This is a genomic window from Actinomycetospora atypica (assembly GCF_042653685.1).
Lineage (GTDB): Bacteria > Actinomycetota > Actinomycetes > Mycobacteriales > Pseudonocardiaceae > Actinomycetospora > Actinomycetospora atypica.
The window spans coordinates 1-50,245 of the sequence record NZ_JBHSIV010000036.1 but is presented as its reverse complement, the minus strand read 5'-3'; the positions used below and the strand labels follow the sequence as shown (position 1 = coordinate 50,245).

Sequence of the window (50,245 nt, the reverse complement as noted above, 5' to 3'; positions counted from 1 at the left end):
CGACGCCGCCGGCGGGCCGCCGACCGCGGCGTCGCCGGCCGCGCGCCCCGACCCGGCCACCACCCGCGCCGCCGCCCCGGCGGGGCTGGCCCGCGAGGACGACCTCGACGAGGTCGACGACTACGACGACGAGTACGACGACGAGCCCGCCGAGCGGCCCTCCGCGCGGGAGTGGGCCGTGATCGCCGGCCAGCTCGTGGTGGGCGCCGTGCTCGGCGCGCTGCTGTGGATCGGCTTCTCCTACCTGTGGCAGTCGCTGCCGGTGGTCGCGCTGGTGCTGGCCGCCGCCGCGACCGGCGGGCTGGTCTTCGGGGTGCGCGCGATGCGCCGGTCCGACGACCTGCAGACGATGGCGCTGGCGATCGTCGTCGGGCTCGTCGTGACCGTCTCGCCGGCCGCGTTCGTCCTGCTCGCCCGTTGACCGGGACCGGCACGCCCGTCCCGGTCGCGATGTCCACCGCCTCGGTCTATCCCGAGCCGATGGCCGCGGGCTTCTCGATCGCCGCCGAGCTCGGCTACGACGGCGTCGAGCTGATGGTGTGGAACGAGCCCGGGTCGCAGCAGCTGCGCTCGGTGGCGCGGCACTCGGAGCGCACCGGGATGCCGGTCCTCGCCGTCCACGCCCCGTGCCTCGCGATCACCCAGCGGGTGTGGGGCGCCGACCCGGCCGAGCGGCTGCGCCGCAGCGTCGTCCTCGCCGCGGGCCTCGGGGCGCCGACCGTGGTGCTGCACCCGCCGTTCCGCTGGCAGCGGCGCTACGCGGCGGGCCTGGCCCGCCAGGTCGACGAGCTCGAGCGCGCCCACGGCGTGCGGGTCGCGATGGAGAACATGTTCCCGCTGCGCCGCGGGCTGGTCCGGGTGTCGAGCTACACCCCCGGCCACGACCCGACGCTGCCCGGCGCCCGGAACTACACCCTCGACCTCTCCCACACCGCGACCGCGGGGGACGACGCGTTCGAGCTGCTCGAGCGGATGGGCGACCGGCTCGTGCACCTGCACCTCGCCGACGGGCTCGGGTCGGAGCGCGACGAGCACCTCGTGCCGGGCCGCGGCACGCAGCCGTGCGCCGACGTGCTGCGCCGGCTCGCCCTCACCGGGTTCGACGGCACCGTGGTGGTCGAGATCTCCACGCGGCGGGCGCGCAGCCGCAACGAGCGGCTCGACGCGCTGGCCGAGTCCCTGCTGTTCGCCCGCCTGCACCTCGGGAGCCGGGTCCCCCGGTCCCGCACCTAGGGCGGCCCTACGCTCGCCGTCATGACGACGGTCGCGGTGCTCGGAGGCGGACGGATCGGGGAGGCCCTGCTCGGCGGGCTGGTGGCGGCGGGCCACGACCCGGCGACGCTGCTCGTGGTGGAGCGCGACACCGCCCGTGCCGACGACCTCACCGGCCGGCTCGGGCTCACCGCCACCGACGCCGCCGACGCGGCCGGGCGCGCCGACGTCCTCGTCGTCGCCGTGAAGCCCCAGGACGTGCAGGGGGTGCTCGAGGCCGTCCCGTTCGGGCGCGACCGCCTCGTGGTGTCGCTCGCCGCCGGGATCCCGACGAGCGCCCTCGAGGGCTGGCTGCCCGACGCCACCCCGGTGGTGCGGGTCATGCCGAACACGCCGATGCTCGTCGGGCGGGCGATGTGCGTGCTCTCGGCGGGCACGCACGCCGACGAGGCCGCCCTGGCCACCGCGGAGACGCTCCTGGCCGCCGTCGGGCGGACGGTCCGGGTGCCCGAGTCGCAGCAGGACGCCGCGACCGCGCTCTCGGGCTCCGGGCCCGCCTACCTCTTCCTCGTCGCCGAGGCGATGATCGAGGCCGGGGTGGCGCTCGGCCTGCCGCGCCCCACGGCCACGGAGCTCGTGTCGGCGACCGTCGACGGGGCGGGCGGGCTGCTGACGGCCCCGGGCAACCACCCGTCGCTGCTGCGCGAGGCGGTCACCTCCCCGGGCGGGACGACGGCCGCGGCGCTACGGGTGCTGGAGGCGCACGGGCTGCGGGCGGCGCTGGCCGACGCGGTGGAGGCCTGCCGGGACCGGTCGCAGGAGCTGGGCGCGACCTACGGTGCCTGACCGGTCGGCCAGGAGGGTGACCGTTCGTCGCGGCGGGGGACTGCGGCGAGCGTGCGGCGTGTGCGCTTGACGCGCGCACTCGCACGGCCACCGCACCATCACGTCGAGCGATTCACCCGTCACACGCGTCTCGCTACTCTCCGATCAGCACGTGCGTGTCGAACCGCCGGAGGGGAAGACCGGCGGCACGACGGGTGCTCAACGGAAGGCGGTCACTATGCCGCAGAACGCCGCCGCAGGGCGGAGGGACGAGAGCGACCTCTCGCGGGTGCAGTTCCTGACCGTGGCCGAGGTCGCCGCGACCATGCGGGTGTCGAAGATGACGGTCTACCGCCTGGTGCACAACGGAGAGCTGCCGGCGGTCCGCGTCGGCCGCAGCTTCCGGGTGCCCGAGGAGGCCGTGCACGAGTACCTCCGGGGCTCGTACATCGACGCCGGCTGACACCGGACGGTCCGGGCGGTGCACCAGCGCCGTCCGGGCCCCCGGTACGGTGGAGGCTTGTGCTCCGGGCCGGTCGCCCGGACCTCTCCACGTCAGACGTACTGAAAGGGAACCCGTATGGGCTCGGTCATCAAGAAGCGCCGCAAGCGGATGTCGAAGAAGAAGCACCGTAAGCTCCTGCGCAAGACCCGCGTGCAGCGTCGCAAGCTCGGCAAGTGATCGGCCCCGGTCGGGCCTGACGTGAGCCGTGGGTCGTCAGACCCCATCCGCCAGGCCCGCCCGGGAGTGTCATGCCGCCCTCCGTCGTCCTCGTCACCGGCGTCAGCCGCCAGCTCGGCGGCGAGCTCGCGGCCCGGCTCGCGGCGGACCCCTCGATCGACCGGGTCCTCGGCGTCGACACCACGCCTCCCAGTCGCGACATGCGTCGTCGCATGGGCCGCGCGGAGTTCGTGCGTGTCGACATCCGCAACCCGCTGATCGGCAAGGTCATCAGCACCGCGAAGGTCGACACCGTGGTGCACGCCTCGCTCTCGGGCCACCCGGTGGCCTCGGGCGGGCGGTCGATGATGATGGAGATGAACGTCATCGGCACGATGCAGCTCCTCGCCGCGTGCCAGAAGTCGGACACCGTGGGGCGGCTCGTCGTCCGCTCCACCACCAGCGTCTACGGCGCCAGCCCGCGCGACCCGGCCACGTTCACCGAGGCCACGGAGCCGAAGGCGCTGCCGCCGGGCGGCTACTCCAAGGACGCCGTCGAGATCGAGGGCTACGTCCGCAGCTTCTCCCGCCGGCGCCCCGACATCCCGGTGACCACCCTGCGGTTCGTGAACCTCATCGGGCCGCGGACCGACACGGCCTTCGCGCACTACTTCTCGCTGCCCGTCGTGCCGGTGGTGCTCGGGTTCGACGCGCGGATGCAGCTCCTGCACTCCGAGGACGCCGTGGCGGTCCTCGAGCGGGCCACCACCCACGACCTGCCCGGGGTCTACAACGTGGGCGCCGACGGCGTGATGATGCTGTCGCAGGCCGTGCGCCGCGCCGGCCGGATCGCGATGCCGATCCCCGAGCCGCTGGTGCCCTGGGTCGGCCGCGTGACACGCCGCGCCCGGCTCGTCGACTTCTCGCCCGAGCAGATGCGCCTGCTCAACTACGGCCGGGTCGTCGACACCGACAAGCTCAAGACCGTGTTCGGGTTCGAGCCGCGCTGGACCACCGTGCAGGCCTTCGACGACTTCGTCGCGGGCCGCGCGCTGCGTCCGGTGCTCGACACCGACCGCTACATCGGCGTCGCGGAGTCCGTCGCGCGCCGGGCCGCGCACCTGCTGCCCGGCGGCTCGCCCGCGGAGCCGCCGGCGATCGAGGGCGACCGCACGCCCGCCCTCGCGCCGGTGCGATAGGGGGAGAACGAGTGAGCACCAGGAGGACCCAGGGAATGGGCGAGGCCGAGGTCATCCCGCTGCACGGACCGGGCGGACGCCCGCGGCCGCGCCCGACGCCGAGGCGGCGCGGTCTGACGCCCCCCGTGCCGGCCCCGGCGGAGCAGGAGGTGGAGCCCGTGGCGGCGACCACGACGCCCGCGCCCGCGCCGGTCGGGCCGGTGCCGTCCGAGCTCGAGCACGCGGTCGGCGAGATCGCGGCGTTCCTGCGCCGCCGGCTCTCCGGGCGCTACGCGGTCGACCAGTTCGGGTTCGACCCCGACCTCAACGAGAACGTCATCCTCCCCGTGCTGCGCCCGCTCTACGAGCACTGGTTCCGGGTGGAGACGATCGGTGTGGAGAACGTGCCCGCCGAGGGCGGAGCGCTCCTCGTCGCGAACCACTCGGGGACGCTGCCGCTCGACGCCCTCATGACCGTCGTCGCCACGCACGACGACCTGCCCACCCCCCGCAACCTGCGCATGCTCGCCGCCGACCTGGTCTTCGGGATGCCCGGTGCCGGGGCGATGGCCCGCAAGGCCGGCCACACGCTCGCGTGCAACCCCGACGCCGAGGCCCTGCTGGCGGCGGGCGAGCTCGTCGGGGTGTGGCCCGAGGGCTTCAAGGGGATCGGCAAGGCCTACGCCGACCGCTACAAGCTGCAGCGCTTCGGGCGCGGCGGCTTCGTCTCGGCGGCGCTGCGCACCGGCGTGCCGATCATCCCGTGCTCGATCGTGGGCGCCGAGGAGATCTACCCGAAGATCGGCGACCTCGGCCCGCTCGCCCGGCTGCTCGGGGTGCCGTACTTCCCGATCACGCCGACGTGGCCGCTGCTCGGCCCGCTCGGGCTCGTCCCGCTGCCCTCGAAGTGGTACATCGAGTTCGGCGAGCCGATCCGCACCGACGAGTTCGAGCCGGGCTCGGCCGACGACCCGATGCTCGTCTTCAACCTCACCGACCAGGTGCGGGAGAACATCCAGCAGACGCTCTACCGGCTGCTCTCGGGCCGGCGCAACGCCTTCCTGGGGTAGGAGGGCCTACGACCGGCGGCGGTACGCGGCTCCGGCCGCGACCGCGCCGGCGACGGCACCCGCGCCGAGCACGGACGGCACCCCGATCCGGGCCACCTTGCGTCCGGAGCGGAAGTCGCGGATCTCCCAGCCGTTGCGCCGGGCGAGCCCGCGCAGCTCGGCGTCGGGGTTGACCGCCACCGCGGTGCCCGCCACCGACAGCATCGGGGCGTCGTTGATCGAGTCGGAGTAGGCCGAGCAGCGCCGCAGGTCGAGCCCCTCGCGGGCGGCGAGCGCCCGCACCGCGTGGGCCTTCGCGGGCCCGTGCAGGAGCTCCCCGACGAGGCGCCCCGTGTAGACGCCGTCCTCGTGCTCCGCGACGGTCCCGAGGGCCCCCGTGAGGCCCAGACGGCGCGCGATGATGGCGGCGAGCTCCAACGGCGTGGCGGTGACCAGCCAGACCCGCTGGCCCGCGTCGAGGTGCATCTGGGCCAGCGCCCGGGTGCCCTCCCAGATGCGGTCGGCCATCAGCTCGTCGTAGATCTCCTCACCGAGCTCCACGAGCTCGGAGACCTCGCGGCCCGCGACGAACGACAGCACCTCCTCGCGGTGCGCCCGGACGTCCTCGGGAGTGCCCTCGCCGCCGAGGCGGAACTTGAGCTGCTGCCAGACGAAGCCGCGCATGACGGCCCCGGAGAAGAAGTTCCGGGCCGCGAGACCGCGCGCGAAGTGGAAGATCGACGCGCCCATCATCATCGTGTTGTCGACGTCGAAGAAGGCGGCCGCGGTGAGATCGGGCGGCACGCCGACGATCGCCGGCCCCGTGGTCTCGGTCGCGGCGGCCGCGGCGACGCCCGCCTCGCGGGCCCCCGCCCCGTCCTGGATGCCGAGGCCGTCGTCGTGGAAGCTCTCGAGCTCGACGGCGGCCGCGGCGGACGCCTCGCCGGCGCGCCGGGCGGCATCGTTCTCCGCAGCCATCCGGCGATCGCGCCGTCGTCCCACCGGTAGAACCCTCCCTGCCGACGTCGCCGTGCTCCGGTGACCACCCTAGTGGTCCCGGCCGGGCGACTCAGCCCAGCGAGAGACCGGGCAGACCCGGCAGCAGCGGCGGCAGCTCGACCTTCGGCAGACCCGGGACCGGCAGCGGCACCTGGACGGGGGCCGGCGCGCGGTCCTCCGTGGTGGGCGTCGTCGCGTCCGACCCGCCGGACCCACCGGCGGAGGACGTGGTCCCCGGCTCCGTGGTCGTGGTGGTGGGCTCGGTCGACGTGGTGCTCCTCGTGGTGGAGGAGGACGTCGAGGTCGAGGTGGGCGCCGGGGTGGTGACCGGGGCCTGGGCACCGGCGACGCGGCACGCTGCGGAGGGCAGCGGGCCGAGTTCGTCCGAGGGACCGCCGGAGCAGGAGGGGTCGTCGCGGAACGCGGCCGCCCGCTCCTGCAGCTGACCCAGGAGGCGCTGCGAGCTCGCCGCCTGCTCGCGGCCGGCGGCCGGGAGCGAGGGCGAGAAGCCGGTGAGGACGCCCTGCTGGGTGCGGGCCCAGTCGGTCAGCACGCCCGCCGGGGGCGCCGAGGGCTTCCCGACGAGGCCGAGCAGCAGCTTCGAGCCGGTGCGGGCCTGCTCGTCGAAGGCCCGGAGGTTGTCGGTGATCAGCGCGGCGTCGGAGTCGCCGAGCCCGGCGGCGGTCGGCCCGGTGCCGGCGGCCGTCGTCGCGTCGCGCTCGATCAGCCGGCCGATCTCGTCGAGACGCAGCGCCGCGACGTCGAGGTGCTTCTGGGCCTTCGCCTCCTGGCCGGAGGTGAGACCGATCTCGGTGGACTCGGAGGCCCGCTTGAGCCCGTAGAGCATGTCGCCGGGCAGGGCGCCCCGCGAGAGCAGGACGGTGACGGCGCCGAGGGCGAGGATGCAGGCGACGCCCGCGACCGTCGTGCTCAGGAGGCGGCGGACGGTGCTGCGGGGACGCGAGGAGCCGGTCGCGGAGCCGGGACGACCGTCGCCGGGCCGGGTGGCGCCGCGGCGCGAGGCACGGCGCGCGCCGTGGGCCGGGGCGGCGGCGACGCGCGTGGTCTCGACGACCGGCGGGTCCTGCGTGATCGCGGCCATGACGTTCGCCCGCATCCGGGCGGAGGCGTCGCGGTCGGGGCCCGGGGTGGCGGCGCCGACCCGGCGCAGGAGGTCGGCGATCCGGAGGTCGTCGGCGAGGTCGGAATCCACAGCACGGTCTCGTCCGGCCGGGGGTGAATCGTTACCGAAGGCGTGAGGATCGGTGAACGGCGGTGTGTGCTGCGCCGGACGGCCGACAACACGTCCGCGCATCCGCTCGTCCCAGGCAGCGGCGAACCGCTCGTCTGCCTCGTCGCGACCGCTCGACATGTCGTCCGTCCTCATCGTGCACCCGTGCGCTCCGGCACGCGCCGTATCCGTCGTCTAATCGAACGACCGGACGGGCGAGCGGTTACGAGGTCCACGCCGTCGAGTGGAATCACAACGTTGTGACTCACCGCAAACCCTCGGGCAGCAGTTGAGCGAGGCGACGCACCGCCCGGTGCTGCAGGGCCTTCACCGCCCCCTCGTTCCGGCCCATGATGTGCGCGGTCTCGGACACGGAGAGTCCCTGGAGGAACCTCAGGGTGATGCACTCCTGCTGGTCCTCGCCGAGCTTGGCGACGCAGCGCAGCAGCTCCTCGTGGGTGGCGCCCGCGATCACCTCGCTCTCCGGGCCCGGGCTGCCCCGATCGGGGGCCACGTCGGTGATCTCCGGGGTGGCCTGCTCGAGGCGGTAGCGGCTGGACTTCACGTGGTCGAGCACGAGGTTGCGCGCGATCGTCACGAACCACGCGCCGATGTCGCGGCCCTGGTAGCTCACCGACGAGATCCGCCGGAAGGCCCGGACGAACGTCTCCTGCGTCAGGTCCTCGGCCACGCCGCGGTCGCCGAGCCGGTAGAAGACGAAGCGGAACACCACGTCGTGGTAGCGGTCGAACAGCGTGCCGAACGCGTCGACGTCGCCGCCCTGGGTGGCCCGGACCAGCGCCCACCCGTCGGCGACGGACTCGTCGGCCTCCTCGAGGCCGGCGTCGGCCAGGTCGGCCGGGTCCACCTCGACGACGGGCGGGACGTCGACGGCCGCGGGGTCGGGCGCCGGGAGCGGCGTCGTCGCGGGGGCGGCCACCGGCACCGCCGGTACGGGCGCGGTCGGAGCGGCCGCGGGCGCGACGGGCGGCCGGGGAGGCTGCTGTCCGGGCCGGGGCGGACCGAGGGCGCCGGGGCCGGCGGGCGCGACGGGAGGAGGCCCGGAGGGCGGGGCGGGGTGGCCGGTGACCCGCGACAGGCCGGGGTGCGACGGGTGGTCCATCGGGTGGCCGCCGGGGCCGCGCACGGCCTCGCGACCGCGCTGCTCGGGGTAGGCGGTGTAGCCCTGCTCGGGCGGGCGCTGCGGCCAGTCCTGTCCCACCGCGACGGGCTGCTCCGGGGAGCGGCCGTCGAGCGGCTGGGGCGGCGTGTCGGTCACGGAACCGGCGCGGCCGACCCGCAGGCGCCGGCCGGGGCCGCGGTCGGGCGGGGTGCCACCGTCGCGGGCCGTCACCGCACTCCGCCGGGGGACAGCGGTGCTCGACCATCGCTGGCGGAGGGCGCGGCCGGGGCGGACCCGGTCGGCGCGCCGGCGCCGACGACAGCGGACAAGGCGTTCTCCCTCGCTGGACGACCACTCGCTTCCGGCGGTGGTCCGTCCGGCCGAGACCGGGCCGTGACCACGTTGGGAACGGAGCATACGTGCGGCGCCGAGGCCCTCGTCACCGGTTCACCACCCACCGGGCCGGGGCTCGTCGAGGGGCCCGTGACCTGCGGTGAGAGGTCCCGACCACGCCGTCGGCGGTCGTCGGGAGGCTCTGCCAGACTCGCCGTCGTGCAGAACGGGACCGGGGTGGCGGAGGGGACCGGCACGCCGTCCGACCCCGTCCGGGTGACGGTGCTGGTCCGGCCGGACTGCCGGACGTGCGACCGGATGGTGCTCGTGGTCGAGGCGATCTGCGCCGAGGCCGGGGAGGAGTACGCCAGCGTGTCCGTGGACGACGACCCGGAGCTGCGCGGCGAGTACGGCGACCGGGTCCCCGTGCTGCTCGTCGACGGCGAGGAGCTCGCGTCGTGGCGCGTCGAGCCCGACGAGCTGCGCCGGGCGCTCGCGTGAGCCGCACCCAGGCGGTCGGCGGCGACGTCGACGCGCTGCGCACCGCGACCTCGCTGGTGGTGCTCGCGCAGTCGACCTACCGCTCGCTGCAGGCGCTGCCCGCCGGCGGGGGCGCCCTCGCGGTCGGCGTGGTCCGCGACCTCCTCGCGGCGGCGATCACCCAGCTCGGCGACGCGCGCTCGGCCCTCGCGGCCGCCACGACCGGTGCGGGCGGCCGGGCGCAGACCGAGCCCGACCCCGCGTACGCCGGTCTCGTCGACCAGGCCCTGCCCACGGTGCGCACGCCGGCCGACGTGGTGGGGCTCGCGCTCACCCTCGAGGACTCGCTCGCCCAGACCCTCGTGGCCGACGGCGCCGCGCTCTCCACCCCCGCGCTGCGGGCGACCGCGGTGCGCCTCGGTGCGGCCGCCGCGGCCCGCAAGGCGAGCCTGCTGCTGGTCAACACCCTGCTCTCGTCGGGCCGCGCCGACCTGGTGGTCGCGCCGCCCGACCTGGCCTCGCTGCCCGGCGGCGTCGGCACGGTCGGCTTCCCCGACACCCGCTTCCCCACCGCGAAGGCCTCCCCGCCCGAGGAGGGTGCCCGATGACCCCGTCCCGACGACGCGTGCTGCTGGGCTCCGCGGCCGGGCTCCTGGGGCTCGGTGTCCTCGGGGCGTGCTCCGACGCCGCGCCGCCCGCCGCGCCGGCGCCCGGGCCGACCACCACCGCGCCGCCCACCACCACGGGCGCCCGCCCCGTCTACGCGGGGGACCAGCGCGGGGTCGCGCTCTGCGCCGCGGTGTCGGCGCTCGCCGCCAGCCTCTACTCCGGCGCGGTGGTCGCGGCGGGCGAGGGCCGGCTGGGGCAGGTGCCCGGGGTCGTGACCGCGTTCCTCGCCGGGGCGGGCGCCCAGCACACCGAGCACGCCGCCGCGTGGAACACCCTGCTGACCGCGGCGGGCCTCCCGGCCGTCACCGGCTCGCCGCTGGCCGTCGAGACCGACCGGCGCGCGGTCCTCGGCCGCGCGGCCGCCCCCACCGACCTCCTCGCCCTCGCCGTCGACGTGGAGGCCATGACGGGCGGCACCGTCCTCGCCCGCGCGGGGGAGTTCACCGACGCGGGTGCCGCCACCCTGGCCGCCACCCTCGCCCCGGTCGCCGCGATGCACGGCGCCACCGCCGCCTTCCTCCTCGGCCGCCCCACCGGCGCGACGCCGACCGCCGCCGGCGCCCCGCTCGGGCTCGACGCGCTCACCCTCTAGCCGCTGCGCCGCCGCACGGCGGAGGGGTGTGCGCCGTCCGCATGAACCGTTCGGTAGGGGGCAACCGAACCAGGCGCGCAGTCCGTCCGACCGAGGAGCACCCATGGCCACCCCCACCGTGAGCCCGCCGCCGGCGTCGGCGCCGGCCCCGCAGGCTCCCCGCCCCCGGACGGCCCTCGCCGCCGTCCTGGCGGTCGGGTCGGCCCTGGGGATCGGGGAGCTGGTCGCGGCGCTGGTGTCCCCGGCGTCGTCGCCGTTCCTCGCGGTGGGACAGGCCGCCATCCGGCTCACCCCGGAATGGCTCAAGGAGACCGCGATCGCGTGGTTCGGCGTCTACGACAAGGTGGCGCTGCTCGTCGGGATGAGCGTCGTCATCCTGGCGATCACCGTGGTGGCCGGGCTGGCGTCGGGCCGCGACGAGCGTCCCGGGCTCGTCCTCGTCGTCGCGATGGGTCTGCTCGCCCTCGTCGCCACGGTGACGTCGCCGACGTTCGGCCTGCTCGACCTCGCCGCCCCGACGGCCGCGATCCTCGTCGGGATCGGGGTGTGGCCGCTCCTGCACGGGCTCGCCCTCGCGGACGGCCGCGCGGCGGCGCCCGGCGCCCCCTCGCCCACCCATCGCCGGCGGTTCCTCACGGCTGCGGTGCTCACCGCCCTCGGCGCGGTCGCGGCCGGGGTCGCCGGGCGCGCGGTCGCCTCGAGCGGCACCTCGCCGGGCAGCGTGGCCCTGCCGCCGCCCGCGACCCCGCCCGCGCCGCCGCCCGTCGGGGCGGACTTCGTGGCCGACGGCACCCCGACCTGGCTCACCCCGGCGGCCGACTTCTACCGGATCGACACCGCGCTGTCGGTGCCGCGCCTCTCCACGGCGTCGTGGTCGCTGCGGATCCACGGGATGGTCGACCGCGAGGTGACGCTGTCGTTCGACCAGCTGCGGTCGATGCGGCTGATCGAGGCGCCCGTGACGCTGACCTGCGTGTCGAACGAGGTCGGCGGCACGCTGATCTCCAACGGCCAGTGGCTGGGTGTGCCGGTGCGCGACGTGCTGGCGCTGGCCGGGGTGCGCCCGGGCGCGGAGCAGATCGCGAGCACGTCCTCCGACGGGTGGAACTGCAACACCCCGCTCGGCCCGCTCACCGACGGCCGCGACGCGATGCTCGCCATCGGGCTCGACGGGGCGCCGCTGCCGGTGGAGCACGGGTTCCCGGTGCGGATGGTGGTCCCCGGGCTCTACGGCTACGTCTCGGCCTGCAAGTGGATCACCGACATCGAGGTCACCACCTTCGACGGCTTCACCTCCTACTGGGAGCAGCGGGGGTGGGGCAGGTTCGGGCCGGTGAAGACGCAGTCGCGCATCGACGTCCCGCGCGACGCGGCGACCGTGCCGGCCGGGCGGACCGTGGCGGCCGGCGTGGCCTGGGCCCAGCACACCGGCATCGACGCGGTGGAGGTCAGCACCGACGGCGGGCCGTGGCAGCGCGCGGAGCTCGCCGCCGAGCCGACGGTCGACTCGTGGCGCATGTGGCGGCTGCCGCTCACCCTCGCGCCGGGGTCCCACCGGCTGCAGGTGCGAGCGGTCGACCGGTCCGGCTACGTCCAGACCTCGCAGGAGGCCCTGTCCATCCCCGACGGGGCGACCGGCTGGCACACTGTCTTGGTCACGGCCGTGTGACCGTCGCCGCGGCGCGCCCGTGAGCAGCGAATTTGTGCGTGCGTTCACGAGCGGTACGCTCGGGTGAAGCTCGACAACAGTGGTGTTCCGGCAGGGAGGCTCCCGGCGTGACGGTGGACGGGGGCGTGTCGCGCCCTGCCGCGGATCGAGTGCCGCCCGCCACCGTGGCCCGTCTGGCCGTCTACCTCCGGGTCCTCACCGAGATGCTCGCCGAGGGCGTCCGCACGGTCTCGTCCGACGTGCTCGCGGCCGCCGCGGGGGTCAACGCCGCGAAGCTGCGCAAGGACCTCTCCCACATCGGCTCGTCCGGGGTGCGGGGGGTCGGCTACGACGTCCCGCGGCTCACCCAGCAGGTCGAGACCGTGCTGGGGCTCACCCGCTCGCACGCCGTGGCGCTGGTGGGAGTGGGCAACCTGGGACATGCGCTCGCGGGCTACGGCGGCTTCGTCCAGCGCGGGTTCGGGGTCGCGGCGCTCTTCGACGTGGACCCGGACCTCGTCGGGACCACGATCGCCGGGGTGGAGGTGCTCGACGTGGCTCGGATCCCCGAGATCTGTGCCGACCGGGGGGTCACGATCGGTGTGGTCGCGACCCCCGCGGCCGCGGCGCAGCACGTGTGTGACGCGCTGGTCGGTGCGGGGGTGCGGAGCATCCTGAACTTCGCGCCCGCCGTGCTGTCGGTCCCCGCGGGGGTCGAGGTGCGCAAGGTCGACCTGGCGGTGGAGATGCAGATCCTCGCGTTCCACGTCTCCCGCCGGCACGACGGGGTCGCCGCGACGAGCGACGCGACCGGGAAGGTGTTCGGATGAGTCTGCTCCTGGTGGGGGTGTCCCACCGCACGGCGCCGGTGTCGGTGCTGGAGCGCGTCACGATATCGCCGGAGGACACCGCCAAGGTCCTCGACGAGCTGATCAGCGGGGAGCACGTCTCCGAGGCGGTCGTGCTGTCCACGTGCAACCGCATCGAGATCTACGCCGTGGTCGAGACCTTCCACGGGGGCCTCACGGAGGTCTCCCGCGTGATCGCCCGCCACGCGCAGGCCGACGTGTCGGACCTGACCGACCACCTCTACGTGCACTACGCGGGCTCGGCGGTGCAGCACCTGTTCTCGGTGGCCGCGGGGCTCGACTCCATGGTCGTCGGCGAGGCGCAGATCCTCGGCCAGCTCCGCGCGGCCTACTCGACGGCGCGGGAGCTCGGCACCGTCGGCACGGTGCTGCACGAGGTCGCGCAGCACGCGCTGCGGGTCGGCAAGCGCGCCCAGACCGAGACCGGCATCGACGCCGCGGGCGCCTCGGTGGTCACCGAGGCCCTCGGCGACGCGGAGCGCACGCTCGGCGGCCTGTCCGGGCGGCGGGCGCTCGTCGTCGGCACCGGCGCGATGGGCGGGCTCGCCGCCGCCGCGCTGCGCCGCCGCGGGGTCGGCGAGGTCGTCCTCGCGAACCGCACCCCGCAGCGCGCCGAGCGGCTCGCGGAGATCACCGAGGCCGAGGGCACCCCCGCCCGGGCCGTCGGGCTCGACGCCCTCGCCGGGGAGCTGGGCCGCGCCGACGTCGTCGTCGTGTGCACCGGCGCCATCGGCTCCGTCGTCGACCTCGACACCGTGCGCGCCGGCCGGGCCGGCGCCGTCCGGCCGCTGGTGGTCTGCGACCTCGGCCTGCCGCGCGACGTCGACCCCGAGGTCGGACTGCTGCCGGGGGTCACCCTGGTCGACCTGACGACGCTCGGGGCCCGCCTGCGCGACGCCTCGGCCGGCCAGGCCGTCGAGGCCACCCGGGCGCTGGTCACCGAGGAGGTGCGCACCTACCTGGCCGCGCAGCGCTCCGCGGAGGTCACGCCCACCGTCACGGCCCTGCGCCGGCGCGCCGCCGAGGTGGTCGACGCCGAGCTGCTGCGCCTCGACGGGCGCCTTCCCGGCCTCGAGGCCGACGTGCGCGGCGAGGTGGCGAAGACCGTGCGCCGCGTGGTCGACAAGCTCCTGCACACCCCCACCGTCCAGGTGAAGCGGCTCGCGCAGTCGCCCGGCGGCGACACCTACGCCGAGGCCCTGCGCGAGCTGTTCGAGCTCGACCCGCAGGCCCCGGCCGCGGTCGCGAGCGGCCCCGTGGCGGAGCTCGCCGCGGGCTCCGAGTCGGCGCACCTGGAGGCCGACGAGGTCGACCAGGCCCTGGCCGCGCAGTTCGGCAGCGGGGGCGTCCGGTGACGTCCCCCGAGTCCGTGACCACCGAGGTGGGCACCGTCCGCATCGGCACGCGGGCGAGCCTGCTCGCGCGCACGCAGACCCAGCTGGTGGCCGACGCGCTGACCGCGCGCGGGGCCGAGGTGGAGATCGTCCACATCACCACCGACGGCGACCGCACGCAGGCGGCCGGCACCCCGATCCCGGGCACCGGCGTCGGCGTGTTCACCTCCGCGCTGCGCGACGCGCTGCTCGACGGGCGCATCGACGTCGCGGTGCACTCCTACAAGGACCTCCCGACGGCGCCGCTGCCCGGGATCGTGCTCGCCGCGGTCCCGGAGCGGGCCGACCCGCGCGACGTGCTGGTCGCCCGCGACCACATGGTCCTCGGCGAGCTCCCGCCCGGCTCCGTGGTCGGCACCGGGTCGCCGCGGCGGGCGGCGCAGATCGACGCGCTGGGGCTGGGGCTGCAGGTCGTCGGGATCCGCGGCAACGTGGAGACCCGCATCCGCAAGGTCACCGACGGCGAGGTCGACGGCGTCGTCCTGGCGCGCGCGGGACTGCTGCGGATCGGCAGGGCCGGCGAGGCCACCGAGGTGCTCGACCCCGTGCAGATGCTGCCCGCCCCCGCCCAGGGGGCGCTGGCGGTGGAGTGCCGCGTGGCCGACACCGCCCTCGAGACGTTCCTGCGGTCGACCCTGCACGACGAGGCGACCGCCGCGGCCGTGACGGCCGAACGGGCGGTGCTGGCCGAGCTCGGGTCACCGTGCGACGCAGCCATCGGTGCACTCGCCGACGTCGTCGAGGATCTGGACGACGACGGCCGCATCGTGGAGAGGCTGTCCCTGCGGGCGTTCGCCACGACGGCCGAGGGGGCGCTGGTGCGCAACTCGGCCACCGGAGAGACGAAGGATGCCGAGCAGCTCGGGCGGTCGCTGGCCGCCGAACTGCTCGCCGACGGAGCGGAGCCGCGCGGCGCCACCAGCGCCTGAGAAGCGGCTCGAGCTCCGTCGCAGGAAGAGATGACGATGGGACGAGACGAGACATGACCGCACCCCCCTCCACGACCGCCGGCCGGGTCGCCTTCGTCGGCAGCGGACCCGGCGATCCGGGCCTGCTGACCGTGCGGGCCCGCGAGGCGCTGGGCTCCGCGACCTACGTCGTGGCGGATCCGGGCGTGCCGGCCGAGGTCGTGGCGCTGCTCGACCGCGCCACCACCGCCCTGCGCCACGTCGGCGGCGAGGCCGAGGTGTCGCCGCTGGGCGAGGCCGACGAGCCGTCCCTCGCCGACGGCGCCGAGATCTCCGCCCCCCTGCCCGAGGACCCCGCGGCCCTCGCCGGGCACCTGGTCGACCAGGCCCGCGACGGCGAGTCCGTGGTGCGGCTGGTGGTCGGCGACCCGCTGACCCGCGAGTCGGTGATCGTCGAGGTCAAGGGCGTCGCGGCCGCGGCGGTCCCGTTCGACGTCGTCCCCGGCATGCCCGCCAGCACCGCCGTCCCCGCCTACGCGGGCGTCGCGCTGGGCTCGTCGCACACCGCCGTCGACGTCCGCGGCGGGCTCGACTGGACCACGCTCGCCGTGGCCCCCGGCCCGCTCGTGCTCACCGCCTCGGTGACCGACCTCGCGTCGACCTCGGCGTCGCTCGTCGAGAACGGCTGGAAGCCCGGGACGCCCGCCCTGCTCACCTCGCAGGGCACCGAGTCCAAGCAGCGGACCGTCACCTCCACCCTGGAGAAGCTCGCCGTCGACGGCGCCGACCTCGAGGGCCCGCTGACCTGCACCATCGGCGACGCCGCGGGCGACCGCGCCGCGCTGTCCTGGTGGGAGTCGCGCGCGCTCTACGGCTGGCGGGTCCTCGTCCCGCGCACGAAGGACCAGGCGGGCGCCATGAGCGACCGGCTGCGCGTCCACGGCGCGGTGCCCGAGGAGGTCCCGACGATCGCGGTGGAGCCGCCGCGCTCGCCCGCGCAGATGGAGCGCGCGGTCAAGGGCCTCGTCGACGGGCGCTACCAGTGGGTGGTGTTCACCTCGCAGAACGCGGTGCGCGCCGTCTGGGAGAAGTTCCTGGAGTTCGGCCTCGACGCCCGCGCGTTCTCCGGCGTGAAGATCGCCTGCGTCGGTGCGGCCACCGCCGAGACGGTCCGCGCCTTCGGCGTGCACCCCGAGCTGGTGCCGGACGCGCAGACCGAGCAGTCCTCCGAGGGCCTGCTCGACATCTTCCCGCCGCACGACGACATCCTCGACCCGGTCGACCGGGTGCTGCTCCCGCGCGCCGACATCGCGACCGAGACCCTCGCCGAGGGCCTGCAGTCGCGCGGCTGGGAGATCGACGACGTCACGGCCTACCGCACGGTGCGGGCCGCGCCGCCGCCCGCGCCGACCCGCGAGGCGATCAAGACCGGCGGGTTCGACGCGGTGTGCTTCACCTCGTCCTCGACGGTCCGCAACCTCGTCGGGATCGCCGGGAAGCCGCACGCGCGCACCATCGTCGCGTGCATCGGCCCGAAGACGGCCGAGACCGCGGTGGAGTTCGGCCTGCGGGTCGACGTCCGGCCCGAGGTCGCCGAGGTCCCCGCCCTGGTGGAGGCCCTGGCCGCGCACGCGGACAAGCTCCGCGCCGAGGGCGCGCTGCCTCCCCCGCGCAAGACGAAGGCCCGGCGGCGGTGACGATGTTCCCGACTGATCGCCCGCGTCGGCTCCGGACCACGCCGGCCCTGCGCCGGCTGGTGTCCGAGACCGACGTCCTGCCGCGGCACCTCGTCCTGCCGGTCTTCCTCGCCGAGGGTCTCGACTCGCCGCGGCCGATCGGCTCGATGCCGGGCGTCGTCCAGCACACCGTCGAGTCGCTGCGCAAGGCGGCCGCCGAGGCGGCGGCCGCCGGGCTCGGCGGGATCATGCTGTTCGGCGTGCCGGCGCGGCACGACGCGACCGGGTCGGGCGCCGTCGACCCCGACGGCATCCTCAACGTGGGCCTGCGCGAGGTCCGCGCGGAGGTCGGCGACGCGCTGCCGGTCATGGCCGACACGTGCCTCGACGAGTTCACCGACCACGGGCACTGCGGGGTGCTCGGCCCCGACGGCGGCGTCGACAACGACGCGACCCTCGAGGTCTACGCGGAGATGGCCGTCGCCCAGGCCGACGCCGGCGCCCACGTGGTAGCTCCCAGCGGGATGATGGACGGCCAGGTGGGGCGGATCCGGTCCGCGCTCGACGCGGCCGGCCACGTCGACACCGCGATCCTCGCCTACTCCGCGAAGTACGCCAGCGCCTTCTACGGCCCGTTCCGCGAGGCGGTCGACTCCCAGCTGCGCGGCGACCGCCGCACCTACCAGCAGGACCCGGCCAACGCCCGCGAGGCGCTGCGCGAGACGTCGCTCGACCTCGCCGAGGGCGCCGACATGGTGATGGTCAAGCCGGCCATGGCCTACCTCGACGTGCTCCGCTCGGTCGCGGAGCTCTCCGAGGTCCCGGTCGCCGCCTACCAGGTGTCGGGGGAGTACGCGATGATCTCGGCCGCGGCCGAGCGCGGCTGGATCGACCGCGAGCGCACGATCGTCGAGACGGTCACCGGCATCCGCCGCGCCGGCGCCGACATCGTGCTCACCTACTGGGCCACCGAGCTGGCGAGCCAGCTCCTCCGATGAGCGCCGAGTCCGCCGGCGAGGACGTGCGCGCGGTGACCCCGCCGCGCGGAGAGCCCGGTCGCCCCACCGTGGTGACGGTCGCGGTGGTGCTCTGGGCGGTGCTGGGCGTGCTCCTGGTGGGCACGGCCGTGCTCTTCCTGGTCGCCCTCGTCGTCGGGAGCACCGAGGGGACCGGGGGCCTCGTCCTGCTCACGGCGCTGGTCCTCGCCGCCCTCGGGGTGGGCACGCTGTGGGCCACCCGCGGCCTGCGCGCCGGGTCGCGGCCCGCCCGCTCGGCGCTCACCGCGGTGGGGCTCGTCCTGGCCGTCGCCGGCCTCGTGCAGCTCACGTTCCTCGGCGTCGGCGGGGTCTACTTCGTCGCGTTCGCCGTGGGGGCGCTGCTGCTGCACCTGCCGGCCGCCCGCGCGTACTTCGCCCGATGACCTCCCCCGACGAGCCGCTCTTCGCCGAGCCGGGCGCGCCCTGGTGGCCCGTGCTGCTGGGGCCGGCCGTCGCCGTGGGCGGCCTGTTCCTCGACCGGCTCGCCCCCGGCGGGGCGGCGCCGTGGGCGTGGGTGCTCATCGGCGTGGTGCTCCTGCTGCCGATCACGCTGATCGTCGTGGTCCGCCGCCGCCTGCTGCGGGTGCGGCTGAGCGCGACCGAGCTGGTGCAGGGCGACGAGACGGTGCCGGTCGCCCGCCTCGTCGGGGTCCGCCCGCCCGACGGCAGCGGCCGCTTCGGCATGCAGCCCTTCGGCGGCCACCCGGCGGTGCTGCGCCACCTCGGCGTCGTCGTCGTGACCCTCGACGACGGCACCCGGCGCGCGGCCTGGGCCCGCGACGCCGACGGCCTCTACGCCGCGCTGTCGCGGCTCCTGGCCGCCCGGGAGACCTCGTCGTGAACCCGCGGGCCGTGGCGACCGGCCTCGTCGCGGTGGTCCTGCTCGTGGGCGCCGCCTTCTCCCTGATGCTCGGCCTCGACACCTCGCCGTCGACGGGCGGGCTGCTGGTGGCGCCGGTGGCGCTGACCCGCGTGGTGGGCGGCTGGGTGGCGGCCGGGGTGGTCCTGGCGACCGCGGCGCTGCTCTGCGTGGTCGACGTCGTCGCCCGCGTGCGCACCGCCCGGCCCCGCTGATCGGCCCCGGCCGCGCCCCGCGCACGGCGGTCACACCCGCGGTCCTGGGAGGATGGGGGCGTGACCAGCGCTCCCACGACGGCAGGCCCTCCCGCGAATCGCAGCGGAGCCGGGGCGGACAACACGGCGGTCGCCCGCTCGGCCGAGCTCTTCGCACGTGCCGAGGCGATCGTGCCCGGCGGCGTCAACTCCCCCGTCCGCGCGTTCCGCTCGGTCGGCGGCACGCCCCGCTTCATGGCGAGCGCCCGCGGCGCCTGGCTGACCGACGTCGACGGGAACCGCTACGTCGACCTGGTCTCCTCGTGGGGCCCGATGATCCTCGGGCACGCCCACCCGGCCGTCGTCGAGGCGGTGCGGGAGGCCGCGACCCGCGGGCTGTCCTTCGGCACCCCCACCGAGGGCGAGGTCGACCTCGCCGAGGAGCTCGTCCGGCGCGTGGAGCCGGTGGAGCAGGTGCGCCTGGTGAACTCCGGCACCGAGGCCACGATGAGCGCGGTCCGGCTGGCCCGCGGGTTCACCGGCCGCACCGCGGTCGTGAAGTTCGCCGGCTGCTACCACGGCCACGTCGACGCGCTGCTGGCCGAGGCGGGCAGCGGCGTCGCCACCTTCGGGCTCCCGTCGAGCCCCGGCATCACCGGCGCGCAGGCCGCCGACACGATCGTCCTGCCCTACAACGACCTCGAGGCCGTCGCCGCCGTCTTCGCCGAGCGCGGCCAGGACATCGCCTGCGTCATCACCGAGGCGGCCGCCGGGAACATGGGCGCGGTCGCGCCGGACGACGGCTTCAACGCCGGGCTCAAGCGGCTGTGCACGGCGCACGGCGCGCTGCTGATCATGGACGAGGTCATGACCGGCTTCCGGGTCTCGCCCGCGGGCTGGTACGGCCTCGAGGGTGTCGCGGGCGACCTCTACTGCTTCGGCAAGGTGATGTCGGGCGGTCTGCCGGCGGCGGCCTTCGGCGGCCGCGCCGACGTCATGGGCCACCTCGCCCCCGCCGGGCCCGTCTACCAGGCGGGCACGCTCGCCGGGAACCCCGTCGCGGTGGCCGCCGGCCTGACGACGCTGCGCCACGCGACCGAGGACGTCTACACCGCGCTCGACGCGGGCGCCGACCGGCTGCACGCCCTGATCGACGACGCGCTCACCGAGGCGGGCGTCGAGCACGCGATGCAGCGCGCCGGGTCGCTCGTCTCGGTCCGCTTCGCGCCCGACCGGGGCCGGAACTACGCCGAGATGCAGGCCGCGCAGACCTGGCGGTTCCCGCCGTTCTTCCACGCCCTGCTCGACCACGGCGTGTACTTCCCGCCCAGCGTGTTCGAGGCCTGCTTCATCTCCGCGGCGCTCGACGACGAGGCGTTCGACGTCCTCGCCGCGGCGCTCCCCCACGCGGCGCGCGCCGCGGCGGCCGCGACGGACCCGGCGGCATGACCCGCACGCTGGTCCACCTCGTCCGCCACGGCGAGGTCCACAACCCCGAGGGCATCCTCTACGGCCGCCTGCCCGGCTACGGCCTCTCCGAGATCGGGCGCGAGCAGGCCCTCCGGGTGGCCGAGCACCTCGCCGGCGCCGACGTCACCACGCTGCTCGTCTCGCCCATGCAGCGGGCGCAGGAGACCGCGGCGCCGATCGCGGAGAAGCTCGGCCTCGAGATCGTCACCGACGACCGGCTGATCGAGGCGGCCAACGCCTTCGAGGGCCAGCACGTGTCGGTGGGCGACGGGGCGCTCCGCAGGCCGGAGTACTGGCCGCTGCTGCGCAATCCGTTCCGGCCGTCGTGGGGCGAGCCCTACCTGGAGATCGCGCACCGCATGCTCGGCGCCGCCCAGCGGGCCCGCGCGGCGGCGGAGGGCCACGAGGCGGTCTGCGTCTCGCACCAGCTGCCGATCTGGACGCTGCGTCGGTTCCTCGCCGGCGACCGGCTCTGGCACAACCCGGCCCGTCGCCAGTGCGCGCTCGGGTCGGTCACCACGCTGACCTTCGACGACGAGTCCCTGGTCGACATCGGCTACACCGAGCCCGGCGGGTCCCCGGTCGGGACCGGCACCGGCGCATGAGACGGACGCTGCTGGCGGTCCTCGTCGCCGCCCTGGCGCTGGTGGCGGGCTGTTCGGGGGAGTCCCGGGACGACGGTGGCTTCACCTTCGTCGCCCCGGGCGGCCAGACGCGGATCAGCTACCCGGAGGCCGAGCGCCGCCCGCTCGCCGCGGTGGCCGGCGACTCCCTGCTCCAGCCCGGCCAGGAGCTCTCCAGCCGGCAGTTCGCGGGGCGGGTGGTCGTCGTGAACATCTGGGGCTCGTGGTGCGGGCCGTGCCGCGGCGAGGCGGACGCGCTGGAGCAGGTGGCGGAGGCGTCGGCCCCGCGCGGGGTGCAGCTGCTCGGGGTCGACGTGCGCGACGACCGCGACGCGGCGTCCGACTTCGTCCGCGACCGCGGCGTCAGCTACCCCTCGATCTTCGACCCGCCCGGGCGGTCGCTGCTCGCGCTGCGGGGCTACCCGCGCAACGCCGTGCCCTCGACGATCGTCCTGGACCGGCAGCACCGGGTGGCCGCGGTGTTCCTGACGGCGGTGCTCGCGGAGGACCTGCAGCCGGTGGTCGACCGCATCGCCGCGGAGCCCGCGCCGTCGGCCGGGTGACCTACGACATGACGTAGGACCGCCCTCACGCAGGCCGGACGCCACCGTCCTACGCTGGGACGCGACATGGAGAGCACATGGATCTGACCCAGCTGGTGACCTCGGGTCCCGTGCTGCTCGCGATCGCGCTCTCGCTGGTGGCGGGCCTCGTCAGCTTCGCCTCGCCGTGCGTCGTGCCGCTGGTCCCGGGCTACCTCGCCTACCTGGCCGGGCTCGTCGGGGCCACCGCCCCCGCGGTCACCGCCGACGAGGTCGCGGAGCAGGACGCCCAGCGGCGGAGCGCCGCCACCGGGTCGTCGTCCGCGCCGACCCAGACACGGACACAGACGCAGACCCTCACCCGCCCGGCGTCCCGCCACCGCGTCCGCCTCGCCGGGGCCGCGGGGCTGTTCGTCGCGGGCTTCACCGTGGTCTTCGTGCTCGGGCTCGGCGCGATCGTCTGGGCGGCCGACGCCCTGGTCACCAACGAGCTCCTGCTCCAGCGCCTCGGCGGGGTGGTCACGGTGGCGATGGGCCTGGTGTTCGTCGGGCTGGTGCCGGCCCTGCAGCGCGACACCCGCCCGCACTGGGTGCCCCGCATGGGCCTGGCCGGGGCGCCGCTGCTGGGTGCCACCTTCGGGCTCGGCTGGACGCCGTGCCTCGGCCCGACCCTCGCCGGGGTGATCGCGCTGGCCTCCGGGACCGGCGGCGGCAACGGCGCGCTGCGCGGCGGGATCCTCGTGCTCGCCTACTGCCTGGGCCTGGGGCTGCCGTTCGTCCTGATCGCCCTCGGGGCGGGCCGCGCGGTCCGCGCCCAGGCCTGGCTGCGGACCCACGTGCGCGGCATCCAGATCGCGGGCGGGGTGCTCCTCGTCGTGGTCGGCCTGGCCCTCGCGACCGGCCTCTGGGCCGAGATCGTCATCGCCCTCCGCGGCCCCGTCTCCGGATTCTCGACGCCGCTGTGACCCGCACCCTCGACAAGCCCGAGACCCCCGAGCCGCCGTCCGGCGCCTCGCCCGGCCGCGACCTGCTCGCGCTCGCGCGCAACACCTGGCGCGGACTGACCAGCATGCGCACCGCGCTGATCCTGCTGTTCCTGCTGGCGCTCGCCGCACTGCCCGGGGCGTTCCTGCCCCAGCGCGGCCCGAGCCCGCAGGCGGTGCGCGACTACTTCACCACGCACCCCACGCTCGCCCCGCTGCTCGACGGCATCGGGCTGTTCGACGTCTTCTCCACCCCGTGGTTCTCCGCGGTGTACCTGCTGCTGTTCATCTCCCTCGTCGGCTGCCTGGCGCCGCGGACCTGGGAGCAGCTGACGGGCCTGCGCGCCGCCACCGTCGCCGTCCCCCGCAACCTCGGCCGCCTGCCCCACCACGCCACCGGGACCGACGACCGGACCCCCGACGAGGTCGTCGCGGCGGCGAGGAAGCGGCTGCGCGGCTGGAAGGTCGACGTCCGGACCGAGCCCGGCGGGGTCGCGACCCTCTCGGCGGAGAAGGGCGCGCTGCGCGAGGTCGGCAACGTCGTCTTCCACATGAGCCTGCTGGCGCTGCTCGTCGGGATCGCCGTGGGGAAGCTCTTCGGCTACGAGGGCAACGTCATCGTCATGGCCGACGGCTCGGAGTTCTGCAACTCCGGGATCCTGGCCTACGACACCTTCCGCCCGGGCCTGCGCGTCGACGGCACGAACCTCGAGCCGTTCTGCCTCGACGTCGACCGGTTCAACGCGCAGTACCGCCCCGACGGCGCCGCCGACTCCTTCGCCGCCGACGTCCGGTACTCCGACGCCGCCGCGCTGGCCGACGGGACCCCGCCGGTGCCCACCACCGTCACGGTCAACGACCCCCTGCGCTTCGACGGCGAGCGGGTCTACCTGCTCGGGCACGGCTACGCCCCGCAGTTCACGGTCACCTTCCCCGGGGGCGAGCAGCGGACGCTGTCCACCCAGTGGGAGCCGGTCGACCAGACGACGTTCCTCTCCCAGGGCGCCACGAAGTTCGACCGTCCCGGCGTCACCGACGACTCGCAGCGCCGCCGCACCCAGATCGCGATCACCGGCCTGTTCGCGCCGACCTCGAGCGGCGGCGGCCTCGTGACCTCGACCTACCCCGCCCTGACGAACCCCGAGGTGGCCGCCGACGTCTACCGCGGTGACCTCGGCCTCGACTCCGGCAAGGGGCAGTCGATCTTCGGCATCGACCAGGCCATGGTCGACCAGGGCCGGCTGGTCCGCGTGGCCCGCGAGAACATGACGCCGGGCCGCACGATCACGCTCGACGACGGCACGCAGGTGCGCTTCGACTCCGTCAAGGAGTGGGTGAACCTGCAGGTCTCGCACGACCCGGCACAGGAGGCGGTGCTCGCCGCCGCCGTGGCGCTGCTCGTCGGGATCACGCTGTCGCTGACGGTGAAGCGGCGTCGGTTCTGGGTGCGGGCCCGGGTGGCGGACGGCACCACCGGCCCCGCCTCGCCGTCTACGACGGACGGTCGTACTGTCGTGGAGATCGGTGGACTCGCTCGCACCGACCAGGCCGGTTACGGCGAGGAGTTCGAGCGACTGCGCGACGACCTGCTCGCGCCCGATCCGCGATCCCGGGAAGGAGGTTCCTGATGGGCGTCGACGCCCCCCTCGGCGACTTCGGCGACGTGCTGTACTACTCGGCGCTCGCGATCTACATCCTCGCGATGCTGCTGCACGCGATGGAGCACGGCCTGCTGCGCCGCGCCGCCCCCGAGGAGATCGAGGCCCCGGTCCCGGCCGCCGTGGGCGCCTCGTCGGGCGGCACCGGCACGGGCCCGACGACGACCGACGTCACCGACCGCCCGGAGGCCCCGGCCCGCCGCCCGCTCTCCGAGCGCTTCGGGCGCATGGGCGTCTCGCTCACCGTGCTCGGCTTCGCCCTGCACCTGGCGATGCTCGTCGTCCGCGGAGTGGCCGCCGGGCGGCCGCCGTGGGGCAACATGTACGAGTTCACCGCCGCCGTCTGCCTCGTCGGCGTCGGCGCGTGGCTCGTGGTGCTCTTCCGCCGCCCGGAGCTGCGCCGCCTCGGGGTGTTCGTGCTCCTGCCGGTGATCCTGCTGATGTTCCTCGGCGGGACGGTGCTCTACACCCAGACCGCCCCGGTGGTCCCGGCGCTGCGCTCCTACTGGCTCGTGATCCACGTGTCGGCCGCCGTGATCTCCTCGGGGATCCTGCTCTTCGCCGGCGTCGCGAGCGTGCTCTACCTGCTGCGGGCGTCCCACGACTCGTCGGGCCGCATGGCCTGGACGACGCGGCTGCCGGCGGCCCACGTGCTCGACCGCGTCGCCTACCGCGCGACCGCCGTGGCCTTCCCGATCTGGACGTTCGCCGTGATCTGCGGCGCCATCTGGGCCGAGGCCGCCTGGGGCCGCTACTGGGGCTGGGACCCCAAGGAGACCACCGCGTTCATCGCGTGGGTCGTCTACGCGGGCTACCTGCACGCCCGGTCCACGGCGGGGTGGCGCGGCCGGAAGGCGGCCGTCGTCAACGTCGTGGGCCTCGCGGTGATGGTGTTCAACCTGTTCTTCGTCAACCTCGTGGTCACGGGCCTGCACTCCTACGCCGGCGTCGGCTGAGGCCGGGCCCGTCCGATCGGGATGTCCGGATCCTCCGCGGCGGTTACGGTCGCGGCGACGGTGGCGGTGATCAGCCGCTCCGCCGCCCGGTGACCACGGAGGGGACGACGGATGGAATCCCGGCAGGACGGGTCCGCGGAGAGCAGGGACGAGCCGGCGACCGGCAGGGTCGAGCAGCCGGCGGCGGCCCCCTCCACCGCGCTCGAGCGGGTGTCGACGTCGGGCCCCACCGACCTGTCTTCCGCGCAGCTCCTGCGTCCCTCGCGGCCCGTGCCGCAGACCGGGTGGCGACGCGCGGTGTGGGTGGCGAGCGGGGGCATGGTCAACCCGGGGGAGAGCGAGGCCGACCTCGCCCGGCGCACCCTGGTCGGCCGGGTCAACCAGCCCCTCGCCGGGTGCTACAAGATCGCGATGCTGAGCCTCAAGGGCGGCGTCGGCAAGACCACGACGACCGCGTCGCTCGGCTCGACGTTCGCCTCCTTGCGCGGAGACCGGGTGGTCGCGGTCGACGCGAACCCCGACCGCGGCACGCTCGCCGAGAAGGTCCCGGTGGAGACGACGGCCACCGTGCGGCACCTCCTGCGCGACGCCGCGCTCGTGCGCCGCTACTCCGACGTCCGGGCGTACACCTCGCAGGGGCCATCCCGCCTCGAGGTGCTGGCGAGCGACCAGGACCCGGCCGTGTCGGAGGCCTTCAGCGAGCTCGACTACCGGCGCACGGTCGACCTGCTCGAGCACTTCTACAACATCGTGCTGACCGACTGCGGGACCGGACTGATGCACTCCGCGATGCGCGGGGTCCTCGACGTGGCCGACTCGCTGGTGGTGGTGTCGTCGTCCTCCATCGACGGCGCGCTCAGCGCGTCCGCCACGCTCGACTGGCTCGACGCCCACGGGTACGGCGACCTGGTGAAGCGGTCGGTGGCGGTCATCAACTACGTGCGGCGCTCGTCGGGCGGGGTCGACCTCGACCGGGTCGCTGAGCACTTCGCCGGCCGCTGCCGCGCGGTGGCCCGGCTGCCGTTCGACCCGCACCTCGACGAGGGCGCCCAGATCCACCTGGAGCGGCTCGCGCCGCGCACCCGCACGGCGATGCTGGAGCTCGCCGCGCTCGTCGCCGACGACTTCCCCCGGGTCGGTGCCCGCGACCGGATCGGCCCGCGCTGACCGCTACCGGGTCCGGCGCCACCACCGGCGCGACGGTGCGGGCAGCGACGCGACGAAGGCCCGGGCGTCGTCGTGGAAGCCCGTGCCCGTCCGCCGCGGCCGGTCGACCCAGCGGTCGAGCCGGTCGTCGAGGTCGGCCGGGGCCGTCCGCCCCTCGTCGTCGAGGAACCCGGTGACGATGCGGCCGAGCACCCGGCGGCGCTTGGCCCGCAGCGTGCGTGCCTCCGCGGAGACCCGGGCCCCGTCGAAGCCCGGCGGCACGGGGGCGCCCGCCACCAGGGCGGCGAGGAGCTCCGCCTGCCGGTCGGCCAGCCGTTCCCGGGCCGTCACGGCGCGACCCGGGAGCGGTGGGCCCGGCGCAGCAGCGCGAGCTCGCCGGCCAGCTCGTCGTCGGAGGGGTAGCGGTCGTCGCGCTCCAGGAGCACGGCGGGCGTCCGGCCGAGCGCCGAGCACCGGTCGAGCAGGTCGGCCAGCAGCGCCAGCACCGGTTCGCCGAGCGAGTGGGCGTGGGTGTCGTGGTAGAGCCCGTCGGGCCCCGTGACGCCGCCCGCGGCGTGCACGTAGGCGACCTGCTCGAGCGGGAGGTCGTCGAGCACCCGGGCGGGGTCCTGCCCGAGGTTGACCGCGCAGGCGTGGAGGTTCGCGACGTCGAGCACGAGGCCGACCCCGGTCCGCCCGCACAGCTCGGCCAGGAACGCGCCCTCGCCCATCTCGGCGTCGGGCCACTCGAGCAGGGCTGCGATGTTCTCCAGCGCGAGCGGCACCGGCAGCCGGTCCTGGGCGGCCCGGACGTTCGCGACGAGCACGTCGAGGGCGTCGCGGGTCCGCGGCACGGGCAGGAGGTGGCCCGACTCCAGGCCGCCGGCGCGGACGAAGCACACGTGGTCGCTGACCAGCGGTGCGTCCAGCGCGGCGGCGACGGCGGCGAGGTGGTCGACCCGGTCGGTCCGGAGCTCCTCGGCGCCCCCGAGCGACAGCGAGACCGCGTGCGGCACGACGGTGACGCCCCGGGCGCGCAGCCGCTCGAGCGAGGCGGGCGGCGCCGCGGCGTGGACGTCCTCGGCCACCACCTCGACGAAGTCCGCGGCGCCCCGGCCCACCAGGGCCTCGACGGTGCGGTCGATCTCCGCGCGCCAGCCGAGGCCGACCCCCGTCGGTCCGCTCACCCGCCGCACCCGCCGCCGCCACCGCAGCTGCTGCCGCTGCTGCACGAGGACGACGAGCTGCACGACGACGAGCTGCACGACGACGAGCTGCACGAGGACCCGCCGTCGGACCACGAACCGCCGTCGGAGCCCCCGCCCCCGCCGCCGACGAGGGCCGGCGTGAGCAGGCCCGCCAGCTCGGGGTCGGGGAAGGCGGCGAACCCGCCGATCGCGACCAGCAGCGCCGCCCCGCCCAGCATCGCTCCGGCGAACGCCGGGTCCGCCGACCGGGCCCGCCAGGCGTGCGACCGGGCCGCCGCGAGCGTCGCCCGGCCCCGCGGGGTCACCACCCGCAGCGCCCGCGCACGGGGATAGGTGGCGACGGCCACGAACGCGGCCACCACGAGGAGCGGGATGAGGAAACCGACCGACGCCGACCGGCCCATGCCGGCACCGAGCCGGGCGAGGCCGAGGACGACGACGAGGCCGAAGGGCAGCAGGGCCCACCGCGCGCGGGCCCGCATCGCCGCCGGGTCGCGCAGGAGCCCGCGGGCCACGAGCTGCTCGTCGATCTCGGTCACCACCGCGCTCGACCGGACCCCGGCGACGAGCCACCCGGCCGTCCGGGGGGAGTGCGCCCGGTTCAGGATCTCGACGTCGACGTCCGTGAGCCCGGGGTCGTCCTCCGGGCGGACGGGCCCCACCACCGTGGCGAGCCGCCGGCTGCCGTCCATCCGCAGCCGGCCCCGCTCGAGGAGCCCGGCGACGCTCGCGGCGGCCACGCGGTCGCCGCCCGCGACCAGGGCGCCGAGCTGTTGCGGCGTGAGGGTGGGGTCGGGGGCCTCGCGGGGGCCCCAGCGCGCCGTGACCAGGGCCAGGCGGGGCAGCAGCGCGGTCACGACGACCAGCGGGAACCACAGCAGCAGGAACAGCGGGCCGGGGATGCCCCAGGTCGGTGCCATACCGTCGCTCGTCTCATCAGGGGACGACTCCAGCTCGTCGTCACTCTGCGTGAACGATGCCGGAAGTCACCTCGCCCTGACAAGGGGCGGACGGATCAGGACGGGGCGGGCGGGTCCTCGCGGCCGCGGCGGACCTGCTCGTCGAGGCTGCGCAGGAACTCGGGGTCGTCGTCGGGCGCGATCGTGCGCCCGCGACGGGCGGAGCCGGGAGCGCGCGTCGGACCCGTGGGGGTCTCCTCGTCGGCGCTGCCGGGCCCCGTGGCGAGGGCCTGGGCGGACACGGCCTTCCAGAGCAGGACGCCGACCGCGACCAGCACCATCACGGCGACGACGAACAGCACCACGTCACGCACCTCCTCCGGCGGCCGAACCGGCCCCGGAGGTCAACGCTACCCGGGACCGGCGGTGTCCGGGCGTGAAGCGGCGAAGGTCCGCCCGGTGGACGGCGGGTGACGCCGAGCGGCCGGACCGCGGAAGCGGGTGCTCCGGACGCACGAGGACCCGGGGCCGGAGGGTCTCCCCCGACGCCCGGGTCCTGGTCGAGCCGGTGCGGTGTCCGCTCAGCCGTGCGCCTCACTGGTGAGGCCGTCGAGGAGGGTGCGGACCTCCGTCTCGCGGAACCGGCGGTGCCCGCCGGGCGTGCGGATGGAACCGATCCGGCCGGCCGCGGCCCACCGCGTGACCGTCTTCGGGTCGACGCGGAACATCGCGGCCACCTCGCCGGGAGTCATCAGACGCTCGGTCGCCTCGGGTGCGATGGTCATGCTGCACCTCCACGGGCCCGTGGGCCCGACTTCCCAGGTTCTGTCGCCCGTGGCCGGGTCGGCCGCGGGCGGAGCAGACGAACTGGAGCGAATCGTGACACCGGAGCCCCCACGTACTCGAACGCTAGTGTGGAGGTAAAAGGTTCACAAAGGCAGGAATCGGACGTTCCGCCTCGCCGGTCCTTCCGGTGGCCGACGCCTACCCTGGACCCCGTGGAGACCGCAGGATCGCAGCAGCCCGGGACCCCGGGGAGCACCGACGACACCGGCAGCGCCGGTACCGGCGCGAGGGGCACGGCCGGGTCCGTCGCCGTCGCCGTCGCCCTCTACGTCGGGGCGCGGCTGGTGCTCGTCGCCGTGGTCGCCGGGGTCCTCGTGCTCGTCGGGCTGCCGTTGCTGCTCGCCCTGATCATTGCGCTCGTGGTGGCGCTGCCGCTCTCGTTGTTCCTGTTCAGGGCGTTGCGGACCCGCCTGAACGCGGAGATCGACGCCGCCACGGCGGGGCGCCGGGCGCAGCGCGAGAAGCTCCGCGCCGAGCTCCGCGGCACCGGGACCGACCCGGCGGCCTAGGACACCAGCGCGAGCCCGATCCCGGTCCCGACGGCCCACACGAGCAGGGCCAGACCGGTGTCGCGCAGCACCGGGATCAGCGCCGGGCCGCGCGCCCCGCCGAGCACCCGGCGCAGGGCCGGGACGATGAGGACGAGGGCCAGCAGACCGAGCAGCGCCCACGGCGCGCGCAGGCTCAGGACGAGGCTCATGCCCAGCGGGACCACCACGAGTGCGGCATACATCACCCTCGTGTCCCGCTCGCCGAGCAGGACGGCCAAGGTCCGTTTACCCGAGACCGTGTCGGTGGGGACGTCGCGCAGGTTGTTCGCGACGAGGACGGCGCAGGAGAGCAGCCCGACGCCGACGGACGCCCCGATCCCGACCCCGCTCGCGCGGCCCGACTGCGTGTACTCGGTGCCCAGCACCGCCACCGGGCCGAAGAACAGGAACACCGCGACCTCGCCGAGCCCGCGGTAGCCGTAGGGCGACGAGCCGCCCGTGTAGAACCAGGCCCCGGCCAGGCACACCGCCCCGACGAGCAGGAGCCACCAGGCCCCGCTCACGGCCAGGAGCGCCAGACCCGCGAGCGCCCCGACGGCGAGCGTGCCGAGGGCCGCCGTCCGGACCGCCCCGGGGGACGCCGCGCGCGAGCCGACGAGGCGCATCGGCCCGACGCGCTCGTCGTCGGTGCCGCGGATGCCGTCGGAGTAGTCGTTGGCGAAGTTGACCCCGATGACCATCGCCAGGGACACCACCAGGGCGAGGAGCGCGGGCAGGGGGCGGAAGTCGGCGACGCTCGCCGCCGCCCCGGTCCCGGCGACGACGGGGGCGATCGCGTTCGGCAGCGTGCGGGGACGCGCGCCCTCGACCCATTGCGCCACGGTGGCCATGGGCGACGAGCCTAGTCAGCGGGCGGGACGCGGAGCGGAGCGGAGCCGGACCTCAACGGCGGGACACGCAGCGGAGCGGAGCCGGACCTCAACAAAGCGGCGGGGGGTTCGTCGTGGCGAGCCAGGCGGCCGGGACGTAGGCCTCCGGGGCCAGGCGCAGCCACTCGGTGCTCGTCCCGCGGCTGCCGTCGACGGCCTCGCCGGTGGCCCGGCACTGCACGTCGAGCACGGCGCCGTTCCCGACGACGCCGCGGTCGGCCGCGCCGGCCGAGGGCGCGGCGCGCACGGTCACGGGCGCGTCGGGGCTCTCGGCGGTGGCGAGGTGCACGTCGGCGGGGTTCTCGCCGGCGCGGCCCGTCCAGAGGTAGTCGACGGTCACCCAGCCGTTGTCGCCCAGCCCGAGCGCGGAGAACACGCCGTCGGCCAGGTCGATCCCGGCCGGGTTCTTCACCGGGCGGCCGAAGCCGTCCTCGCCGTCGTGGTAGCCGTCGGAGTACGCGGCCTGGGCCTGGGGGACGCCCTGGGGCAGGTCCTCCCACGTCCCGCGGGCCGGCGCCCAGTAGTCGTCGTCGGTGTTCCAGGGCCCGACGTCCCATACGGGCACCGTCGCGCAGCGGCCCGACTCCGCGCAGACCCGGACGCTGTAGTCGCCCTTCCCCTCGCCGTCGAGCGCGCGGCGCGAGGGCAGGGCGACGAAGTGGTCGTCCTCGGTGATGACGTGGCCGTTCGCGGTGGTGCCGCCCACGAGCCCCTCGCGGGTGGCGAAGACCCGGTAGGAGGCCCGGGGGGCGAGCGCACGGCTGACCGACGCGTCCCGGTCGGCGTGCACGACGACCGAGCGCACCGTGGGGGAGCCCGCCCCCGGCGAGGTGAGCAGCAGGCGCAGCGCGACGGTGCGCGCGGGGGCGTCGAGCACCGCGGGGGCGCCGGGGGCGGCGGGCGTCCACTCCGACCAGCGCCCGGCGTCGTCGCGCCCGCGGACGTCGGCGGCCACCGCGGTGCCGCGCGGGAGGTCGGCCACCACCGGGACGTCGAGCCGGTTCACCGGCCGGGCGAACGTGTGGGTGCCGAGGTCGAGGAAGCCCTGGCGCTGGGCGCCGCGCGGGCTGGACGGGGCGAGCGGAGCGACGGGGGACGATCCCGGGGCCTCCGCCTCGCGGGGGGTCGCGAGCCGGGCCCGGCCCTCGGCGACCTGCACCCGCACCGCGTCGCCGGCGAGCACCGGGCGCCACGTCTGCGCGTCGGTGCCGGGGGAGACGACCCCCGGCGTCGGCGGCGGGGCGCCGAGGGCCGCGATGCCGGTCGCGAGCAGCAGCACCGCCGCGCCGAACAGCGCCGGCACCAGCACCCGTCGCCGGGGTGGTGCCGCCGTGCCGGGTTCCCACCGAGACCTGCCCATGGGAGCACCGAAGCGTGCCCGCGGGCCGGGGCCCGGCAGGGCGCGCCCGGGCCTCACGCGCCCGGGGGACACCGATCCGGTGGCCTCCGTCCGGCCGGGAGCCCGCGTGCTCACTACCCTCGGCCGCCGTGACCCCGTCGACCTCCAGCCTGTCGGCGTTGCAGGCGTGCGTGGTGGTCGACGAGTGGGTCCGGGGCGGGGTCCGCGAGGTCGTGGCCTGCCCGGGCTCGCGCAACGCGCCGCTGCTGCTCGCCGTGCACGCCGCCGACGCCGCGGGCCGGCTGCGCCTGCACGTGCGCATCGACGAGCGCTCGGCCGGCTTCCTCGCCGTCGGGCTCTCCGCGCGGTCGCGGCGCCCGGTCCCCGTGGTGGTGACCTCCGGCACCGCGGTCGCGAACCTGCACCCGGCGGTGCTCGAGGCGTCCCACGCCGGGGTGGCGCTGGTGGTGGCGAGCGCCGACCGGCCGCTGGAGCTGGTGGGCACCGGCGCCAACCAGACCGTCGACCAGGTGGGCCTGTTCGGCGGCGCCGTCCGCGCGTCGGTCACGCTCCCGCTTGCCGAGGAGCGGCCCCGTGCCGCGGCCGGGTGGCGGGCCGCGGTCTGCCGGGCGCTGGCCGCCGCGGCCGGGACCACCACGGCCGACCCGGGCCCCGTCCAGCTCGACATGCCGCTGCGCGAGCCCCTGGTGTCCGACTCGGGCACCGACCCCGGCCCGCTGCCGGCCTGGGCCTCCGGGCGCCCCGACGGCGGGCCCTGGACGCGCGTCGAGGCCCACGTCCCACGCGTCGAGCCGCTCGACCTCGCCGACCCCGTCCCGACGATGGTCGTGGCCGGGCACGGCGCGCTCGCGCCGGACGGCCTGCCCGACGGCGTGCCCGTCGTCGCCGAGCCGACTTCCCCGCTGTGGGGCGCGTCGCTGCAGGCCGGACCGCGCCTGGTCGACGCCGCCCTCGTCGGGACCGCGCCCGACCTGCTGCCGCACCGCGTCGTCGTCCTCGGGCGGCCGACGCTGCACCGGTCGGTCTCGCGGCTGCTCGCCGACCCGCGCGTCGAGGTCGTCGTGGTCCCCGCCGCCGGCGACGGGGGCGCCCGCCCGGGCTGGACCGACGTCGCGGCCACCGCCACCCGCGTCGGTGCCCTGCCGTCGCCCGGGTCCTGGGGGGTCGACCGGGAGTACGGCGCCCGGGTGCGCCGGGCCGACGAGCTGGTGGCCGCCGCCGTCGCCCTGTCGGACGACCCGCCGGGCGCCGTGTCGGGCTCGGGCCTCGCGGCCGCGGTGGTCGACGCCCTGCCCGCCGGGGCGCTGCTCGTCGTCGGGTCGTCGAGCCCGGTGCGTGACGTCGCCCTCGCCGCGCGCCCCCGCGCCGACGTCGAGCTGCTGGCCGCCCGCGGGGTCTCCGGCATCGACGGCGCCGTGTCCTTCGCCACGGGCGCGGCCCTGGCCCACGGCGGTCCGGCCTACGCCCTCGTCGGGGACCTGACGTTCCTGCACGACACGAACGGTCTGCTCCTCGGCCCCACCGAGCCCCGCCCGGAGCTCGTCGTGGTCGTCGCGAACGACGACGGCGGCAGCGTGTTCACCACCCTCGAGCAGGGCGCGCCCGAGCACGCCGAGGCCTTCGAGCGCATGTTCGCGACGCCCCACGGCACCGATCTCGCCGCGCTGTGCCGGGCGCACGGGGTCGAGCACTCGCGCCACGACGACCTCGACCTGGCCGCCGCGCTCGCGCCGCGGGGCCGTCCCGCGATGCGTGTCGTCGAGGTCACGGTCGACCGGATCGGGCGCCGCGCCCTCACCGACCACCTGCGCGATCTCGCCCGTCGGGCCCTCGCCGAGCGGTTCGAGCACGGGGACGAACCGGACCCGATCGGTAGCATCGTCGTCGACGGCGGGTGACCGGCCCGGCGACCGTGCGTACGCCGCACGACCACGGACCGGACGGGAGGTCGGCCAGGTGCTCGTCCTCCTGGCGCTGCACGCGCTGGCGGCGCTGGTGGCGCCCACGCTCGTGCGGGCGCTCGGTCGCCGCGCCTTCGTGGGGCTCGCGCTCGTGCCGGCCGTGGCCTTCGGCTACGTCGCCGTCCAGCTCCCGGCGGTTGTCGCCGGCGGCGAGGTCACCGAGGCCTTCTCCTGGATCCCGGCGCTCGGCGTCGAGGTCGCGGTACGGCTCGACCCGCTCTCCGCGGTGCTCTCGATGCTCGTCACCGGGGTGGGCGCCCTCGTCGTCCTCTACTGCTCCCGGTACTTCACCCCGTCCTCGGGCGGGCTCGGGCGCTTCGCCGGGGTGCTGGTCGCCTTCGCCGGGGCGATGCTCGCGCTGGTCTGGGCCGACGACGTCGTCATGCTCTACGTCAGCTGGGAACTGACGACGATCTTCTCGTTCCTGCTCGTGGGGCAGGACGCCCACAAGCGGGCCAGCCGCGCGGCCGCGATGCAGGCCCTCACGGTCACCGCGGCCGGCGGCCTGACGATGCTGGTCGGGCTCGTCATCCTCGCCGAGGCCGCGGGGAGCTACCGGCTCTCGGCCATCGTCGCGGCCGGACCGGGCCTGTCGGGGGCCGCGCTCACGGCCGGCGTCGTGTGCGTGCTCGTCGGGGCGCTGTCGAAGTCGGCGCTCGTGCCGTTCCACTTCTGGCTGCCCTCGGCCATGGCCGCGCCCACCCCGGTGAGCGCCTTCCTGCACGCCGCGGCGATGGTCAAGGCCGGCGTCTACCTGGTGCTGCGCCTCGCGCCCGGGTTCGCCGACGACCCGGGGTGGCGCCCGGTCATCGCGGTCCTCGCCGCCGTCACCATGCTGCTCGGCGGCGTGGTCGCCGCCCGCCAGACCGACCTCAAGCTGCTGCTGGCCCACGGCACCGTCTCCCAGCTCGGGTTCATGATCCTGCTCGCGGGCGCGGGGACGCGCGACGCCGCGCTCGCCGCGATCGGCCTCGTCGTCGCGCACGCCCTGTTCAAGTCCGCGCTGTTCCTCACCGTCGGCGTGATCGACCGCAGCGCCGGCACCCGCGACCTGCGCGAGCTCTCCGGGCTCGGCCGCCGCGCCCCGGTGCTGGCGGTCGCCGGCACGCTCGCCGCCGCCTCGATGGCGGGCATCCCGCCGCTGCTCGGCTTCGTCACGAAGGAGGGTGCCTTCGAGGCCTTCCTGCACGACGCCTACGGCGACCTCGCGATCCCGCTGCTCGTCGTGGTCGTCGTCGGGTCGGTCCTCACCGTCGCCTACAGCGCCCGCTTCGTGGCCGGGGCGTTCACCGGCGCCTTCACCACCGCCGCCGACCGCCCCGAGTGGATCCGGCCCGGGCCGCTGTTCGTCGCCGCACCGGTGGTGCTGGGCGCCGCGAGCCTCGTGGCGGGACCCGCGATCGGCGCGATCACGCCGGTGCTGACGCGCTACGCCGACTCGCTGCCGGCCACCTACCCGACCCTGCTCCAGCTCAAGGTCTGGCCCGGGTTCACCGTCGCCCTCGGGCTCTCGGCCGTGGCGATCGCCCTGGGTCTCGTGCTCGCCCTGCCCCGCGTCGTCGACGGCCTCGCCCGGATCCGGCCGCTGTCGGCCGTGCGCTCCGACGTCACCTGGCGCTTCCTCGTCCACGCCCTCGAGAAGGGCGCCCTGCGGATCACCGTCCGCACCCAGCGGGGATCGCTGCCGGTGGTGCTCTGCACCGTCCTCGTCGTGCTGATCGCGGGGCCCGGCGTCGCGCTCGTCGCCACCGGGGCCCTCTCCGGCATCCGGGTCGACCGGGTCGCCGACTCGCCCGCCCAGGTGGTGGCCGCCGTGCTCGCGGTCGTCTCGACGATCGCCGCGGCCCGCGCGAAGCGCCGTGTCGCGGCCGTGCTGCTGGTCGGCGGGCTCGGCTACGCGGTGGCCGTGATCTTCGCGCTGGCCGGGGCCCCCGACGTCGCCCTGACCCAGGCCCTCGTCGAGACGATGACCCTCGTCGTCGTGGTCCTCGTCCTGCGCCGGCTGCCCGCCGACATCACCGAGCACCACACGCCGCGGCGGCGCCTCGCGCGGCTCGCGATCGCCGCGCCGGTCGGCGTCCTCATGGCCCTGCTCGGCGCGACCGCCCTCGGCGCCCGGACCGAGCCCGGGGTCGCGCTCGCGTTCCCCTCGCAGGCCTACGCCTTCGGCGCGGGCCAGAACGTCGTCAACGTGACCCTGGTCGACATCCGCGCCTGGGACACCATCGGCGAGCTGTCGGTCCTGCTCGCCGCGGCCACCGGCGTGGCCAGCCTGGTCTTCCTCGACCGGCGCACCGGCACCCCGCCCGGCGCGGCCCGGCGCCGCCGGCGGGCCCCGGTCGGCCCCGGCCCCGTGGACGACCCGGGCTCGGCCTGGCTGCGCGGCCCCACCCTCGAACGGCTCGCCCGGGCGCTGCGCCCCGGCCCGGCCGTGACCGAGCGGACCCTGCTGCTCGAGGTGATCACCCGCCTCGTCTTCCCGACGATCATGGTGCTGTCGGTCTACTTCCTGTTCGCCGGGCACAACGCGCCCGGCGGCGGGTTCGCCGGCGGCCTGCTGGCGGGCCTCGCGCTGGTGGTCCGCTACGTCGCGGGCGGCCGCTACGAGCTCGGCGAGGCCGCCCCCGTGGAGGCCGGCACCCTCCTCGGCACGGGCCTGATCCTGGCCGGGCTCTCCGGCCTCGGCGGCCTCGTGCTCGGCGGCGAGGTGCTGCAGACCGCGGTGCTCGAGGGCGACCTCCCCGTGCTGGGCCACGTGAAGTTCGTGTCCTCGCTGGTCTTCGACGTCGGGGTCTACCTCATCGTGGTCGGCCTCGTGCTCGACATCCTGCGCAGCCTCGGGGCCGAGCTCGACCGCCTGGCCGCGGCCCCCACCCCCACCTCCGACGACCACCAGGAGGTGCGCACGTGAGTTCGTCGCTGCTGCTGCTCGTGCTGATCGCGATCCTCTACACCGTCGGCGTCTACCTGCTGCTCGACCGGAGCCTCACCCGCGTGCTGCTCGGCGTCCTGGTGCTCGGCAACGCCACGAACCTGCTGGTGATCTCCGCGGGCGGGCCCTTCGGGGCGGCGGCGCTGGTGGGCCGGGCACCCGAGGAGGCGATGAGTGACGCGCTGGTGCAGGCCCTCGTGCTCACCGCCATCGTCATCACCCTCGGCGTGGCCGCGTTCCTGCTGGCGATCATCCACCGCACCTGGACCCTCGACCAGGAGGACGACCTCACCGTCGACCTCGAGGACGCCTCGGTCCGCCGCCGGCTCGCGCGCGGCGAGCAGACCGACGAGGACGAGCTCGACACCACCGGCTGCGAGTCGACCTCGGACACCGACGAGCAGCGCGCCGAGCGCGACCGCGCCGCGGGGGTGGGCTCGTGAACCCGAGCGGCTCGATCATCGAGAGCCTGCTCCCGCTGCCGGTCCTGCTGCCCCTGCTCGGCGCGGGCGCCGCGCTGGTGCTGGCCGGTCGCCCGACCGTCCAGCGCCGGGTGTCGGTCGGGGTGCTGAGTGCGGTCGTCGCGATCGCGGCGTTCCTGGTCGTCGGCGCGGCCGACCGGCCCCGGGTGGTCACCCTCGGGTCGTGGCCCGCGCCGCTGGGCATCACGCTGGTGGCCGACCAGCTCTCGACGATCATGCTGCTGACGTCGATGACGGTGACGCTGCTGGTGCTGCTCTACGCCATCGGGCAGGGCACCTCCGACGACGACTCCCGCACCCCGGTGTCGATCTTCCACCCGACCTACCTCGTGCTGGCCGCCGGCGTGGCGAACGCGTTCCTCTCCGGGGACCTGTTCAACCTCTACGTCGGCTTCGAGGTCCTGCTCATGGCCAGCTATGTGCTGCTGACCCTGGGCGGCACCCGGGCGCGCATTCGCGCGGGGCTGACCTACGTCGTCGTCAACGTGGTGTCGTCCCTGGTCTTCCTGGCGGGCATCGCGCTGGTCTACGCCGCGGTCGGCACCCTCAACCTCGCGCAGATCGCGATGCGCATGGAGTCGGTCCCCGCGGGCACGCAGCTGACGATCCACCTGGTGCTGCTCACCGCGTTCGGCATCAAGGCGGCGGTGTTCCCGCTCTCGGCGTGGCTGCCCGACTCCTACCCGACGGCCGCCGCGCCCGTCACCGCCGTGTTCGCGGGCCTGCTCACCAAGGTCGGCGTCTACTCGATCATCCGCACCCAGACCCTGCTGTTCCCGGACGCGCCGGTGGCCGACGCCGTCCTCATGGTCGCCGCCCTCGCGACGATGGTGATCGGCGTCCTGGGGGCGATCGCGCAGGACGACGTCAAGCGGATCCTGTCGTTCACGCTGGTCAGCCACATCGGCTACATGATCTTCGGGGTGGCCCTCGCGACCCCGGCCGGCATCGGCGCCGCGATCTTCTACGTGGTCCACCACATCACCGTGCAGGCCACGCTCTTCTGCGTCGCCGGGCTGATCGAGCGCATCGGCGGGTCCACGTCGACCACGCGGCTCGCCGGGCTCGCGGCGGCCTCGCCCCTGCTGGCCGTCATGTACTTCGTGCCCGCGGTCAACCTCGGCGGCATCCCGCCGCTGTCGGGCTTCATCGGCAAGCTCGGGCTGGTCGAGGCGGGCGTGCAGGACGGCTCGGTCCTGGCCTGGCTGCTCGTCGGCGGCTCGGTGCTCACCAGCCTGCTGACGCTCTACGTCATGGCGAAGGTGTGGGTCCTCGCGTTCTGGCGCCCGGTCGAGCAGCTGCCCGCCGAGCACCCGGAGGACGCCGAGGCCAACACCGACCCCGACGACGACCGCTTCCCCGCCTTCGTCGGGGCCGGCCTGCCCCGCGGCGGCGCCGGGGCCGCCTCGCCCGTCTACTCCGGGGCGTTCCTCGGCTCGCCGTCGACCCGCGAGGAGCAGAGCCGCCACGTCGCCCTCCCGCGGGGGATGACCGCCGCGACGGCCGGCCTCGTCGCCGTCGGGATCGGCCTGACCCTGGTGGCGGGCCCGCTCTACACGCTCACCGACCGCGCCGCCGCCGACCTCACGGCCCGCACGCCCTACATCTCCGCGGTGTTCGGCCAGGCCGTCGACACCCGGGTGACGCGATGAAGGGCACCCTGCGCCGCAACGGCGTCCGCGTGGTGTGGCTGACCCTCGTCTGGGTCCTGCTCTGGGGCACGTTCAGCTGGGCCAACCTGCTCGGCGGGCTCGCCGTCGCCGTGCTGGTCCTCGTGGTCTTCCCGCTGCCCGCCGTCACCTCCGGCGGGCGGCTCCGGCCGGTCGCGCTGGTCCGCGTGGTGCTCGACGTCGCCCGCGACCTCGTGATCTCGAGCCTCCAGGTGGCCTGGCAGTCGATCCGCCCGGGCCCGCCGGTCCGCAGCTCGATCGTCGCCGCGCGCCTCTCGCACGACGCCGAGGGCGCGGAGCTGCTCGTGGCGATGCTCATCGAGTGTCTGTGCCTGGTGCCGGGCAGTGTCGTGGTCGAGGCGTCCGCGGAGGAGGGGATCCTCTACGCGCACGTGCTCGGCGCCGGCGACCAGGCCGCGATCGACCGGTTCCAGGCGCAGGTGTCCCGGCTCGAGGCCGACCTCGTGGCCGCGGGCGTGCACCGCGTCCGCGTCCGACCCGATCCCACCGGCGACGCCGCGGCCGGCACCGACCCGCGCGACGACCCGGACGACCCCGTCGAGAACGACCCCGAGCCCGAGGCGGGGCCCGTCACCGGGTCGGTCTCCCGGTCCTCGGCGTCGGGGGGAGAGCGGTGAGCGACGTCGCGTCCGTCCTGGTGGTCGTGGCCCTGGGCGTGCTGGGGCTGAGCCTGCTGCTCGTGCTCGTCCGCTTCGTCCGGGGGCCGTCGGCCCTCGACCGGCTGGTGGCGCTCGACGCGGTCGTCGCCGTGATCATGTGCGGCCTGATGGCCCAGGTCGCGCTGACCCGCGACTCCGCGATCGTCCCGACGATCGTCGCGGTCAGCCTCGTCGGCTTCCTCGGCTCCTCGACCGTGGCCCGCTTCGTGGGCCGGCGGAACGAGGGGCGGACCGCGCGGCAGACCCCGACCGGGAGCGGTGGAGGGGATGAATCGTGACCGGGGTCCTCGACCTGATCGGCGCCGTGCTCCTGCTGCTGGGTGCGCTGCTCGCGCTGGCGGCGGCGATCGGCCTGCTGCGCCTGCCCGACGTCCTGTCGCGCATGCACGCCGCGACGAAGCCGCAGACCACCGGCCTCGTCCTGGTGGTGATCGGCTCCGCGCTGCTGCTCCGGACGAGCGTCGACGTGTGGATGCTGGTGCTCGTCGCCGCCTTCCAGCTGATCACCGCGCCGGTCACGGCGCACCTGGTCGGCCGGCTGGCCTACCGCTCGGGCGGGGTGCGCGAGGACCTGCTGCACCGCGACGAGCTCGCCGAACGGACCGACGGACCGCCACGGTGACCGGTGTGACCGGACGGTGAGGGCCGGTGCCGTTCGCCCCGTCGGGTCCCCCGGACGGCGCACCGTTCCCGCCTGCGCGCGCACCTCGACCGGGCCGCTGCCTACGCTCGGAGGCGTGTCGAGCGTGCGCGCGTGGTTCACGGAGCGCACCCGGGCCGCCGTCGGCGGCCTCCGGGTGGCGCTGGCCGTGGTGCGCACCGTGCTGGCCCCGATCGGCCGCCGCGCCCCCGAGATCGTCGTCGGGATCGGCCTGGTGCTGAGCGTCCTCGCGGCCCTGGTGCTCGTCGGTGCCGCCCGCAACGACGCCTCGATCTCCGCCGACCAGGGCGTCGCGGTCGGCGAGGTGCTCGAGGGCTCCGACGCCGCGCACACCTTCGTCCGCTACACCGCCTCCGACGGTGCGGTGCTCACCCCCGACTCGGGCGTCCTCTACCCCCGCGGGCTCGAGCCCGGCAACTACGTGCTCGTCGAGTACGACCGCTCCAAGCCCGAGCTCGTCCGCGTCGCCGGCCGGTCGTGGACCGCGGGGCTCGCGCCCGTCGCGGTCGGGATCGCCGGGCTCTGGGTGGTCCTCGGCCCCGCGGCCTGGGCGCTCGCCCGGCGCCGGCGCACCTCCTCGGCCGCCGTGGCGGAGGTCGTCGAGCCGGCCCCCGAGCGCGAGCCGGTCGGGGCGGGCCGATGAGCACCCGGGCGGGGCTCGACCGCGACCCGCGGGCCGTCGCGCGGATGTTCGACGGCGTGGCCGCCCGCTACGACGTCACCAACACCGTCCTGTCCTTCGGGCGCGACCGGGCGTGGCGGCGGGCCACCCGCGAGGCGCTGACCGTGGGCCCCGGGGACGTCGTCCTCGACATCGCCGCCGGCACCGGGGTCTCGACCGTCGAGCTCGCCCGCACCGGCGCGACCTGCCTCGCCGCCGACTTCTCGCTCGGCATGCTGCGCGCCGGGCGGCCCCGGCACCCGGAGGTCCCCTACCTCGCCGCGGACGCGATGCGGCTGCCGCTGCCCGACGCGTCGGTCGACGCGGTGGTCATGTCCTTCGGGCTGCGCAACGTCGTCGACCCCGACGCCGCGCTCGCCGAGTTCGCCCGCGTCACCCGCCCCGGCGGCACCCTGGTGATCTGCGAGTTCTCGAACCCCACGTGGCGCCCGTTCCGCCGGGTGTACCTCGACTACCTGATGCGCGCCCTGCCGCGGGTCGCCCGCGCGGTCAGCTCCAACCCCGACGCGTACGTCTACCTCGCCGAGTCGATCCGGGCCTGGCCCGACCAGCCCGCCATGGGCCGCCGCATCGCCGCCGCCGGCTGGGGCGCCGTGAGCTGGCGCGACCTCACCGGCGGGATCGTCGCGCTGCACAGCGCCGTCCGTACCTAGGACGACCGTCGCCCGTCCGGGCGTCCCCGGAACCGGATCCCGGTTCCTCGAAGATCAAACCGTGATCCCGCCGCGCGTGTCGTGGGCAACATGCCTAGACTCGGCACCGCCCGGAGCTAGTGAACGAATTCACAAGGGGTTACTGCGGTGTCCGCTCACCACCACGAGCGCACCCCGAGAGGGGCTCGTTTCGACCAGAGCGCCGACGTGCTGGTCGTCGGGGCGGGTCCGGCCGGATCGACCGCGGCCACCTATCTCGCCCGCGCCGGGCTCGACGTCCTCGTGCTCGAGAAGGCCGAGTTCCCCCGCGAGAAGGTCTGCGGCGACGGGCTCACCCCGCGCGCGGTGAAGCAGCTGATCGACCTCGGGGTCGACACGCGGCCCGAGGCGGGCTGGCTGCACAACAAGGGCCTGCGGGTGGTCGGCGGCGGCACGTCGGTGGAGCTGCCCTGGCCCGAGCTCACGAGCTTCCCGCCCTACGGCCTCGTCCGGCCCCGGCGCGACTTCGACGAGATGCTGGCCGACCACGCCGTCGCCGCCGGCGCCCGGATCGCCTACCGCACGGCCGTCACCGGCGCGCTGACCGACGAGCGCACCGGTCGCGTCGTCGGGGTGGAGGCCCGGGGGCCGGAGCGCGAGCCGGTGACCTACCGCGCGCAGCTGGTCATCGCCTGCGACGGCGTCGGCGCCCGCACCGCGCTCTCGCGCGGCATCGCCAAGCGCGACGACCGGCCGCTCGGCGTCGCGGTCCGGCGCTACTACACGAGCCCGCGCAGCACCGACGACTTCCTCGAGACCCACCTCGAGGTGTCCGACGGGTCGCGGCTGCTGCCCGGCTACGGCTGGGTGTTCGGGATGGGCGACGGGACGGCGAACGTCGGTCTCGGGATCCTGTCGCAGTCGAACGCCGGTTCCGGCAACTACCGGACGATGCTGCGCGACTGGTGCGCGTCGATGCCGCCGGAGTGGGGGTTCACCGAGGAGAACGCGGTGAACGACATCGGCGGCGCGGCCCTGCCGATGGGCTTCAACCGCACGCCGGTCTACGCCGACGGGCTGCTGCTCGTCGGCGACGCCGGCGGCATGGTCAACTCGTTCAACGGCGAGGGCATCGCGTACGCGATGCAGTCGGCCGCGCTGGCCGCGGCGACCGTGGTGCAGGCGCTCGCCCGCCCCGAGGGCCCGGCTCGGGAGCGCGCCCTGCAGGGCTACCCGGCCGCCGTCCGCGCCGAGCTCGCCAGCTACTACCGGCTCGGCAACCGGTTCGCCCACGCGCTGCGCCACCCCTGGCTCGTCCGGACGACGGCCCGCTACGGCCTGCCCCGGCGGCGGCTGATGGCCTTCCTGCTCAAGCTGCTCGCGAACCTGCACGACGACCGCGACGGCGACGCCTCCGACCGGCTGTTCGAGGTGCTGCTCCGGCTCACCCCGGCGCTGTCGGAGGCACCCCCCTCGGCGACGAGGTCGCACCGCCACGCCAAGCCGTCCGTGGCGGGGAGGGACGCGGCATGAGCAGGCAGTAAGGGGACCCTGAGCCCCCGTCCGGACGACGGTCCTCCGTAGGGTCGACCCACGTCCGCCCAGGGTGACGCCGGACACCCGATTCCACGTGCGCCGTACCACCACCAGGCCAGAGCAGGAGGTCTCCGATGCAGGCCGGACTGACCAGCTACGTCCCCCTCATCGTCATGTTCGTGCTCGCGGCCGGGTTCGCCCTGTTCTCCGTGACGTCGGCGCCCTACATCGGCCCGCGCCGCTACAACCGCGCCAAGCTCGACACCTACGAGTGCGGGATCGAACCGTCGCCGCAGCCGGTGGTCGGTGGGGGCCGTGTGCCCGTCGCCTACTACCTCACGGCGATGCTGTTCATCCTCTTCGACATCGAGATGGTGTTCCTCTACCCGTTCGTGATCAACATCGACGCCCTCGGCCTGTTCGGGCTCGTCGAGATCGTGCTGTTCGTCGGGACCGTCGCCTTCGCCTACGCCTACGTGTGGCGGCGCGGCGGGCTCGACTGGACCTAGTCACACCTTCGTCGTACGGAAGCTGAAGCAGACATGGGACTCGAAGAGAAGCTGCCGAACGGCATCCTGCTGGCCAGCGTCGAGGGGCTGGTCAACTGGACCCGCAAGGCGTCGCTGTGGCCGGCCACGTTCGGCCTGGCCTGCTGCGCGATCGAGATGATGACCTCGGGCGCGCCGCGGTACGACCTCGGCCGGTTCGGCATGGAGGTCTTCCGGCCGAGCCCGCGCCAGGCCGACCTGATGATCGTGGCGGGCCGGGTGACCAACAAGATGGCGCCGGTGCTCCGCCAGATCTACGACCAGATGGCGGAGCCCCGCTGGGTGCTCGCCATGGGCGTCTGCGCCTCCTCGGGCGGGATGTTCAACAACTACGCGGTGGTCCAGGGCGTCGACCACGTGGTGCCCGTCGACATGTACCTCCCGGGCTGCCCGCCGCGGCCGGAGATGCTGATCGACGCGATCCTCAAGCTCCACCAGAAGATCCAGAACGAGCCGCTGGGCCCGGTGCGCGCCCAGCTCGCCGCCGAGCGCGCGGCGCAGGGCGAGCGGCTCGAGCTGCTGCCGTCGTCGGTGAAGTACGGGCGGGACTGAGACATGGCGGACGACGAGAAGCAGCCCGGCGTGCCCTCGACGGGCACCGGCGGCAACAGCGGACCCACCGGCGCGACCGCCGGGGGCTCCGAGCACAGCGAGCGCGGCGCCGTCGCGTTCTCCCCGGTCGAGCAGGACCGCCCGCACGCCCCGACCGTGACCGGCCGGGCCCGCGAGGGCATGTTCGGCATCGCCGGCTCGGGTGACACGTCCGGGTTCGGCGGCCTGCGGCTGCCGGCCTACGCGCCGGCCCCGGCCGAGCGGCCCTACGGCGGCTGGTTCGACGAGGTCGTCGACGAGACCGCCGCCGCGCTGTCCGAGCGCGGCCTGGTCGCCTTCGACGACGCCGTCGCGCAGGTGACGGTCGACCGCGGCGAGATGACCTGGTACGTCGCCCGGGAGCACCTCCCCGCCCTCGCGCAGACCCTGCGCGACGACCAGGCGCTGCGCTTCGAGTTCCTCTCCGGGGTCTCCGGGGTCGACTACGGCGAGAGCGTCCCGCAGCAGCTGCACTCCGTGGTGCAGCTGCTCTCGATGACCTACCGCCGCCGCCTGCGGCTCGAGGTGTGCCTCGAGCCCGACGACGCGCGCTGCCCGTCGCTCGTGTCGGTCTACCCGACCGCCGACTGGCACGAGCGAGAGACCTGGGACATGTTCGGGATCGTTTACGACGGCCACCCGAGCCTGACCCGGATCCTCATGCCGGACGACTGGAACGGCCACCCGCAGCTCAAGAGCTATCCGCTGGGCGGCATCCCGGTCGAGTACAAGGGCGCCGAGATCCCGCCGCCCGACCAGCGGAGGGCCTACACATGACCACCGACGTGCCCACCAGCGACAGCACCGTCGACCCGTACGCGGCCAGCTCCCGCCAGACCACCGAGGGGACCGTCTACACGGTCACCGGCGGCGACTGGGACGAGCTGGTCGACGAGGCCAGCGGCGACGACCGCATCGTCATCAACATGGGGCCGCAGCACCCGTCGACCCACGGCGTGCTCCGCCTCGTGCTTGAGATCTCCGGCGAGACCGTCACCGACGTCCGCCTGGTGATCGGCTACCTGCACACCGGGATCGAGAAGAACTGCGAGTACCGCACCTGGACCCAGGGCGTCACCTTCGTGACGCGCGCGGACTACCTGGCGCCGCTGTTCACCGAGACCGCGTACTGCCTGTCGATCGAGCGGCTGCTGGGCGTCGAGGCGCCGACGCGGGCGCAGGTGATCCGCGTGCTCCTCATGGAGATCAACCGGATCGGTTCGCACCTCGTCGCGCTCGCCACCGGCGGCATGGAGCTCGGCGCGCTCACCGGCATGACCAACGGGTTCCGGGAGCGCGAGGAGGTCCTGCACCTGCTCGAGTTCCTCACCGGGCTGCGCATGAACCACGCCTTCATCCGCCCCGGCGGCGTCGTCCAGGACCTCCCCGAGGGCGCCGAGAAGCGCATCCTCGAGTTCTGCGACGTCATGGACTCGCGGCTGCCCGGCTTCCACCAGCTGCTCACCGGCAACGCGATCTGGCAGCAGCGCCTCGTCGGGATCGGCTACCTCCCGCTCGACGGGTGCCTCTCCCTGGGCGTCACCGGCCCGATCCTGCGCTCGGCGGGCCTGGCCTGGGACCTGCGCAAGGTCGACCCCTACCTCGGCTACGACCAGTACGACTTCGAGGTCCCCACCGACACCGCCGCCGACTCCTTCGCCCGCTACAAGCTGCGGGTCGAGGAGATGCACCAGTCGCTGCGGATCATCCGGCAGTGCGTCGAGGCGCTCGAGCCGGGCCCGGTGATGGTCGACGACGCGAAGATCGCCTGGCCGGCCAAGCTCTCCATCGGCGCCGACGGCATGGGCAACTCGCTCGAGCACGTCCGCAAGATCATGGGCCAGTCGATGGAGTCGCTGATCCACCACTTCAAGCTGGTCACCGAGGGCTTCAAGGTCCCGCCGGGCCAGGCCTACGTGCCGATCGAGTCGCCCCGCGGCGAGCTCGGGGCGCACCTGGTCTCCGACGGCGGCACCCGCCCGCTGCGCGTGCACCTGCGCGAGCCCAGCTTCGTCAACCTGCAGGCCGCGCCGGCGATGTGCGAGGGCGGGATGGTCTCCGACGTCATCGCCGCGCTGGCGAGCCTCGATCCCGTGATGGGGGGCTGCGACCGATGACTTCGACCGTCCACGAGGTCGACCTGTCGATCTACGACGCCCAGCGCGAGCGGGCCGCGGCGATCGTCGCGCGCTACCCCGAGCCCCGGTCGGCGCTGCTGCCGCTGCTGCACCTCGTGCAGTACGTGGAGGGCCACGTCAGCCGGACCGGCGTCGCGTTCTGCGCGGAGGTCCTCGACCTCACGCCCGCCGAGGTCTCGGCGGTCGCGACGTTCTACACGATGTACAAGCGCGAGCCGGTCGGCGAGCACCTCGTCAGCGTCTGCACCAACACGCTGTGCGCGGCGCTCGGCGGCGACGACATCTACGCCGCGGTGCGCGAGCGCCTCGGCGGGATCGGCCATGAGGAGACGTCGGGAACGGCGCCCGAGAGCGGGAGCCTGACGATCGAGCACGCCGAGTGCCTCGCGGCCTGCGACCTCGCCCCGGTGCTCACCGTGAACTACGAGTTCTTCGACCGGCAGACCGTCGACTCGGCGCTCGAGATCATCGAGGCGCTGCAGCGGGGCGAGAAGCCGGCCCCCACGCGCGGGGCGCCGCTGACCGACTTCCGCCGCATCGAGCTGCTGCTGGCCGGGTTCTTCGACGAGCCCGAGACCGGCGGCGCGGCGGCCAACGCCGGCCCCAGCGCCGACGAGGCCACCCTGCGCGGCGCGCGCCTGGCCGAGGAGCGCGGCTGGACCGCGCCGCCCATGCCCGACGCCGGACCCGACGACGCCACCGAATCCGCGATCCTCCCGGGAGGTCCGTCATGACCCAGGCCGACGGGAACGAGCCCGAGGAGTACCGGCCCGACCCGCTGACCCCGGTGCTCACCCGACGCTGGCTGCTGCCGGAGTCGTGGACACTGCGCCACTACACCGAGCTCGGCGGCTACGCGGCGCTCGAGACCGCCCTGGCCACCGACCCCGCCGACCTCGTGAGCCTGGTCAAGGACTCGGGGCTGCGCGGCCGCGGCGGCGCGGGCTTCCCGACGGGCATGAAGTGGAGCTTCATCCCGCAGCCGAAGCCGGGCGAGGAGCGGACCGAGGCGAACAGGGACGCGCCGCAGTTCAAGCCCAAGTACCTCGTCGTCAACGCCGATGAGGGCGAGCCGGGGACCTGCAAGGACACCCCGCTGATGATGGCCGACCCGCACAGCCTCATCGAGGGCTGCATCATCACCAGCTACGCGATCCGCGCGAACTTCTGCGCGATCTACATCCGCGGCGAGATCGTCCACGCCATCCGCCGGCTGCACTTCGCCGTGCGCGAGGCCTACGAGGCCGGGCACCTCGGCAAGGACATCCACGGCACCGGGTTCGACCTCGACATCGTCGTGCACGCCGGGGCCGGCGCCTACATCTGCGGCGAGGAGACGGCGCTGCTCGACTCGCTCGAGGGCCGCCGCGGCCAGCCGCGCCTCAAGCCGCCGTTCCCGGCGACCGCGGGCCTCTACGCGGCCCCGACCGTGGTCAACAACGTCGAGACGATCGCGACCGTCCCCTCGATCGTCGCGGGCGGCAAGGACTGGTTCCGGACGATGGGCCGCGAGCGCTCGCCCGGGCCGAAGATCTACTCGCTGTCCGGGCACGTGGAGCGCCCCGGCCAGTACGAGGCGCCGCTGGGCACCACGCTGCGCCAGCTGCTGGAGATGGCCGGCGGCATGAAGGACGGCATCCCGCTCAAGTTCTGGACGCCGGGCGGGAGCTCGACGCCGCTGTTCACCGACGAGCACCTCGACGTCCCTCTCGACTTCGAGGGCGCCGCGGAGGCCGGCTCGATGCTCGGCACCACCGCCCTCATGATCTTCAACGAGACCGTCAGCGTGCCGTGGGCCGTCATGAAGTGGACCGAGTTCTACGAGCACGAGTCCTGCGGCAAGTGCACCCCGTGCCGCGAGGGCAACTACTGGCTCGCCGGGATCCTCCGCCGGATGAACGAGGGCAGGGGCACCGAGTCCGACATCGACACGCTGCTCGACGTCTGCTCCAACGTGCTCGGGCGGTCGTTCTGCGCCCTCGGCGACGGCGCCGTCTCGCCGATCACCAGCGGGATCAAGTACTTCCGCCAGGAGTTCCTCGACCTCTGCGACCGCCAGCCCACCCAGGCCGATGACCGCGGCCCTGCCGTCCTTGCCGGAGCCCACTGATGACCCAGGCCCCCCAGAGGAATGACACTCAGCAGGAGGCTCCCCCCGTCCCCGAGGGGCACGTCCGGCTGACGATCGACGGCCGCACCGTCGACGCGCCCAAGGGCGAGCTCCTCATCCGCACGTGCGAGCGCCTCGGCATCGTCGTGCCCCGGTTCTGCGACCACCCCCTGCTCGAGCCGGCCGGCGCCTGCCGCCAGTGCCTGGTCGAGGTGGAGATGGGCGGCCGGGCGATGCCCAAGCCGCAGGCGAGCTGCACCATGTCCGTCGCCGACGGGATGGTGGTGAAGACCCAGGTCACGTCCGCGGTCGCCGACAAGGCGCAGCAGGGCGTGATGGAGCTGCTGCTCATCAACCACCCGCTCGACTGCCCGGTCTGCGACAAGGGCGGCGAGTGCCCCCTGCAGAACCAGGCGATGTCCTCGGGCCGCGCCGAGTCGCGGTTCGTCGAGGAGAAGCGGACGTTCGCCAAGCCGCTGCCCATCTCCGACGAGGTGCTGCTCGACCGCGAGCGCTGCGTGCTCTGCCAGCGGTGCACCCGGTTCTCCGAGCAGATCGCGGGCGACGACTTCATCGAGCTGCTCGAGCGCGGCGCGCACCAGCAGATCGGCACCGAGGAGACGGCCTGGGGCGAGGGCGACGACTTCCAGTCGTACTTCTCCGGCAACACCATCCAGATCTGCCCGGTCGGCGCGCTGACCTCGGCCTCCTACCGGTTCCGCAGCCGCCCGTTCGACCTCGTCTCGACGCCCGGCCAGTGCGAGCACTGCGCCTCGGGCTGCTCGACGCGGCGCGACTGGCGCCGCGGCGGCGTCACCCGCGTGCTCGCCGGCGAGGAGCCGACGGTCAACGAGGAGTGGCTCTGCGACAAGGGCCGGTTCGCGTTCCGCTACCCGACCTCGCCGCAGCGGGTGCTCTCGCCGATGGTCCGCGAGGACGGCGTGCTCACGCCGGTCTCGTGGGTGGAGGCCCTGGAGCGCGCCGCGGCGCTGCTCCTCGAGGCCCGGGACGGCACCGGGGCGGCCCGCGTCGACGACGAGGGGACCGAGCTCGCGCCCAAGCGTGGGGTCGGGGTGCTGCCCGGCGGCCGGATGACCGTCGAGGACGCCTACGCCTACGGCAAGTTCGCCCGCGTGGCGCTGGGCACCAACGACGTCGACCAGCGCGTCCGCGCGCACTCCGACGAGGAGCTGGACTTCCTCGCGGGCCACGTCGCCGGGGTCGCGCCGAGCCACGTCTCCTACGCCCACCTCGAGGCCGCCCGCACCGTGCTGTGCGTGGCGTTCGACCCCGAGGAGGAGTCGCCGATCGTCTTCCTGCGGCTGCGCAAGGCCTCGCGCCACGGCACGCGGGTGGCGCACCTCGGCAGCTGGACCACCCCGGCCGTCGTCAAGACCGGCGGCCACCTCGTGCGCTGCGCGCCCGGCGACGAGCCGGCCGCGCTCGACGGGCTGCCCGACGACCTCGCGACCGCGCTGGGCGAGCCCGGCGCCGTCGTGCTCGTCGGCGAGCGCGCGGCGGAGGTGCCCGGCCTGCTGACCGCGGTGTCCGAGCTCGGCCGGCGCACCGGGGCC

At 75.2% G+C, this 50,245-nt stretch carries 53 protein-coding genes and 1 pseudogene; 44 read left to right on the top strand and 10 right to left on the bottom strand.

Annotated elements, in window-relative coordinates; genetic code table 11:
• The 7 genes and pseudogenes from ACFPBZ_RS24640 to ACFPBZ_RS24610 form a co-directional block, all read left to right on the top strand.
• Positions 1 to 421: pseudogene (locus ACFPBZ_RS24640) on the top strand (hypothetical protein); the annotation flags it as partial.
• Between the two features lie 29 nt (positions 422 to 450).
• Entirely contained in the window at positions 451 to 1,233 is a 783-nt protein-coding gene (locus tag ACFPBZ_RS24635; protein WP_378038760.1) for a sugar phosphate isomerase/epimerase family protein, read from the top strand.
• Between the two features lie 21 nt (positions 1,234 to 1,254).
• A complete protein-coding gene (gene proC, locus ACFPBZ_RS24630) occupies positions 1,255 to 2,058 on the top strand; it encodes a pyrroline-5-carboxylate reductase (RefSeq protein WP_378038754.1) in 804 nt (267 codons plus the stop codon).
• A 217-nt stretch (positions 2,059 to 2,275) separates the two neighbouring features.
• Complete coding sequence (locus ACFPBZ_RS24625) at positions 2,276 to 2,500, top strand: helix-turn-helix domain-containing protein (RefSeq protein WP_378038753.1); 225 nt, start codon at positions 2,276 to 2,278, stop codon at positions 2,498 to 2,500.
• Positions 2,501 to 2,617: 117 nt separating this feature from the next.
• The gene (locus tag ACFPBZ_RS24620; RefSeq protein WP_010241351.1) at positions 2,618 to 2,719 is read left to right on the top strand and encodes a 30S ribosomal protein bS22; all 102 of its coding nucleotides are present in this window, start codon (positions 2,618 to 2,620) and stop codon (positions 2,717 to 2,719) included.
• 71 nt (positions 2,720 to 2,790) lie between these two features.
• Entirely contained in the window at positions 2,791 to 3,897 is a 1,107-nt protein-coding gene (locus tag ACFPBZ_RS24615; protein WP_378038752.1) for an NAD-dependent epimerase/dehydratase family protein, read from the top strand.
• 35 nt (positions 3,898 to 3,932) lie between these two features.
• On the top strand, positions 3,933 to 4,946 hold the full coding sequence (locus ACFPBZ_RS24610) for a lysophospholipid acyltransferase family protein (protein WP_378038759.1): 1,014 nt from the start codon (positions 3,933 to 3,935) through the stop codon (positions 4,944 to 4,946).
• Positions 4,947 to 4,952: 6 nt separating this feature from the next.
• Here ACFPBZ_RS24610 and ACFPBZ_RS24605 read toward each other — a convergent pair whose 3' ends face one another.
• The 3 genes from ACFPBZ_RS24605 to ACFPBZ_RS24595 all read right to left on the bottom strand — a co-directional run bounded on the left by ACFPBZ_RS24605 (position 4,953) and on the right by ACFPBZ_RS24595 (position 8,023).
• Entirely contained in the window at positions 4,953 to 5,903 is a 951-nt protein-coding gene (locus ACFPBZ_RS24605) for an HAD family hydrolase (RefSeq protein ID WP_378038751.1), read from the bottom strand.
• A 91-nt stretch (positions 5,904 to 5,994) separates the two neighbouring features.
• Positions 5,995 to 7,137, bottom strand: coding sequence for a DUF5667 domain-containing protein (locus ACFPBZ_RS24600; protein WP_378038750.1), 1,143 nt, complete (start codon positions 7,135 to 7,137; stop codon positions 5,995 to 5,997).
• A 283-nt stretch (positions 7,138 to 7,420) separates the two neighbouring features.
• On the bottom strand, positions 7,421 to 8,023 hold the full coding sequence (locus tag ACFPBZ_RS24595) for a sigma-70 family RNA polymerase sigma factor (protein WP_378038758.1): 603 nt from the start codon (positions 8,021 to 8,023) through the stop codon (positions 7,421 to 7,423).
• A gap of 807 nt (positions 8,024 to 8,830) precedes the next feature.
• On the opposite strand from ACFPBZ_RS24595, the gene ACFPBZ_RS24590 reads away from it, so the two are divergent.
• From ACFPBZ_RS24590 to ACFPBZ_RS24500, 19 genes are all read left to right on the top strand, one after another.
• The gene (locus ACFPBZ_RS24590; protein WP_378038749.1) at positions 8,831 to 9,112 is read left to right on the top strand and encodes a glutaredoxin family protein; all 282 of its coding nucleotides are present in this window, start codon (positions 8,831 to 8,833) and stop codon (positions 9,110 to 9,112) included.
• Positions 9,109 to 9,699, top strand: coding sequence for a hypothetical protein (locus tag ACFPBZ_RS24585; protein WP_378038748.1), 591 nt, complete (start codon positions 9,109 to 9,111; stop codon positions 9,697 to 9,699). The genes ACFPBZ_RS24590 and ACFPBZ_RS24585 overlap by 4 nt, the downstream gene beginning before the upstream one ends.
• Positions 9,696 to 10,352, top strand: a complete 657-nt coding sequence (locus ACFPBZ_RS24580; protein ID WP_378038747.1) for a hypothetical protein — start codon at positions 9,696 to 9,698, stop codon at positions 10,350 to 10,352. Before ACFPBZ_RS24585 ends, ACFPBZ_RS24580 begins: the two co-directional genes overlap by 4 nt.
• Before the next feature lie 103 nt (positions 10,353 to 10,455).
• Entirely contained in the window at positions 10,456 to 12,021 is a 1,566-nt protein-coding gene (locus ACFPBZ_RS24575; protein WP_378038746.1) for a molybdopterin-dependent oxidoreductase, read from the top strand.
• Between the two features lie 164 nt (positions 12,022 to 12,185).
• The gene (locus ACFPBZ_RS24570) at positions 12,186 to 12,830 is read left to right on the top strand and encodes a redox-sensing transcriptional repressor Rex (RefSeq protein ID WP_378038745.1); all 645 of its coding nucleotides are present in this window, start codon (positions 12,186 to 12,188) and stop codon (positions 12,828 to 12,830) included.
• On the top strand, positions 12,827 to 14,224 hold the full coding sequence (locus tag ACFPBZ_RS24565; RefSeq protein ID WP_378038744.1) for a glutamyl-tRNA reductase: 1,398 nt from the start codon (positions 12,827 to 12,829) through the stop codon (positions 14,222 to 14,224). The genes ACFPBZ_RS24570 and ACFPBZ_RS24565 overlap by 4 nt, the downstream gene beginning before the upstream one ends.
• Before the next feature lie 14 nt (positions 14,225 to 14,238).
• Positions 14,239 to 15,192 carry a hydroxymethylbilane synthase gene (gene hemC, locus ACFPBZ_RS24560; protein ID WP_465251520.1) on the top strand — a complete coding sequence of 318 codons (954 nt, stop codon included), beginning with the start codon at positions 14,239 to 14,241 and terminating at the stop codon, positions 15,190 to 15,192.
• A 53-nt stretch (positions 15,193 to 15,245) separates the two neighbouring features.
• Positions 15,246 to 16,868 carry a bifunctional uroporphyrinogen-III C-methyltransferase/uroporphyrinogen-III synthase gene (locus ACFPBZ_RS24555; RefSeq protein ID WP_378038743.1) on the top strand — a complete coding sequence of 541 codons (1,623 nt, stop codon included), beginning with the start codon at positions 15,246 to 15,248 and terminating at the stop codon, positions 16,866 to 16,868.
• A 2-nt stretch (positions 16,869 to 16,870) separates the two neighbouring features.
• Positions 16,871 to 17,845, top strand: coding sequence for a porphobilinogen synthase (gene hemB / locus ACFPBZ_RS24550; protein ID WP_378038742.1), 975 nt, complete (start codon positions 16,871 to 16,873; stop codon positions 17,843 to 17,845).
• Positions 17,842 to 18,267, top strand: a complete 426-nt coding sequence (locus ACFPBZ_RS24545; RefSeq protein ID WP_378038741.1) for a hypothetical protein — start codon at positions 17,842 to 17,844, stop codon at positions 18,265 to 18,267. Before hemB ends, ACFPBZ_RS24545 begins: the two co-directional genes overlap by 4 nt.
• Positions 18,264 to 18,725, top strand: coding sequence for a hypothetical protein (locus ACFPBZ_RS24540; protein ID WP_378038740.1), 462 nt, complete (start codon positions 18,264 to 18,266; stop codon positions 18,723 to 18,725). The genes ACFPBZ_RS24545 and ACFPBZ_RS24540 overlap by 4 nt, the downstream gene beginning before the upstream one ends.
• Positions 18,722 to 18,958, top strand: coding sequence for a hypothetical protein (locus tag ACFPBZ_RS24535; RefSeq protein WP_378038739.1), 237 nt, complete (start codon positions 18,722 to 18,724; stop codon positions 18,956 to 18,958). Before ACFPBZ_RS24540 ends, ACFPBZ_RS24535 begins: the two co-directional genes overlap by 4 nt.
• A 168-nt stretch (positions 18,959 to 19,126) precedes the next feature.
• Entirely contained in the window at positions 19,127 to 20,386 is a 1,260-nt protein-coding gene (hemL, locus tag ACFPBZ_RS24530; RefSeq protein WP_378038756.1) for a glutamate-1-semialdehyde 2,1-aminomutase, read from the top strand.
• Positions 20,383 to 21,012, top strand: coding sequence for a histidine phosphatase family protein (locus tag ACFPBZ_RS24525; protein WP_378038738.1), 630 nt, complete (start codon positions 20,383 to 20,385; stop codon positions 21,010 to 21,012). The genes hemL and ACFPBZ_RS24525 overlap by 4 nt, the downstream gene beginning before the upstream one ends.
• Complete coding sequence (locus ACFPBZ_RS24520; protein ID WP_378038737.1) at positions 21,009 to 21,593, top strand: TlpA family protein disulfide reductase; 585 nt, start codon at positions 21,009 to 21,011, stop codon at positions 21,591 to 21,593. Before ACFPBZ_RS24525 ends, ACFPBZ_RS24520 begins: the two co-directional genes overlap by 4 nt.
• A gap of 77 nt (positions 21,594 to 21,670) precedes the next feature.
• Positions 21,671 to 22,537 carry a cytochrome c biogenesis CcdA family protein gene (locus ACFPBZ_RS24515; RefSeq protein WP_378038736.1) on the top strand — a complete coding sequence of 289 codons (867 nt, stop codon included), beginning with the start codon at positions 21,671 to 21,673 and terminating at the stop codon, positions 22,535 to 22,537.
• On the top strand, positions 22,534 to 24,183 hold the full coding sequence (gene resB, locus ACFPBZ_RS24510; RefSeq protein WP_378038735.1) for a cytochrome c biogenesis protein ResB: 1,650 nt from the start codon (positions 22,534 to 22,536) through the stop codon (positions 24,181 to 24,183). The genes ACFPBZ_RS24515 and resB overlap by 4 nt, the downstream gene beginning before the upstream one ends.
• Entirely contained in the window at positions 24,183 to 25,169 is a 987-nt protein-coding gene (gene ccsB / locus ACFPBZ_RS24505) for a c-type cytochrome biogenesis protein CcsB (RefSeq protein ID WP_378038734.1), read from the top strand. The genes resB and ccsB overlap by 1 nt, the downstream gene beginning before the upstream one ends.
• Before the next feature lie 111 nt (positions 25,170 to 25,280).
• Entirely contained in the window at positions 25,281 to 26,336 is a 1,056-nt protein-coding gene (locus ACFPBZ_RS24500) for a MinD/ParA family ATP-binding protein (protein ID WP_378038733.1), read from the top strand.
• Positions 26,337 to 26,339: 3 nt separating this feature from the next.
• Here the strand turns inward: ACFPBZ_RS24500 and ACFPBZ_RS24495 are convergent, their stop codons facing one another.
• The 5 genes from ACFPBZ_RS24495 to ACFPBZ_RS24475 all read right to left on the bottom strand — a co-directional run bounded on the left by ACFPBZ_RS24495 (position 26,340) and on the right by ACFPBZ_RS24475 (position 29,207).
• Positions 26,340 to 26,666: an SCO6045 C-terminal-like domain-containing protein gene (locus ACFPBZ_RS24495; protein WP_378038732.1), complete on the bottom strand. Its 327-nt coding sequence runs from the start codon at positions 26,664 to 26,666 to the stop codon at positions 26,340 to 26,342.
• On the bottom strand, positions 26,663 to 27,511 hold the full coding sequence (locus ACFPBZ_RS24490; RefSeq protein ID WP_378038755.1) for an MbnB/TglH/ChrH family RiPP precursor modification enzyme: 849 nt from the start codon (positions 27,509 to 27,511) through the stop codon (positions 26,663 to 26,665). The genes ACFPBZ_RS24495 and ACFPBZ_RS24490 overlap by 4 nt, the downstream gene beginning before the upstream one ends.
• Complete coding sequence (locus ACFPBZ_RS24485) at positions 27,499 to 28,443, bottom strand: TIGR04222 domain-containing membrane protein (protein WP_378038731.1); 945 nt, start codon at positions 28,441 to 28,443, stop codon at positions 27,499 to 27,501. Before ACFPBZ_RS24485 ends, ACFPBZ_RS24490 begins: the two co-directional genes overlap by 13 nt.
• Before the next feature lie 95 nt (positions 28,444 to 28,538).
• Positions 28,539 to 28,787 (bottom strand): hypothetical protein, encoded by a 249-nt coding sequence (locus ACFPBZ_RS24480; protein WP_378038730.1) that lies wholly within the window; start codon positions 28,785 to 28,787, stop codon positions 28,539 to 28,541.
• A 216-nt stretch (positions 28,788 to 29,003) separates the two neighbouring features.
• Positions 29,004 to 29,207 carry a BldC family transcriptional regulator gene (locus tag ACFPBZ_RS24475; RefSeq protein ID WP_378038729.1) on the bottom strand — a complete coding sequence of 68 codons (204 nt, stop codon included), beginning with the start codon at positions 29,205 to 29,207 and terminating at the stop codon, positions 29,004 to 29,006.
• A gap of 213 nt (positions 29,208 to 29,420) precedes the next feature.
• Between ACFPBZ_RS24475 and ACFPBZ_RS24470 the strand changes: the two genes are divergently transcribed.
• On the top strand, positions 29,421 to 29,777 hold the full coding sequence (locus tag ACFPBZ_RS24470; RefSeq protein WP_378038728.1) for a DUF4229 domain-containing protein: 357 nt from the start codon (positions 29,421 to 29,423) through the stop codon (positions 29,775 to 29,777).
• On the opposite strand, the gene ACFPBZ_RS24465 is transcribed toward ACFPBZ_RS24470, so the two are convergent.
• Positions 29,774 to 30,649 carry a 1,4-dihydroxy-2-naphthoate polyprenyltransferase gene (locus ACFPBZ_RS24465; protein ID WP_378038727.1) on the bottom strand — a complete coding sequence of 292 codons (876 nt, stop codon included), beginning with the start codon at positions 30,647 to 30,649 and terminating at the stop codon, positions 29,774 to 29,776. The genes ACFPBZ_RS24470 and ACFPBZ_RS24465 overlap by 4 nt on opposite strands.
• A gap of 88 nt (positions 30,650 to 30,737) precedes the next feature.
• A complete protein-coding gene (locus ACFPBZ_RS24460) occupies positions 30,738 to 32,048 on the bottom strand; it encodes a hypothetical protein (RefSeq protein ID WP_378038726.1) in 1,311 nt (436 codons plus the stop codon).
• Between the two features lie 128 nt (positions 32,049 to 32,176).
• On the opposite strand from ACFPBZ_RS24460, the gene menD reads away from it, so the two are divergent.
• The 17 genes from menD to ACFPBZ_RS24375 form a co-directional block, all read left to right on the top strand.
• Entirely contained in the window at positions 32,177 to 33,946 is a 1,770-nt protein-coding gene (gene menD, locus ACFPBZ_RS24455) for a 2-succinyl-5-enolpyruvyl-6-hydroxy-3-cyclohexene-1-carboxylic-acid synthase (protein WP_378038725.1), read from the top strand.
• Between the two features lie 58 nt (positions 33,947 to 34,004).
• Positions 34,005 to 36,920, top strand: coding sequence for a Na+/H+ antiporter subunit A (locus tag ACFPBZ_RS24450; RefSeq protein WP_378038724.1), 2,916 nt, complete (start codon positions 34,005 to 34,007; stop codon positions 36,918 to 36,920).
• Positions 36,917 to 37,384, top strand: coding sequence for a Na(+)/H(+) antiporter subunit C (locus tag ACFPBZ_RS24445; protein WP_378038723.1), 468 nt, complete (start codon positions 36,917 to 36,919; stop codon positions 37,382 to 37,384). Before ACFPBZ_RS24450 ends, ACFPBZ_RS24445 begins: the two co-directional genes overlap by 4 nt.
• Positions 37,381 to 39,075, top strand: coding sequence for a Na+/H+ antiporter subunit D (locus tag ACFPBZ_RS24440; protein WP_378038722.1), 1,695 nt, complete (start codon positions 37,381 to 37,383; stop codon positions 39,073 to 39,075). The genes ACFPBZ_RS24445 and ACFPBZ_RS24440 overlap by 4 nt, the downstream gene beginning before the upstream one ends.
• Complete coding sequence (locus tag ACFPBZ_RS24435; RefSeq protein ID WP_378038721.1) at positions 39,072 to 39,731, top strand: Na+/H+ antiporter subunit E; 660 nt, start codon at positions 39,072 to 39,074, stop codon at positions 39,729 to 39,731. The genes ACFPBZ_RS24440 and ACFPBZ_RS24435 overlap by 4 nt, the downstream gene beginning before the upstream one ends.
• Positions 39,728 to 40,051: a monovalent cation/H+ antiporter complex subunit F gene (locus tag ACFPBZ_RS24430; protein WP_378038720.1), complete on the top strand. Its 324-nt coding sequence runs from the start codon at positions 39,728 to 39,730 to the stop codon at positions 40,049 to 40,051. The genes ACFPBZ_RS24435 and ACFPBZ_RS24430 overlap by 4 nt, the downstream gene beginning before the upstream one ends.
• Complete coding sequence (mnhG, locus tag ACFPBZ_RS24425; RefSeq protein ID WP_378038719.1) at positions 40,048 to 40,395, top strand: monovalent cation/H(+) antiporter subunit G; 348 nt, start codon at positions 40,048 to 40,050, stop codon at positions 40,393 to 40,395. The genes ACFPBZ_RS24430 and mnhG overlap by 4 nt, the downstream gene beginning before the upstream one ends.
• Positions 40,396 to 40,510: 115 nt before the next feature.
• Positions 40,511 to 41,077, top strand: coding sequence for a DUF3592 domain-containing protein (locus ACFPBZ_RS24420; protein WP_378038718.1), 567 nt, complete (start codon positions 40,511 to 40,513; stop codon positions 41,075 to 41,077).
• Positions 41,074 to 41,769: a demethylmenaquinone methyltransferase gene (locus ACFPBZ_RS24415; RefSeq protein ID WP_378038717.1), complete on the top strand. Its 696-nt coding sequence runs from the start codon at positions 41,074 to 41,076 to the stop codon at positions 41,767 to 41,769. The genes ACFPBZ_RS24420 and ACFPBZ_RS24415 overlap by 4 nt, the downstream gene beginning before the upstream one ends.
• A 147-nt stretch (positions 41,770 to 41,916) precedes the next feature.
• Complete coding sequence (locus tag ACFPBZ_RS24410) at positions 41,917 to 43,281, top strand: geranylgeranyl reductase family protein (protein ID WP_378038716.1); 1,365 nt, start codon at positions 41,917 to 41,919, stop codon at positions 43,279 to 43,281.
• Positions 43,282 to 43,418: 137 nt separating this feature from the next.
• Entirely contained in the window at positions 43,419 to 43,793 is a 375-nt protein-coding gene (locus tag ACFPBZ_RS24405) for an NADH-quinone oxidoreductase subunit A (protein ID WP_378038715.1), read from the top strand.
• Positions 43,794 to 43,826: 33 nt separating this feature from the next.
• Positions 43,827 to 44,384, top strand: coding sequence for a NuoB/complex I 20 kDa subunit family protein (locus ACFPBZ_RS24400; protein WP_378038714.1), 558 nt, complete (start codon positions 43,827 to 43,829; stop codon positions 44,382 to 44,384).
• A 3-nt stretch (positions 44,385 to 44,387) separates the two neighbouring features.
• Positions 44,388 to 45,200 (top strand): NADH-quinone oxidoreductase subunit C, encoded by an 813-nt coding sequence (locus ACFPBZ_RS24395; protein WP_378038713.1) that lies wholly within the window; start codon positions 44,388 to 44,390, stop codon positions 45,198 to 45,200.
• Positions 45,197 to 46,540, top strand: a complete 1,344-nt coding sequence (locus ACFPBZ_RS24390) for an NADH-quinone oxidoreductase subunit D (RefSeq protein WP_378038712.1) — start codon at positions 45,197 to 45,199, stop codon at positions 46,538 to 46,540. The genes ACFPBZ_RS24395 and ACFPBZ_RS24390 overlap by 4 nt, the downstream gene beginning before the upstream one ends.
• Positions 46,537 to 47,295 carry an NADH-quinone oxidoreductase subunit NuoE gene (nuoE, locus tag ACFPBZ_RS24385; RefSeq protein ID WP_378038711.1) on the top strand — a complete coding sequence of 253 codons (759 nt, stop codon included), beginning with the start codon at positions 46,537 to 46,539 and terminating at the stop codon, positions 47,293 to 47,295. Before ACFPBZ_RS24390 ends, nuoE begins: the two co-directional genes overlap by 4 nt.
• Positions 47,292 to 48,671: an NADH-quinone oxidoreductase subunit NuoF gene (gene nuoF / locus ACFPBZ_RS24380; protein ID WP_378038710.1), complete on the top strand. Its 1,380-nt coding sequence runs from the start codon at positions 47,292 to 47,294 to the stop codon at positions 48,669 to 48,671. The genes nuoE and nuoF overlap by 4 nt, the downstream gene beginning before the upstream one ends.
• Positions 48,671 to 50,245, top strand: a 1,575-nt coding sequence (locus ACFPBZ_RS24375; protein WP_378038709.1) for an NADH-quinone oxidoreductase subunit G, incomplete at its 3' end; no start/stop codon positions are given. The genes nuoF and ACFPBZ_RS24375, both read left to right, overlap by 1 nt.

Bases quoted from the DNA above. Each gene is read 5' to 3' on its own strand.
- ACFPBZ_RS24635 (WP_378038760.1), top strand. From the start codon at position 451: ATGTCCACCGCCTCGGTCTATCCCGAGCCGATGGCCGCGGGCTTCTCG.
- proC (WP_378038754.1), top strand. From the start codon at position 1,255: ATGACGACGGTCGCGGTGCTCGGAGGCGGACGGATCGGGGAGGCCCTG.
- ACFPBZ_RS24625 (WP_378038753.1), top strand. From the start codon at position 2,276: ATGCCGCAGAACGCCGCCGCAGGGCGGAGGGACGAGAGCGACCTCTCG.
- ACFPBZ_RS24620 (WP_010241351.1), top strand. From the start codon at position 2,618: ATGGGCTCGGTCATCAAGAAGCGCCGCAAGCGGATGTCGAAGAAGAAG.
- ACFPBZ_RS24615 (WP_378038752.1), top strand. From the start codon at position 2,791: ATGCCGCCCTCCGTCGTCCTCGTCACCGGCGTCAGCCGCCAGCTCGGC.
- ACFPBZ_RS24610 (WP_378038759.1), top strand. From the start codon at position 3,933: ATGGGCGAGGCCGAGGTCATCCCGCTGCACGGACCGGGCGGACGCCCG.
- ACFPBZ_RS24605 (WP_378038751.1), bottom strand. From the start codon at position 5,903: ATGGCTGCGGAGAACGATGCCGCCCGGCGCGCCGGCGAGGCGTCCGCC.
- ACFPBZ_RS24580 (WP_378038747.1), top strand. From the start codon at position 9,696: ATGACCCCGTCCCGACGACGCGTGCTGCTGGGCTCCGCGGCCGGGCTC.
- ACFPBZ_RS24575 (WP_378038746.1), top strand. From the start codon at position 10,456: ATGGCCACCCCCACCGTGAGCCCGCCGCCGGCGTCGGCGCCGGCCCCG.
- ACFPBZ_RS24565 (WP_378038744.1), top strand. From the start codon at position 12,827: ATGAGTCTGCTCCTGGTGGGGGTGTCCCACCGCACGGCGCCGGTGTCG.
- ACFPBZ_RS24555 (WP_378038743.1), top strand. From the start codon at position 15,246: ATGACCGCACCCCCCTCCACGACCGCCGGCCGGGTCGCCTTCGTCGGC.
- hemB (WP_378038742.1), top strand. From the start codon at position 16,871: ATGTTCCCGACTGATCGCCCGCGTCGGCTCCGGACCACGCCGGCCCTG.
- ACFPBZ_RS24545 (WP_378038741.1), top strand. From the start codon at position 17,842: ATGAGCGCCGAGTCCGCCGGCGAGGACGTGCGCGCGGTGACCCCGCCG.
- ACFPBZ_RS24540 (WP_378038740.1), top strand. From the start codon at position 18,264: ATGACCTCCCCCGACGAGCCGCTCTTCGCCGAGCCGGGCGCGCCCTGG.
- ACFPBZ_RS24525 (WP_378038738.1), top strand. From the start codon at position 20,383: ATGACCCGCACGCTGGTCCACCTCGTCCGCCACGGCGAGGTCCACAAC.
- ACFPBZ_RS24520 (WP_378038737.1), top strand. From the start codon at position 21,009: ATGAGACGGACGCTGCTGGCGGTCCTCGTCGCCGCCCTGGCGCTGGTG.
- ACFPBZ_RS24515 (WP_378038736.1), top strand. From the start codon at position 21,671: ATGGATCTGACCCAGCTGGTGACCTCGGGTCCCGTGCTGCTCGCGATC.
- ccsB (WP_378038734.1), top strand. From the start codon at position 24,183: ATGGGCGTCGACGCCCCCCTCGGCGACTTCGGCGACGTGCTGTACTAC.
- ACFPBZ_RS24500 (WP_378038733.1), top strand. From the start codon at position 25,281: ATGGAATCCCGGCAGGACGGGTCCGCGGAGAGCAGGGACGAGCCGGCG.
- ACFPBZ_RS24485 (WP_378038731.1), bottom strand. From the start codon at position 28,443: ATGGCACCGACCTGGGGCATCCCCGGCCCGCTGTTCCTGCTGCTGTGG.
- ACFPBZ_RS24475 (WP_378038729.1), bottom strand. From the start codon at position 29,207: ATGACCATCGCACCCGAGGCGACCGAGCGTCTGATGACTCCCGGCGAG.
- ACFPBZ_RS24465 (WP_378038727.1), bottom strand. From the start codon at position 30,649: ATGGCCACCGTGGCGCAATGGGTCGAGGGCGCGCGTCCCCGCACGCTG.
- ACFPBZ_RS24460 (WP_378038726.1), bottom strand. From the start codon at position 32,048: ATGGGCAGGTCTCGGTGGGAACCCGGCACGGCGGCACCACCCCGGCGA.
- ACFPBZ_RS24435 (WP_378038721.1), top strand. From the start codon at position 39,072: ATGAAGGGCACCCTGCGCCGCAACGGCGTCCGCGTGGTGTGGCTGACC.
- ACFPBZ_RS24415 (WP_378038717.1), top strand. From the start codon at position 41,074: ATGAGCACCCGGGCGGGGCTCGACCGCGACCCGCGGGCCGTCGCGCGG.
- ACFPBZ_RS24405 (WP_378038715.1), top strand. From the start codon at position 43,419: ATGCAGGCCGGACTGACCAGCTACGTCCCCCTCATCGTCATGTTCGTG.
- ACFPBZ_RS24400 (WP_378038714.1), top strand. From the start codon at position 43,827: ATGGGACTCGAAGAGAAGCTGCCGAACGGCATCCTGCTGGCCAGCGTC.
- ACFPBZ_RS24395 (WP_378038713.1), top strand. From the start codon at position 44,388: ATGGCGGACGACGAGAAGCAGCCCGGCGTGCCCTCGACGGGCACCGGC.
- ACFPBZ_RS24390 (WP_378038712.1), top strand. From the start codon at position 45,197: ATGACCACCGACGTGCCCACCAGCGACAGCACCGTCGACCCGTACGCG.
- nuoE (WP_378038711.1), top strand. From the start codon at position 46,537: ATGACTTCGACCGTCCACGAGGTCGACCTGTCGATCTACGACGCCCAG.
- nuoF (WP_378038710.1), top strand. From the start codon at position 47,292: ATGACCCAGGCCGACGGGAACGAGCCCGAGGAGTACCGGCCCGACCCG.